This window comes from Zobellia russellii, from assembly GCF_044597075.1.
GTDB lineage: Bacteria > Bacteroidota > Bacteroidia > Flavobacteriales > Flavobacteriaceae > Zobellia > Zobellia russellii.
In genome coordinates, this window is record NZ_CP139000.1 from 3,159,731 (window position 1) to 3,217,401 (window position 57,671).

The following is a 57,671-nucleotide window of genomic DNA, read 5'->3' on the forward strand; positions in this document are numbered from 1 at the left end:
CATTTGAGTTAAGAACCAAATACCGTCAGAGTAAAAAGGATATGTTGCATTATACTTGTAGAAAACATTAAAATCAGGCATCTCACGCTTATCTCCTTTTTCAAATTCAAACGTACCGGTCATGGAGTTTGCCAAAACCTCTTCAGGTGCACCAACATACTGAGACATTGAAAGTATTTTTACGGCTTCGGCCCTGTTAGATGGCTCATCTAACCATTTTCCTGCTCTGATTAATGCTTTAGTAACGGCTATGGCAGTATTTGGATTTTCGTTTACAAATTTCTCCGTCATAACAAACACTTTCTCCGGGTTGTTCTTCCAGATATCGTAATTAGTAGTCACCGGCACGCCGATACCTTTAAATACCGCTTGTTGGTTCCAAGGCTCTCCTACACAGTAACCATAGATAGTTCCTGACTCCAATGTAGCCGGCATCTGTGGCGGTGGTGTTACGGACAACAACACTTCCGCATCAATCTGGCCTTGCACGTTATCCGCAGTATACATACCTGGGTGAATACCCGCTGCTGCCAACCAATAGCGAATTTCATAGTTATGTGTAGATACAGGGAACACCATTCCCATTTTAAATGGTTTACCGCTGTTCTTATATTCGGTAATAACTGGTTTAAGAGCGTCTGCCTTAATCGGGTGTATAGGTTTTCCCTCTGAATCTGCCGGTACATTTGGCTTCATTTTAGACCAAACGTCATTGGACACCGTGATTCCGTTACCATTTAAATCCATTGAAAAAGGAGTTACCAATTTGGCTTGTCTACCAAAACCGGCTCCTGCCGCAATTGGTTGTCCCGCCAACATATGAGAACCGTCTAATTGACCATCTATAACTCGATCTAAAACGTTTTTCCAGTTAGATTGTGCTTCTACGGAAACGAACAGTCCCTCATCTTCAAAGAAGCCCTTTTCCTTGGCAATGGCCAATGGTGCCATATCCGTTAGCTTTATAAAACCGAAAGTCAATTGCGGTTTCTCAATATCCAACATCTTTGTTTTTGATGCTACCGCTTCTTCCGTAGAAGCTTCGGTCTTTTTTGCTTCTTTTCCTCCACAAGCCATCACAACTGCAGCCAAACTCGCAAACAATGATGCTTTTGTAAAAATGGTTTTCATATTCAATTGGTTTTAATTAAACTACGTATTAATACTTATTCTTGACAAATGTATACGTAATCGTTTGATCTACATATGGTATATCATAGGTTAAACCCTCTTTTTACACCATCTTCAAACCTGCCAAAACACAGGTTTATGTTATTTAATACTGAATTTCAACATGTTAGAACACACCTATCTATTTGAGTATAGATACGTAGTGGTACGGATTAATAAATATTGAGTAATTGTAGGGAAAGTGTACGGTTTACTTAACTGTCCAAATAAAAGTTATGCTCGGATATTTCCCGTTTGAGAAGCGAGCTATCAATAATTTCAACACGCTTGCCTTTTGTGTCAATCAAATTATCCTTCTTTAGTGCAGAGAATACTCGTATAACTTGCTCTTCCGTAGTTCCGGCATAATTTGCATACTCCCTTCTACTTAAAGCGACATTGATAAAATTATTTTTTCTACCAAATTTGCGCTCTATATAAATTAGGGTGTCTATGACACGCTCACGAACAGTCATCTGTGAAATTGATTTTACTTTAGCCTCACTTCTATTGAGCTCATTGGCATAAAATAACATGAGGTCGTATGTAAAATTGGGAGCTGTTAATAGTACTTTTTGCAGGTTTTCTTTCGAGAAATAACAAAGGTTGGTATCCTCCAGGGCCATAGCACCAATACTATAGTATTCGTGGGTTCCAAACCCCCTATGCCCAATTATTTCACCACAGTTGGCAAAGCGAACGATTTGCTCCCTTCCGTTAATACCGGTTCTAAAAACCTTAACTTTTCCAGATTGAATAAAGAACAAGCCGTTTACGGGAGCTCCTTCCATAATAAATTGCTGGCCCTTTTTACAAGTGAACTCCCTCTTTTCCTCAACAAATTCCAATACCAATGCACTAAGTCTTAAGTTTCTTTTAATAAGACAACCACTATTTGTACAGTCCTCACAAGAAGTGTGGGCCAATTTTTTCTTGGTTCGAGCCGTATTCGTATTTGCCTGTGTAGAAATCATATTGACTTTTTACTTATCCGCTACAGCAAACTTAGGCGTATTGGCCTTGTTCATTTCTAAAGCCGTAGCCTTCTCGTCTTCTGTGGAAAATTTTATTGCTAGCGATAGACCAGCTGCAACAACAACACAAATTCCTATAATAAAGTACCCACCCGATACTGCTGTAGAAGCTGCAGCGGATTGCGCTGCCCTAACCGCCTCTTCTCCCAAGTTTGTATTTGCGGCAATTGCTTGGGTTTCGGCCAAAGCGGATTGTGATTTGAGAAACATTGCCGCTACAAAGGCCCCAACGTTTCCGCCCGCTCCTACAATTCCCGAAATAGAACCAATTGCTTTTTTATTAATGAACGGCACCACGGAAAAAGTAGCTCCTTCAGCCATTTGAACGGATAGACTAAACGCTATCAAAAATAAGATACCAAAGGCAATACTTGTAGTAGTTGAAAATATGGTAAGCATACAACCTTCTATAGCTAAAATTATCGCCAAGAACACAACTCTACCTCGCAATCCTTTCATTTTACCGAATCTATCTCCAAAGAAACCTCCCAAGGTTCTTGCAAAAATATTCATTAAGGCAAACGATAAAACCAGATTACCCGCCGTAGAGCGCATTAAGCCAAACGTATTTTGCAAGTAATCATCCATTGTTCCATATACGGTAAGCTCCATTCCAAAAGAGGCGGCATATACTACAAATAGTATCCACACCCGATAATCCTTTAAAACACTTACAAAGCTTTCTTCATCTTTCTTAAGTTTGGGCATCTTACCCTCTTTCTTAAGCTGAGCAAAATTACCTTCCGGAGTATCCTGTGTAAAAAAGTAATAAACCGCTCCCATTAGCATTGCAATTACACCGGCAATTACCATAGAATAACGCCATGCTACTTCATCCGCAACACCAAAACTCACCACGGCAGCCGCAATTAACGGCATTCCCAAACGGTTGGCGCCACCTCCTAAATTTCCCCAACCTGCAGATGTAGCATTGGCCGTACCCACAATATTAGGAGCGAACATTATAGAAGTATGAAACTGGGTAATTACAAACGATGCCCCAATAAAGCCAATGAACAAACGGCAAATTAAAAATTGAGCAGGTGTTTGAACGAATCCAAGTAATATAACAGGTATGGCTCCTATAAGAAGTAAATACGTATAACATAATCGGGGGCCATATTTATCACATAATTTTCCAATGAGAAGGCGTGCGAACACCGTTCCGGTTACCGCCAATATAATAGAGTTCCATTTCTGCTCAGGAGTAAGCCCTAAGTCCTTTACAACATCCGGCATGAACGGTACAATACCAAACCACGCGAAAAAACAGATAAAGAATGCTACCGAAGTTATCCAAAACGTACGAATGGGCATACTTTTAATATTTCCGAGTTTTAAGCTGGTCGCTTTTTTAGATTGTGTTTCCATAATACAAATGTTTTAGGTTCAACAATATTCAAAACTACGTATATTTATACGTATTACTACGTATATTTTTAAAATATGTCACATTTCTAAGTATTTTTACGAGACCAGAAAATATACTGAACCAAAAAACAGATATCCAAAAAAAAGTGCTGTATAAAATGACAATATCATATTCCCGCCAAAAAAAGAGCTCTGCCATATGCCTTACACAGACACAAGACAGAGCTTTTAGCAGAGGCTTCAGTACAAAATATACGTACGTAAACCTATTTAGATTTTAGAAACTAGAATGGAGTACACGCTGCACTTCTTCCTCAAAAAAAGCGGGATGCTCGGCCACTACATCACCTATTACTATAATACCGGGTTTAGAGCGATCAATACTAGATTTCCCTGAAGCCATACTACCCAATGTACCCACAATACAGGATTCATTTGGCATCGTGCCATTTTGAATTACAGCCATTGGAGTTAAGGACCCCCTATATTTATTGACCTCTCTAATTATTTCCGATAATTTTCTCACTCCCATTAATATAACCATAGTTGCGGAAGACTGCGAAGCGAACTTTAAATCTTCTGAGAACGAACCATCTCTTTTTGTTGCCGTCATTACCCAAAAACTACTACTAACACCTCTCTGTGTCATAGGTATTCCTTGACTAGACGGAACAGCTATAGCACTGGAAACTCCAGGCACCACGGTTACAGGAATACCAAAAGATTCCACATAGGCTATCTCTTCATGGGCTCTACCAAAAACAAATGGGTCTCCCCCTTTTAAGCGAACTACATGACCACTCTCAAATGCTTTTTCTACTATTAGGATGTTAATATCATCTTGATTGAACGAATGCATTCCACATCTTTTACCTACGTATATTTTTGGAATCCCGGCATCAATCTGTTTTAATAATTCTTCATCTATTAATGCGTCGTACAAAACCACATCGGCCGACCTTAAAGCCTTTAAACCCCTAATGGTAATAAGGTCTGCGCTTCCCGGACCCGCTCCTATCAATGTAACTTTTGGCTCTTTTACTGTTTTCATAACTAGCAGTTTTAAAGGGTTGTTTTAGTAATTCCTCAACAAAACTACGTAATTATTTCGATAAAAACAGATATTTTATACGTATTTATACGTAATATTGCTAAGTAGTTTAAAATCGAAGCCTATGAAAACCATTATTGTTGTCGGAAACGGCATGGTCGGATATAAGTTCTGTGAGAAAATCGCAGCCCGAGAAGAATCTGAAAATTTTAAGATTATCGTTTTCGGTGAGGAACCAAGAGCGGCGTACGATCGTGTACACCTAAGTGAATTCTTTGGAAATAGGGATGCCAAAGCCTTGGAACTTGCCCCTATGAGCTGGTATACAGAAAATAAGATAGAACTGATCGTTAATGAACGTGTTACGGACATTCACCGTAAAACAAAAACGATAACCACTGGAAGCGATAAAGAATATGCATACGACTACTTAGTACTGGCCACAGGCTCAAGTCCTTTTGTACCTCCTATAAACGGAGTAGAGAAAGAAGGTGTCTTCGTATACCGCACCATAGAGGACCTGGAAGCCATGCTCAACTATGCGGAAAAGATTAAAGCAAAAAAATCTAATGGTCGTGCGGCAATATTAGGCGGTGGTCTTTTGGGATTAGAAGCAGGTAAAGCCGTGATGGACATGGGTCTTGAACCCCATGTTGTAGAGTATGCCCCTAAACTTATGCCAAGACAACTGGATTCCCGAAGTAGCAATGTCCTTCAACTTACCTTAGAGAATATGGGCATTAACATACATTCCGGAAAAGCTACAAACCGTATTCTAGGAAACGGGGCCATTACAGGAATGGACTTTGGCGAAGATGATACCTTAGAAGTAGACATGCTCGTAATTTCAGCAGGTATTAGACCTCGTGATGAACTCGGAAAAACATGTAATCTAGAAATGGGTGTTCGCGGTGGCATTGTTGTAAATGACAGAATGCAGACCTCAGACCCTAATATATTCGCTATTGGCGAAGTGGCATTGTACAACCAGATGATTTACGGACTCGTAGCCCCAGGTTATGAGATGGCCGAAGTGGCCGTAAACCAAATTATAGAGAGCTCCGAAGTGGTAATGCGCTCAGAAATTGACATGTCCACAAAACTAAAACTGATCGGTGTTGACGTGGCTAGTTTTGGAATACCTTATATGCCTGCGGACAAGGGCCTTTCTATTATTTATGAGAACAAGACCAAAGGGTTGTACAAACGTATAAACGTAAGTCACGATGGCAAAACCCTATTAGGAGGAATTATGGTAGGTGATGCCGAGGATTATAGCATTCTACACCAAATGTACCTTAACAATATTCCTTTGCCCGATAATGCCGAAGAGCTCATTGTTGGTGCCCGTGGCGAAGGAGGTTCCGCATTTGGCAGCGCCATGGATTTACCGGACACCGCCGTAATCTGTTCCTGTGAAGCTGTTACCAAAGGAGCCGTTTGCTGTTCCGTAATAGACGATGGCAATGAAACCGTAAAGGACGTAGCCAAAGCAACCAAAGCCACAACGGGCTGTGGAGGATGTAAGCCCATGGTTGCCGATCTGGTAAAAGAAAGTCTAAAAAGCTTAGGAAAAACGGTTAAAGAAAGTATCTGCGAGCATTTTGACTACTCCAGACAAGAACTTTTTGATATAGTTAAGCTTAAGGATATTAAAGATTATGACCAATTGCTGGACGAAGTAGGAAAAGGACATGGCTGTGAGGTCTGCAAACCCTTGGCCGCTTCAATTTTTGCCAGTATATACAATGAAACGGCCAACCGTCAAGAAACCATACAGGATAGTAACGATCGTTATTTGGCCAATATACAGCGTAACGGAACCTACTCAGTTGTTCCTAGGGTAGCTGGGGGTGAAATTTCGCCCAAGCAGTTAATGGCCATGGGTAGGATTGCCAAGAAGTACGACTTGTACACAAAAATAACGGGAGGACAACGTATTGATATGTTCGGTGCTAAATTGCACGAGCTGCCCCTTATTTGGGAAGAACTTATTGCCGAAGGTTTTGAAACCGGTCAGGCTTATGGAAAATCGCTACGTACGGTAAAGAGTTGCGTAGGTTCTACTTGGTGCCGATACGGAATGGACGAAAGCGTAAGTTTCGCCATTGAAATTGAAAACAGGTACAAGGGTATACGCTCTCCCCATAAATTTAAAGGCGGGGTTTCTGGATGCATCCGCGAATGCGCCGAAGCCCGAGGTAAAGATTTTGGGTTCATTGCCGTTGAAGGCGGATGGAATGTTTACGTAGGCGGAAACGGTGGGGCCAATCCAAAACATGCCGAGCTACTGGCCGAAAAAGTGGACAAGGAAACTGCCATTACATATGTAGACCGTTTTATGATGTTCTATATAAAAACAGCTCCGCCACTTACAAGAACCGCGGCTTGGCTAGACAAACTGGAAGGCGGTATTACCTATCTTAAAAACGTAGTTATCAATGACTCACTAGGTATTGCGGAAGAACTGGATGCCGATATGCAAAAATTTGTTGACACCTATAAATGTGAGTGGAAAGAAGCCGTAGAAACTCCAGAAATAAGGGAACGGTATACCCACTTCATTAACTCGGACGAACCGGATGATAATATAGAATTCGTATCGCTTCGTGATCAAAAGATGCCTAAAGAATGGGCTTAATAGAACTTGAAAATCACGAAAAGAAGTGACAAACAGAGTAATCCCAAACTAAAAACAACATTATGATCGCAAATCTAAGTACATATGAAACCGTACAGCCAGATAACGTAAAAGTCTGGTTTAAAGCAGGACCCGCTAGTAAATTTCCAAAAAATGGCGGGGCATGTATAAAATACAAGGACAAACAAATTGCCATTTTCAATTTTACACGCCAAGCCACTTGGTATGCGTGCCAGAATCTTTGTCCGCATAAAATGGAAATGGTCCTTTCCCGAGGAATGATCGGCGAGGAAGATATGCAACCAAAAGTAGCATGTCCACTTCATAAGAATACGTTTTCGCTAAAAACAGGAGAAAACCTAAACGGGAGCTTGGATGCAATTGCTACCTATCCGGTTAAGGTAGAAGGGGAGTTTGTGTTCGTTGGCTTTTCGGAATAAGTGATTTTTTCGGCAAATCTTTAGAAAGACGTTATAGCCATGCAATAGATTCTCTACAGGTCTCAAGGTATTTGTATCTTAGACCAAAATTAAACTTATGGCCATTTCCGATAAATTACAGCAAGCCTTTTCTTTGTTCGATAAGGCAAACGAGCAAGATCCCCATACAGAAATAACCCCTTCAGGGAAAACATATCCCAAAGAATTGCTTTATGCACTTCGTATGACGGAAAAACTGAACGACTTTGCCCCCAAAGCATCAGAAGCCTTGCAATTAACGGCAAGATGTCAACATATATGCAGATGGGAAATTCCACGGGAATCTTATGAAATGAACCGTACGGGGTATCTTAAATGGCGCCAGGACCTAAAAAAATTCCATGCCCAAAAAGCTTCTGCTATTCTTGAAGAAGTGGGTTACGATCAAGAAACCATTGAGAAGGTCGCTTTTTTATTGGAGAAGAAACAATTAAAGAAAAATGAGGACACACAAACTTTGGAAGATGTTATTTGCTTGGTGTTCCTTGAGCATTATTTTGAGCCCTTTGCGTCTCAGCACGATGAGGCCAAGGTAATTGACATTCTTCAAAAAACATGGCGAAAAATGTCCGAAGAGGGGCATGAAGCCGCATTAAAACTGCCTCTTTCCAAGAATTCACTGGAGTTGGTTTCGAAAGCCATTGCAGGTTAATTTAAGGAATAGCAATAGTACCCATGTACCATGTCAAAAGAAAAAAGCCAATTACCGCTTGACTCTGAAACCTTTCTAAGTATAAGAAAGTGGTACCTATGGGCTTTGGCCGGTATTGCAATTACCATTATAGTCTCTCAAATTCTAATTCAGTTGCACCTTAATTCGCAGCTGAGTGATTCGCGCGTCATTAACGTGGCGGGTTTCCAACGGGCCTATAGTCAAAAATTGACCAAAGAATTATTGCTCATAAAAGATGCGTTTCCAAGTAATTCCATTACCAAAAATGTAACGGCCCTCTCTAAAACCATTTCAATTTGGAAACACTCTCATTTGGCATTACAAAACGGAGATGCGGAAATAGGGATTCCTAAAGAGACCAATATTGAAATACTAGAGTTATTCCAGAAGTTGGAACCCCATCATGCGGCCATGGTAGGGGCCGCAGAAAAGATAATCCAATCCTACCATGATAAAAGTCTAGACAAGGCCAATCTAGAAGAAAATGTTGCTGTAGTTCTCCAAAATGAGAATAGTTTTCTTCAATTGATGGACGATATCGTAAACCAATACGACCAACGGAGCAAGGAACAGTTAAAAATCCTTAAGCGAAAGGAATATGTTCTACTTGGCATTTCATTGCTCATATTATTGTTAGAAATATTGTTCATTTTTCGCCCTCTTTCTTTACAAATTAGAAAGACCATTGGCGATTTAATGCAAAACCAAGTAAACTCGGAAGCACGGGCAAAAGAGGTTCAGCAGCTTTATTCGGAAAAGGAAAAATCCCTTCAGGAACTACAGGAGCTTAACTTTGTAATAGACAATGCCGCATTGTTTGCCAGTACCAGAAAAGATGGGAGTATCGTTTTTATAAGTAAAAAATTCCTAGAGCTATTAGGGATAACCGAAAAGCAACTGAACAAGCCCCTTTCCGAAATTCTAACTGCCGATCAAGGCCAGCAAGAATACCTCAGGGAGGTTCTAAAGAACAATAGAAAAAACGTAATCCGTACAGAAGAGATAAAAATCACTACCCTAAAAGGAAAACACTTTTGGCTGGATATGTCCATAGTACCCATGCATCAATCCAGTAGACAACAGAGTATTCTAATTCTATGTTCGGATATTACGGAACGGAAAGAAAACAGCATAAAAGTAGAGCAGCTTACCCAACAGAACTTTGAAGCCCGCATGTTACAGAAAAAAGTACAGGCAAGCCAAATTGTTGAGGGCCAGGAAGAAGAGAGAAAACGGATTGCAAAGGACATTCATGATGGTATTGGCCAAATGTTGACCGCCCTAAAATTCAATATAGAATCTATTGACCCTGAAAACAAGGCTAAGACCATTGAAAAGATTGCCTATTTAAAAACTTTGACTTCAGATTTGATAAAGGGTGTGCGTACGGCAACTTTTAACCTAACACCACCGGAACTGAGCGATCACGGTATTTTTCCGGCACTTCAAAAAATGACTGCCGAGCTTTCTAAACTCACGGGCAAAACTATTCTTTTTGATAACCGTACCGATGAACACATTAGGTTTGACTCCTTGGCCGAAACCAATGTCTATAGAGTAGTACAAGAGGCGGTAAACAATGCCATAAAATATGCCGAAGCCAATTATATTTTGGTGACCATTAATTATAATGACGATATCCTAAGTGTTGTTATTGATGATGACGGCAAAGGTTTTGACGATTCCATTTTGGGTCAAGTACCTAAAAACAATAGTGAAGGCGGAATGGGACTCTTTTTTATGAAAGAGCGCATAGACTATATTAACGGTAGGCTATTTATAAATTCTATTCCCGGTGAAGGCACTCGTGTCACTATAAATTATAAAACAGAAAAAAAAGAAGAACATGGAGCGGAATGAACTGTACCCCGTATTTCTTAAAGTATCCAATCTAAATATTTTAATTGTGGGCGGCGGAAACGTAGCCCTGGAAAAATTGACTTTCCTATTAAAATCAAGTCCTAGTGCCCAAGTGGAAATGGTATCCCCTTTTTACAGGGAAGAAACTATTGCTCTCGCGACCAAATTTGGCATTGTTATGCATTTAAGCGACTATAATAAATCTTTCTTGAAAAGCAAACACATGGTCGTTGCTACTACCGATAAGGTAAAAGTAAACGAACAAGTATACCATGATTGTAGGGCGGAGAGCATCTTGGTAAACGTAGCGGACAACCCTCCTTTCTGTGATTTTTATATGGGCGGGATCGTTACCAAAGGAAACGTAAAAGTGGCTATTTCTACTAACGGAAAATCGCCTACCACAGCTAAACGTTTGCGTCAGTTTTTTGAGGATGTCATTCCTGAAAATATAGACGACCTGGTGAAGAACCTCAACGAATTCAGAAAAACAATTAAAGGCGACTTTGAAGAAAAAGTAGAAACCTTAAACGAGTTTACCAAAGGTTTGGTCAGCAAAAAAGACAAGGACCCTAACTAAGCCTATACGCGATTACAAAGTGTACCACGTTGCCCAAAGCCTAAAAACAAAGGTTGCCCCAAGGCCAAAAATGATATGGGCACCCACAAGCTGAATTAGAAACAATTGCAATTCTATTTTGGGCGGAGCGCTATGAAACCGTATCATGGTCAACCAACCCAACACACCAAATAGCCCCAATATACATCCAAGAACAATGGCCAACCACCATGTAGGGTGGTTTTCCGTTGAACAGAAATAGGCCGCCATGGCCCCTGCAAAAAGAAAGCCCGTTAAATAGTGGAATATCCAGCCCCAAATACTATCCTCTGCAACTTCAATGTCTAAGCGTTTGGAACGGTCCAAGAATTTATTAAGAAGTTTGGGCTCGCCAAGTTCAGCATCGCACAATTGCCCCACCAAATAACTGAAAGCAGTCATCAAAGTAGTACCAACAAGCCCTGCTAAAAGAATTTTTGATAACTCCATTTGGGTAGGTTTAAAGTATCCAAAGAAAGGTAATCAATTCAAAATTAGTTAATTCAAATAAACAAAAATCTTTCGCAATCGAATATTCGGGCAGGTCTCTATCTTTTTAACACCTCGGTTTCCCTATAATTCCTGCATAACTTCGGAAAAAAGTCGGAATGAATTTATTCTATCTTGCTGATTATAGATATGTGAGACCGCAATAATCTCGTTTACGCCCGTCTGTTTTATAAATTCCTCTGTTTTCTCCTTTACCGTAGCTTTACTTCCCACAAAAGCATACTTCAACATTCGCTGAAAAGCAGGGTCTACGGAAATCTGTTTAAGCTCTGCCGTCATTTTCACCGGCGGTTGCATATAATCTATCTTTCCTGTCATCACGCCCAACATTAAACGCAACATAGAAGTAGAAATGGTACCTGCCTCCTGATCGGTTTCTGCTGCTACAACATTTACACCCGCCATGGTATACGGCTCGTTCAGGTATTTTGAAGGCTGAAAATTATTATAATAAATGTGCAGGGCCTCTTGGAGCTGACTAGGAGCAAAGTGACTTGCGAACACATACGGAAGCCCTTCTTTTGCCGCTAAATGGGCACTATCCGTACTGGAACCTAAAATATAGATGGGCACCTCTACGCCTTCGGCAATGGGAACCCTAACTTTGGCATTTTGGTTCTCTTTTGAAAAATACTGCTGAATGTTATGCATTTCTTCAGGAAAACGATACACGGCCTGCATTCTATCCGGACGAATGGCATTTGCCGTTACCTGATCCGTGCCAGGAGCTCTACCCAACCCTAAATCTATCCGATCAGGATATAATGACGCCAAGGTACCAAACTGCTCAGCTATGAGCAGAGATGAATGGTTGGGCAACATAATACCCCCGGACCCAACACGTATTTTTTTGGTTCCTCCGGCAATATGCCCCATAAGTACTGTAGTTGCAGAACTGGCAATGCTTAACATGTTATGGTGTTCGGCCAACCAAAAACGGTTGTATCCAAACTCCTCGGCCTTTTGTGCCAATTCAAGACTATTATCAAAAACTTCCTTAGGCTTAAAACCGGCTCCAACGGTTGCCAATTCTAATATGGAATATGGTATCTTCTTATCTATCATCTTCATTACGATATACGTTCAAAATTGTGGAATAAACCCCTCTTAAAACCTACAAACGCCAGACTATAAAACTTCAAACCAATGTAGTCTAGCGGTTTGCAAAAAGTTAGTTATAAGAGGAACATATAAGTCGATACAAAGGTGGTAAACTTACAGCGTAAATAACAGTATGCCCGTTGTAAATCCCAACCAAAAATTAACCCAAAAAAATAAATTTAAACCTGAAGCGGAAGACCCTTTCGGCTGGATTCGTAGATTTTCTCCAAAACCGAAATATTAGGAATATAATTAGAAACATCCGTTTCAAAAGGCGCTCCAGATTGGAGGTTTGCAATAAAATGTTGTTGGGTAGCAAAGACACAATCGCCTGCAAAGTTCTGTTTCTTCAAGGTATACTGGTGTGGCCGTTCTTTCTCGCCTAAAAGTTGAACCGTAATCTTACCGTCATCATAAAGTCGTAAACTACCTTTGTCCCCTTCAATAAGTACGGCACCAAAAGTTAACCTTGGATCTTCGGAAGTGTTTTCATTGTACCTATTGGCATCCAAAAAACCCAAGCCTCCTTTCGCAAAATCAAAATTTACCCAAGCAAAATCTTCGCCTTTAATATTGTTGTTAAGCGTTCTGAGTTTAGCGTATACCTGTGTGATTTCTCCTGCCAAGTATCTGAACACGTCTATAAAGTGAATTCCTGTTTCATAGATAAGCAAACGCTCCATTTCCCTAAAATAGGGCTGTCTATTCATATAGGCATCGGTCTGCCAACCGTCTCCCATTCTCATTCGCAAATTTATGGTGTGTAATTTGGAACCAATTGTTCCTGCGTCCAAAAGCTTTTTGAGTTCCCGGTGCCAAGGTTGAAACCTGAAATTTTCGTGTACCATCATCCTAACCTCCGAACCTGCAATAAGCGCTTCAATCTCTTGGGCTTCTTCTAAAGTAGGTGCCAAAGGTTTTTGACAAATGATATGAATGTTACGTGCTGCGGCTAACTTACAAAGCTCTAAATGACTTTCGGGAGGTGTAATAATATCTACAAAGTCCGGCTTTTCATTCCGGAACATTTCCTCAACGCTAGAATAGGCCTGCTTAAAACCATAGGTGTCAGCTATATCCTCCGCTCGTTCTTTCACCGAATCGCAAATACCAACAATATCAACCGCATCAATTCTTTTCCAAGCTTCAAAATGAAACTGGCTAAAATAGCCAGCACCTATACAAACTCCCTTTAATTTTGCCATGCTCCCTATTTAATATGTACTAAAATGCCTTTGAGGTTTCATATTGAACCACATTACAATTGCAATAGTATTCAATACTGCGCCCACTACAAAGAACGGCGTGGTAGATTCCGTCCAGGACTGCAGGTATGGAAACGCCAATGCAGTCAAAAACGCTCCAATATTTCCGGCCATGTTCATTGTACCGGATACGGCTCCGGAATGTTCTTTTCCAATATCTACACAAAAGGCCCAAGAAGATGGCAATGTCATATCGGCACCAAAAATAGCCAGACTTAAAAATAGGATTGCGCCTTCAACAGTATCCATATAAATACTTCCAATAAGTCCTACAGCGGCTAGAAAGAACCCAATTGATGCCGGAACAATACGGGACATGTCCCAGTTCCCCTTTTTATAAATACGATCACTAAGGGCCCCGGAAGTCCAATTTCCAAAAGCACCAAAGACCAAAGGTATTGCTGTATATATGCCAGCTTCCATAGTATTTAGGCCGTACTCACTCTTAACATGAGGAAACAGCCATGTAAGGGCAAAGAAAAAGGTAAAATTGCTGCAAAAGTATTGCCCCATGGCCAACCATATATTTTTGGATTTTAACAGGTCTCCCATGTTAATTTTTTCGGCCTTTACTTTAGTATTTTGTTGTTGTCTTGTTGATAGGATAAATTCCTTTTCTTTATCCGAAACATGGGGATGTTCTTCCGGCATATCCCTAAAAAACACATACCAAGCAACGGCCCAAAGTACCCCTATAACACCTAAAATAACAAAGGAAACCCTCCATCCAAAATCATCTATCATCCAAGCTACTACGGGAAGTGCAAATGCCGCACCCAACCTAGAACCCGAAAAGTTAATACCGGTTACAAGACCTCTTTCCTGCAGGGGAATCCACGTATAAATAGCTCGGGACATACCTGGAAAGGCACCGGCCTCTCCCGCCCCAAAAAGAAAGCGGACAATCAGAAGTGATATCAAGTTAAACGCTGCTCCCGTTAAAGCCGTAAAAACGGACCATATAGCTACAATTGCGGAAAGTACTTTACGCGGTCCCAAAGAATCTGACAGCATACCGGCCGGAGTTTGAAAAAGGGCATACCCTAGAGAAAAAGCCGCCAGGACCCAACCCATTTGTTTATCACTCAAGTCCAACATTGCAGAAATGGGCTCCTTGGCCACAGAAATACAGACACGATCCACATAAAGAAGCAAGGCCAGCAGAAATGTACCTGCCACCATAAAATACCTTTTAGGAAAATAGCCTTGTGTCTTCATATTTTTTATTTCAATAAGGAAATCAGTTCGTGTAAAGCTGTCTCGTCACCAACATTACCAGGAAATACGATGTAAGGCATATCGGGAAATTTTGCCTCGTTACCCAGTTGCCAAACAGGCACCCCTTTTAGCACTTGCCCCATGACATTCGCACGGCGTACATTAAGCCCCTTTGTAGCTACATCACTAGAGGTAATTCCGCCCTTGGCAAGAATATATTTTGGGCGTACCATTACCTTTTTTACAATGGAAATAAGTGCATTGGAAACCCGATTTACAATTTCAAGGCTTTCCTTTTTTGTAGCTCCTTTTATCACTTTTCTACTTGTAAATACCACCACATCCTCTCCGGTCTTGAGGTAATCGTTTGCTTTTTGGACCAGTTGAACCAGCTCGTTGCAAAAAACTTCAATATTGGAAATATGGGAAACATCCAATTCTAGAAAAAAAGCATTACTTCTCTCCTTTAAATACGCCAACTGTGCAGTGGTTTTTGGCACATAGGAACCAATTACGACCAGTGCCCCATTGGAGGACGTATCCTTTAAGATTTCATTTTTTGTCAGACATGGCTTTAGGGCAATACCCGAAATGGCGTTAACAAAAGAAGCCGCCGTCCTGAAAACCAATGCGTCCTTACTTTTTAAAATGGCCAGCGCCAAGGCCTGCAAATCGGCATAACACGTTGCGTTCGCTATGATATGGGTCGTTTTTGGTTGTTCTATTATCGATTTTATTTCTTCGGAAGTGGCATTTCTAAGCGTTTGAACAGACACACTTGCAATCTGTGATTTGTTGACCCTCCTTTCAGATTTTTCTACAATCCAATCTTTTAAATTGGATGCTGAATAACCAAAAGTATTGTCTGCTGCAAAAGGGGTTTTTGCGGCAGGTACAAACTCATTTCTTTCCTTTACATAATGAACATCGTCATACGTATAGCGTCCGCCTTCAAAAAAAGCAGGGGCCAAAATATGTTTTATTTTGCTTAGGCCCATTCCTTTTACCAAGGCATCAACTTCATTGGGGTAATGCCCCCTTAATGTAGAATCGCTTCGGCTAATGACAAGGAGTTCCTTTTGATGTTTATTGGCTAATTTTTGTAGTCGCAAACCTATCAGTTCCCCCAATGCGTCGGCTTCACCTACCTGAAGACTTCGTGAGTTGGTGAGTATAAAAAAAATAGGACTCGCCAAAAATTCGTTTTCCAAAATCTCTTCGGTCCATTCAGTAATAACTGGAACATCGTGCACGGTTTGGGTGCCCGTTGGATCATCATCTAAAACCACAATGGATTTAGGGTTTTGAGCAAGCTCTGACCGTATATCCTTCTCATAGCCCAAAAGCGTAACCCCTTCTTCAATAGATTTTAAAAGTGCTGGATGCGACATGAAGTTCAATTTTCTATTGCAACGATACGCGCGGGTGCACCATCGCCATTTTCAACCTTTAAAGGTAGTGCCACAAGGGTCACTTTTGGTTGAGAAAGTGCTTCTAAATTAGTAAGTCCTTCAACTATAACAATATCGTTTTTCATTAAGATGGTATGCACCTCCGTAACCTCCTTGATATTGTTGACATCTGCTACGGAAGGAGGTTCCACTCCAAGTATATTTACCTTTTTTTCACCCAACCAATGGGCAAGCTCGGTGCTGATTCTAGGTAAGGCATCACGGTACTCTTCCGTGCCCAACTTTTTGCTCCAACCCGTATGTAAGAGCAAACTTTGTCCTTCCTCTACTTTTTCCGCAATAGTGCCCAAATGTGCTACGGTAATAGATTCTTTAGGTTTGATATGCGTAAGGTTAATCACCCAAGCTTCAGAAATAAAACGAGCGACCGGTAATTGATCTATAGTCTGATCATTGACCTCAAAATGTACCGGAGCATCCATATGGGTGCCGCTATGCGAATACAAATGTAAAGTTGTTGCGTTCCAACCATCTTTGTCCAATGTTTTGGCCTGGTCTATAGAAACGCCCTTTACACCGGATACAATGGGTAAAGTGAGGTCAATGATTTTCCTACCTATCATTCTAATTTATATAGTTGATAATTTTGTTGCGTTTATAAACTGAACTACGCTTTCTGCAACTTCTGACGTAGTAGCCGTTCCACGAAGATCTTTGGTTAAATTACCTTTCGCGGTCGTAGCCTCTATACCGGCCATAATTTCCTTTGCCGCCTCGGTCTCTCCTAAATGATCCAACATAATAGCGGCGGACCATATTTGACCAATTGGATTAGCAATATTCTGCCCTGCAATATCCGGTGCTGAACCGTGAATAGGCTCGAACATAGAAGGAAAATCTTTCTCTGGGTTAATATTTCCACTACCTCCAAGACCTAAACTTCCCATAACGGCACCACCAAGATCGGATAAAATATCGCCAAAGAGGTTTGTAGTCAAAATAACGTCAAAAATCTCTGGGCGCAATACAAAACTTGCCGAAGCATTGTCTATGTACATTTTGTTATATTCCACATCCGGATACTCCTCTGCAACCTCTGCAATTACCCTATCCCAATAGGCCAAGCTATTGATCAATGTATTTGATTTGGTAACATTAGTAACCTTGCTTCTTCTCTTACGCGCCAATTTAAATGAATAATGTGCGATACGCTCAATACCGAATCTAGTAAAAATACTGGTATCCATAGCCATACCACCGGGCTTATCCCCATGCATTATTTTTCCACTCTGCACGAACTCGCCTTCATTATTTTCGCGAACGACTACAAAGTCTATATCTTTTTCGGTTTTATAGCGAAGCGGACTTTCTACACCTGGAAACAATTTTACAGGTCTGTAGTTTACGTATTGTTCAAAAGAAGTTCTTACGCGAAAGGTGTAATCTCTAGCTGGCAACGTATCGTCTACCTCTGGCAGACCTACTGCTCCAAAAAATATAGCATCGAATTTTTTTAAGGTTTCAAGAGCGTCATCTGACATGAACTTGCCATGCTCCTTAAAATATCCTGCTCCAAAAGGAAATTCCTCTTTATCTAGTTCAAAGCCATATTTAGTGGCTACCGCATCCAGCACGGAAACACCGGCAGGAACGATTTCGGCCCCTATTCCGTCGCCATTAACTACGGCGATTTTGTACGTTTTTCCCATTTCTAATCTTTTTCTAATTGTAGTTCAAATGCTTTTGCGCAAATATTGCGCAAAATGGCATTTACATTGATAATTGTGTTGAATTTTGAGCAAATATATATAAATCAATCGAAAATTAACCAGTATTGTGTGTTTTTAATCATAATTGATTGTGCAAATTTTTGTATTTTGTTACAAAATATTCACAAGGCTATATAAGACCAATTTTACATTAGCACCTTAATTCTAGCTTTAAAAATAGTTTTCAGCTAAAAAAATCGCTTGACTTAAGAAGAGAAAAAACGAAAAACAATCCTTTTCACTTAAAGAAAGCACCTATCTAATCATCTCAACCAAACTTCTTCTATTCTCAAAGCATTACAAACATTGTAAATTCAATCATCAAATTTATGCGCAATAAATTGCACATAAATTATTAGTATTTTTTTGTTATATAACTAAATATTTTATAGTATTGTTACAATTATTGCAATAATAATCCTATCATATAACAATAACTCAATTAACGCGCAACGTTTGCGCAAATTGTAAAATTATGAATTTGTTGATGCTTTCAAATTCTAATACAACCTGAAAAATCAACATCAAACAATGAAATATTAATTAAGATTACCACACTACACCAATTAACACCTCAAGACTATGATAACCATCTCGTTTACGATTTACATTTCACGGGCACTATGCATACTGTCGCTTCTATTCGGCATTTGCACATTTGCCCAAGACGACCAAATTTCCGGTACCGTATTCTCATCCGATGGCTTTCCACTACCCGGAGCCAACGTAATACAAAAAGGAACCACTAATGGGGTAGTAACCGATTTTGATGGAAAATTCTCCCTCACCCTCCAACCAGACTCGGATATTCTTGAAATATCCTATATAGGCTTTGAACCACAAGAAGTAGAGATTGGAACACAGCGCTCCATAAGCATAACACTTATAGAAAATCTTGAAAATCTTGATGAAGTAATTGTTACTGGCTACGGCTCGCAGAAAAAAGTAGATGTAACGGGCTCCATTTCTACCATCAAATCAAAAGAACTAACCACAGTGCCCACTCCTACCATAGCACAGTCCGTAGCAGGAAGGGCCACCGGCGTGTTTGTACAAACTAAAAACGCACAACCGGGTGACTATGATGGTGTTTCATACAATATAAGAGGTTTTGGTGAGGCCCTGCTTATAATTGACGGGATGCCAGCCTCCAATGAGGAGTTTCTTTTGTTGGACCCAAATGATATAGAAGAGTTTAATGTACTTAAAGATGCCGCAACCGCTGCCGTATATGGTGCAAGAGCAGGTAACGGTGTTATTCTTGTAACAACTAAGCGAGGTAAAATACAAGATGCCAAATTTAGCTATACGGCCAATTTTGGCTGGCAACAATTAACTATGTTACCACACGCCGTATCTTCTTGGGAAAATGCACAATTTGAAAATGTAGCGCGTCAAAACGCAGGTTTAGATCCTTTATGGAGTAATGAAGATATTAACAAATTTATAGCAGGCAATGATCCTGAGTACCCAAATACAGATTGGTGGGATTTAACCTTAAGGGATTATGCACCGCAATCTCAACACAACATTAATGTTAGGGGAGGAACTGAGAAAATCAAATATTTCGTTTCTGGCGGGTACTATTCTCAGAAAGGTATTTATCGTTCTGATGATTTAGAGAACAAAAAGTATAACTTAAGGTCCAACCTAGATATAAAACTTACCGATAATCTGGATTTAGGTGTTGGTATTTCTCTTTTAGAAAACGACTATGTAGGTCCTAGTTGGGATATGGCAAATAGAAATGGCCACCTTGGGGTAATGATGTTACTCTATCGTTCTAGACCACAATTTCCAGGAGAATATCCCGACCCTACCAAATTTCCCGCTATGGGAAATGATGACCTGAACCCCGTATCTGCAACGAAAATAAGCGATGTAGGATATCTAAAGTGGAATCAGTTGACCGCAGACACCAAATTAAATCTAACATATAAATTACCTCTTGGTTTTACCGCCAAGGCCAATTTCAATTACAATAGAGTTTCAAGACGAGACAAAAGAAAAGAGAATATAGCCCCTGCATACTGGTTCGATTATGATGCAGAGGGAAATATTGTATATCACAATCATAGAAACTTTAATAACTACAATTGGCTCTACGAGAAAAGTCAAGTTTCAAAAAACATCAACCAGCAATATATGCTCAGTTGGAACAAGGAGTTTGGAAATCACAGAATTAATGCCCTTGGCGTATATGAGCATTTGTCCAGCGAAGGAGATTTTATAGACGCTCAACGAATCCGTTATGAGTTTGACCTAGACTATCTCTTTGCCGGACCAGATTTAGACAAATCAAACAATGGTCGCGGCTGGCAAGACGGTCGTATTGGACAGATATTTAGTATGGATTATAGTTATAAAGAAAAATATCTATTAGGGTTTAACATACGTAGAGATGGTTCCCCTAAATTTCCTGCAGACACAAGATGGGGAACTTTCCCCTCCATATCCGGAGGTTGGCGAATTTCACAAGAAAATTTTATTAAAGAAAAGCTCCCCTTCATAAATAGCTTAAAATTGCGTGCTTCATGGGGTAAGCTAGGTTATGACAATACTGGGGATTACCAATACCTATCCACATATTCCATACAACCCGCACAGGTAATGGTAGATGGTGTTGTACGCTCAGGTATCAATGCCGACAATGTACCCAATTATAATATTACATGGGAAAAAATGACCACTACCAATATAGGTTTGGACTACGGCCTGTTTAATAATAAAATTTCAGGTGCAATAGATGCCTTTTATCGTAAAAGAAGTGACGTATTAGGAGACAGACAGGTTTCATTGCCAGATATAGTTGGCGCTACCCTTCCAAAGGAAAATATTGAAGAATATAGCAATAGGGGTATAGAAATGTCTTTACAATATGCCACAACGTTTGGAGAAATACGGTTTAGTCTGGGTGGTAATGTTTCTTACTCACGAGAGAAAATTGAATATATAGACCAACCCGAATATGCTTCACAGGAAGATTTTAGAAGAAACAACAAAATAGGTCAATGGTCAGATACCAGTTGGGGCTATAAAGCAGATGGCGTTTTTACCTCTCAGGAAGAGATAGACAATTGGGCCATAATTGATGGTAGAAATAATGCTACCGTTAATGTAGGCGATATTAAATTAATAGATTACAACGGAGATGGTGTGATAAATTCACAAGACAATGTTATTATTGGCAGGGGCACTTCTCCGGATATTATATTCGGTATCAATAATTCTATATCATGGAAGGGCTTAGATTTTAACATGTTATGGCAAGGAGCTGGTTTGTACGATATTCACTATGGTGCGAGTGCTGATCTAAGTGAACCATTTAGAGGAGGGAATGCCCCATTTGCCGAAATGTACAATGAATCTTATATTCCACAGAATGAATGGGGAATGCCAGCAAATACCGATTCTCACCCGACCTTTCCAAGGTTCTATTGGCCAGGATACCAAACCCATAACACGAATGCTAATTCTAGTTTTTGGTACAAAAAAGGAAATTATATTCGGTTAAAATCTATTGAGTTAGGGTATAACTTACCTAAAAAATTCATAAATAAGTTTGGAGTAGACAATCTCAAAATCTTTTATTCAGGATATAATGTACTCACTTTCTCTGCCCTAGATTTTTATGATCCAGAGCTTCAAAATACTAACGGAGGAAACAACGCCGCCCTAAACTATCCTTCTACATCTACATATAGTCTTGGATTGATTCTAGATTTCTAATTCTAAAAAACATACAATGAAAAATAACATATTTATAATAGGAATTATTACCCTCATAACAGGAATCTATAGTTGTGACAATGATGTTCTTGACCGTAAGCCCCTCGATAAAATTTCAGACGAAGAGGTATGGCAAAGCGAATCTTTAATGCAAGGTTATGTTATTGACCTTTATAGTAGGTTTCCTTCTTTTGCCTATGAAGACTATTTTGAGTATTCTGACGAAGGCACTGGCAGTAGTGGAAATAGTAACGCTATTACTCAAGGTAACATGTCCAAAGGCAATGTACCCGATGATCTTGAATATTGGGATTATGAGTATATCAGAGATTGCAATATTTTTCTTGCAAATGTGTCGGAAGCTCCAATTACAGATGAGGTAAAGGCCCAATTAGAAGGTGAGGTAACTACAATGCGGGCAGTAGCCTATTTTGAAATGGCCAAACGCTATGGAGGAGTTCCCATTGTTTCAGATGTAATAGACCCCTTTGGGGAAATTGCCGAAGAGCTTAAGAGACGAAATACCGAAGTTGAGGTATATGATTTTGTAGATGCTGAGCTTACTCGCGCAGTTGGACTACTTGAAACTAGTGAAAGCCAAAACCCCACTGCTCGCATAAACAAATGGGCCGCCCTTGCCTTTCAAGCTAGAGCCAACTTATGGGCCGCTTCCATAGCAAAATATGGACAAGTACAACTTAACGGTATTGTTGGTGTGCCCGAAACCAGAGCCAATGAATTTTTTCAAAAAGCAGCTACAGCGGCAAATACCGTTTTAACTTCAGGTCCATATGAACTTTACAATGGCAAAGAAGACAAAGCGCAAAATTATCAATACATATTCTTAGAAGAAGGCAATAGTGAAATAATGTTCGCCAAAGAGTATAACGGCGTTGAGGTAAGGCATGACTGGGACCACTGGAAAGCACCCGCACGCTTTGCTAGCGGACAAGGTGCTAGATGCAACCCTACACTTGACTTTATCCTTAAATATGAAAATGTGGATGGGTCAACAACGGATTATAGTCAATTTTTCAATGAAAATAATCTATATTCTGATGGATGGGACCTTTTTAAAGAAAAAGACCCACGCTTAAAAGCAACAGTTCTTTTTCAAGGATCCTTCTTTGTAGATGATGAAATTCAAACCTATGAAGGTATTGATACCGGAGCCACCCCGAACTCCTCCAATATTGTGAATAACCCTAGCCTAAGTTTTGAGGGTGTTAAGCAAGTGGGTGTCGATTCTAGGTTAGTGGTAGGAGACGACAAAACAACCAACTCAGGTTTCTTGATACGCAAATGGTGCGATGAACCCAACTTACCCGTACCTGCCAATCAAAGTCAGGTAGATTGGACAATTTTAAGATTGGCAGAGGTCTTCCTTACGAAAGCAGAAGCGGAATTCCAGCTTGGAAATACTACTGAGGCCGTTACGGCGCTCAATGCCACCAGAGAGAGAGCTGGGATAAGTTTAATAGATGAGACCACTATTTCCTTGGAAAAAATACAGACCGAGTGGATGGCAGAGTTTGCCTTCGAGAATAAGCGTTTTTGGGATTTAAGACGTTGGCGTATTGCCGATGAAGTGTTGAACAATCAATTTAATGGTTTAAGGATTATTTGGCATTACAGTTCTGATCAATATTATTTCCTACCATTATTAGCAGAAACCTTCAATCGTGTTTTTAGACAAGAACATTACTACCTACCCATAACAAATGAAATGCTAAATAACAACCCATTGCTAGAACAAAACCCATTGTATTAATCAAAAAATGGAAAAGATGAAAACGACCAATATAAAACTTATTTTATTGACATGCATGGCTACAATCATTTTTAGCTGTGAAGACGAAGTGACTGATTTTGGGTTTAATGGAGCTATTTCGGGCATGGTTAGCGATAATGACGGCACAGCATTATTCGGAGATTTAAACAGTAACAACCTTGTCGTTTACCTCCTAGGTGAAGGCGATGAGCAGCCCACACAGATACGGGTCAATGGGGAAGGATCTTATCAAAATTCAAAAATGTACCCTAAAGCCCATAAAGTTTGGCTAGAAGGTCCAATAGTGGCTTCCGATACAGTTTCCGTGGACTTTAGCTCTCAAGAAATAGTAGAAAAATCATTTATAGTTACCCCTTTGATTTCCCCTAAAATTTCATTGGCTACCGCGCAAGGACAGGCGATATCTGTAGATTATGATATTTTATCAAATCAAGGAAATACTATTACAAAAATGGAAATCTACTGCAGCACCGTAAAATACCCGACAGCAGCAACTGGGTCTAGAACAAATATATATTTTACAAAAACCGTAGAGCTTGAACAGCTGTCCGGTACTGTACTCATAGACGGACTGGAGTCAGGTGAAGAATACTATTTAAGGATTGGTGCTCAGGCCGAAACTGCTTCTGTCATGAACTACAGTAATCAAATGACTGTTACTACCAATTAGATAAAAAACAACAAGAACCACACTTATGAAAATACACATTCTTCTATCGCTACTAATTGTACTTAGCTCTTCCGTTTCTTTTGCCACCGAGCCTCTACCAAACAAAAAAACAGGAAAAACGGTTATTACCATAGAGAAAGATAAATTTTATATTAATGGAGAACCAACCTATAAGGGGCGCACATGGCAAGGCCATAGTATTGAAGGTCTTTTAATGAATTCAAGAATGGTGCAAGGTGTTTTTGACGATTTAAACCCTGAAACCGTAAATCGATGGAAATACCCTGACACCCAAAAATGGGATGCTAATCGTAATACAAATGAGTTCTTATCGGCTATGGATAGCTGGTATGCCAAAGGCCTATTGGCATTTAATATAAATTTTCAAGGCGGTAGCCCCGAGGGATACTCAAAAGTACAACCTTGGGAAAATAATGCCTTTGAAGCGGATGGTAGTTTACGCCCTGCGTTCGTTAAAAGAATGGCCCGTATTATTGAAAGAGCAGATGATTTAGGTATGGTGGTCAATCTTAGTTTATTTTATTTTGGACAAGATGAACGTTTAAAAGATGAACAAGCCGTAATTTCAGCGGTGGACAATGCCGTAGCATGGATTATGAACAAAGGCTATACCAATATTATATTGGAAGTAGCCAATGAAAGCAACAATCAATCTTATCAGCATACCATTATAGGGGAACATCGTATTCATGAACTGATTTCTAGAGTAAAAAAGAATGCCCCTTCACTATTAGTCTCCACAAGTTTTAATGGAAACACGCTACCACCGGATAAAGTTGTTGAGGTATCTGATTATGTATTGATTCACGGAAACGGAGTAAGTAACCCAGCTCGTATTACAGAAATGGTGAGCCAAGTACGTGCATTACCCTCCTATCGCCCTATGCCGATAGTCTTCAATGAAGACGACCATTTTGATTTTGATAAACCATCCAACAATTTTGTCGAAGCTGTAAAGGCATATGCGTCTTGGGGTTATTTTGATTTTAGAATGAAAGACGAAGGTTTTGATGATGGATACCAATCCGTACCCGTAAACTGGGAAATAAGCTCACCCCGCAAAAAGGCCTTCTTTGATAAACTACAAGAAATTACCGGAGGAGTGCAATAAATTCAACTTTAAAAAAATAAATCAAAGTAACTTCATCAACCTATTAACTCACACTCAAAACTGAAAACATGAACAGACTTTACATGAAAACATCATTTTTCCTGAGCGCTTTGCTCTTTATGACTTCCTTGGTTTCAGGATGCGAATCCGAACCGGAATATACCGTTCAGGGCGAGCTCAAAAAATGGCATAAGATCGAACTGGTCTTTAACGGCCCATCTACGGATGAAATGAACGAAGTAAACCCCTTTTTGGATTACCGTCTAGACGTTACGTTTACCAACAACAATCAAACCTTTGTAGTTCCCGGATTTTACGCGGCCGATGGTAATGCTGCAGAAACAGGAGCGGAAAAAGGAAACAAATGGATTGTACGTTTTGCTCCCAATACTACAGGAAATTGGAATTTTAAGGCCTCCTTTAAAAAAGGAACCAATATTGCCGTTGCAGATACCAGTAACAGCGCCACCAGTGGAGAATATATGGATGGTGTCATGGGTAGTTTTACCGTGTCCGAATCTGACAAAACAGGTATAGACAACAGGGCCAAAGGCAAGTTGGAATATGTAGGTGAGCACTATCTTAAATTTAAGGAAAGTGGCAAATATTTCATTAAAGTGGGTGTAGACGCCCCAGAGAATATTTTGGCGTACAGTGATTTTGACGCCACTACCAATGCGTTAGACTTACTAAAGACATGGGAGCCCCACAGGAAAGATTTTAACGAAGATGCCAAGGACCTATTATGGCAAGGGGAAAAAGGTAAAAACCTACTAGGCGCCATTAACTATTTGGCTTCAGAGGGTCTTAACGTATTTTCATTTTTGACTTTTAACGTTGATGGTGATGACCGCAATGTTTTTCCATATCGCTTAAAGGTATCCGAAGAAGAGTACACCAAATATGCCAGTGATAAGAAAAACAAAAAAGCATGGCAGACCATGTTCCATAAAACCCGCTTGGATATTTCAAAGTTGGAGCAATGGGAACGTATTTTTGACTATGGGGAGCGAAAAGGAATGTTCCTGCACTTCAAGACCCATGAAACCGAAACCGACCATCTAATGGATAACGGTGTCTTTGGTGTTGAGGGCAAATTGTACTATCGTGAACTCATAGCCCGTTTTGGGCATCATTTGGCCATGAACTGGAATATAGGTGAAGAAAACAACCAACCCATAGAAAATGTTAGGGAAGTAACGGATTATGTGGCAAAATTGGACCCTTACAATACACACCGGGTATTACATACGTTTCCTGACCAAGATTACCGTTATGCAGAACTGGTAGGTGACCAATCTTCGCTTACGGGAGCATCTCTTCAACTAAGTGAGGCCGATTTTAAAGATGTGCACCCACGGGTTCTTAAATGGATGAAAAACGCCGATGATGCGGGTAAAAAATGGGCCATTGCAGTTGATGAGCCCGGAAAGGCCAAAATAGCCCTTTTACCGGACGCAGAAGACATGGAACATAATGATGCACGTGGCAACGCCTTATGGGGAACTTTACTTGCAGGAGGCTACGGTGTTGAATGGTATTTTGGTTATGCCAGTCCGCATTCTGACCTTACCTGTCAGGATTATAGGAGCAGGGACCTTTTTTGGAACCAAAACCTACATGCCAAACTCTTTTTTGAAAACTACCTTCCTTTTTGGGAAATGCGGCCCTCAGATGATTTAACCACAGATCCAGATTCATTCTGCTTTTCTAAAGCCGATGAGGTTTATGTAGTTTATCTACATCCCGGAAAGGAAACGACTTCTCTTAATTTGGGAGATTCGGGTAATACGTTTTCAGTGAAGTGGTACGACCCTAGAAACGGAGGAGACCTATTGGACGGTTCCGTAACTTCGGTTGATGCAAAAGGTGTAGTGGCGCTGGGCAACCCACCCAAGGACCAGGACAAAGATTGGGTAATATTGGTTCAAAAGAAGAACTAATTATATAAGACTATCGGTTTTGGTGATTTGTTTTTCTACAACTTGTTCTTGTTGGTAGAATTACGGATCACCAATTCTGATTTTAAGACCACTCGAGACACCTCTTTATCATAATCTTCAATTCGGTCTATAATCAGTTTTGCAGATTCTACTCCCATCTGATAGCTAGGTTGGTCAATACTAGTAAGCGAAGGCTCCAAAAGTTCGTCTATAGGCTCATTATTAAAACCGATGATGGCTATATCCTCTGCCATTTTTAGACCTCGTTCTTTCGCTGCTAACATAACACCAATGGCCACCTGATCACTAAAGGCCAAAACGCCGTCCGGATGCTCCGGAGAATACAGTAATTTTCTTGCGGTACTAAGGTTCCCTTCCCTAGTGAAATCAGAATTTTCAATAAACTTTTCCTCCACCAACATATTAGCATCCAATAAAGCCTTCTTGTAGCCTAAAAGTCGGGTTGAGCTTATTTGTAAAATTCTTGGACCTCCAATATATGCAATCCGCTTACAGCCCACGGATATTAAATGCTGGGTAGCATCGTAAGCTGCCTTGAAGTTATCAATAATCACCTTATCCGATTCTACCTCATCACAAAGACGATTAAAGAACACCAACGGAACCTTTCTTTTTTTAGCTTCTAAAAAATGGTCAAAATCCTTGCTTTCACTGGCCAACGAAACTATAATTCCCGCCACGCCAATATCCATAAGTTCCTTTACCAGTATTTTTTCCCTCTCGTACGACTCATTAGATTGACAAATGATTATTTGCATCTGATGTTTCTCCAAGATTTGCTCTATGCCCGAAATGGCCATAGCGTACAAATGATATTTTATACTGGGTACAATTACGCCAACGGCCTTAATCTTCTTTTTAGCATAAGGGTTTATATGCTTTGTCTGAAAATAATTATACTCCTGCGCCAACTCCAGTACTTTTTCCCTGGTCTGCGCACTTATACGTGTATTGCCCTGTAATGCTCTTGAAACAGTAGAAATAGAAACATTAAGCTCTGCGGCAATATCCTTTAAAGTCGTTTGTTTTTTATCCAAATCACTAATAATGAGAACAACAAAGATAACTTAAATTATCTGGTCGTTACCAAACCCTAAATGAGATAGATTAAATTTCAATCTATAAAAATGTAACCGCTGCTTAATTTCTACTTTTCAAAACCCATGAAATACTATTTATTAATTGATTTTAGCCGCTCTTAACCTTAACGCGTTCGCAATTACAGATACCGAGCTAAAACTCATGGCAAGAGCAGCAATCATTGGTGATAACAAAAGCCCAAAAACAGGGTATAACACTCCCGCTGCAATAGGAATACCTATTGTATTGTAGATTAAAGCAAAGAATAGGTTCTGCTTAATGTTTCTCATTACGGAATCACTAAGGTTTCGGGCTTTTACAATACCGTGCAAATCTCCTTTTACCAAAGTTATCATAGCGCTTTCAATGGCTACGTCAGTTCCTGTTCCCATAGCAATTCCAACATCACTTTTGGCCAATGCAGGTGCATCATTGATTCCATCGCCGGCCATAGCCACCACATGTCCTTTTTCCTGTAATTTTTGTACCTCGGCCAATTTATCCTCGGGAAGCATTCCCGCTTTAAAATCAGCTAAATTTAACTCTGTGGCTACGGCTTGTGCGGTATCATGATTATCTCCCGTAAGCATAATAACGGCTATTCCCTTCTCTTGAAGTACCTTAATAGCCTTTGCGCTCGTTTCCTTTATTTTATCGCCAATTACAACATACCCTATTACTTGCTCATTAACGGACAGGTACGATACCGTTTTACCCTTTTTTTGGTGTTCATTGGCCTCATATTTTAAGTTTGAACTTAAGGCGGCATTTACATACTCCATCATCTTGAGGTTCCCTAAAGCCATTTTTTGACCATTTATTTTCCCTTCCACGCCTTTTCCGGTAATAGCCTCAAAATCCTCTGTCCTTAAAATTTCAACACCTTGCTCCTTTCCGTACTTTACCGTGGCTTCGGCAAGAGGGTGTTCACTGGAATTGTTTAAGGAAGCTATAAACTGTAACACCTCATGTTCAGAATATTCGCCCTTTAACACACCAATCGTTTCCACTGTTGGTTTTCCTTCGGTAATAGTTCCCGTTTTATCTACTATTAATGTATCTACCTTATCCATTTTTTCCAAAGCTTCGGCATTCTTGATCAACACCCCGTTCTGTGCACCTTTGCCCACACCTACCATAATGGACATTGGCGTTGCCAACCCCAAAGCACAAGGACAGGCAATAATTAGCACGGCTATAGCATTTACCAACGCAAAAACATAGGCAGGTTCAGGACCCCAAATGGCCCAAACAGCAAAAGTAATTACAGAAATTACTACCACGATAGGCACAAAATAGCTTGAGACCGTATCCGCCAACTTCTGAATAGGCGCCCGACTACGGCTAGCGTCATTCACCATTTGTATGATCTGCGACAATAAGGTTTCATTCCCTACTTTTTCCGCCTTCATTAAGAAAGACCTATTTCCGTTTATGGTTCCACTATTGACCTTGTCCTCCGTTACTTTGTTAACTGGTAACGGTTCTCCTGAAATCATGGATTCATCTACAGTGGTCTCGCCTTCAATTATGATACCGTCTACCGGAATTTTATCTCCAGGTTTTACCTTTAACGTATCCCCTTTTTGAATTTTATCTATGGCAACCTCTTCTTCCTTTCCATCTACTACTCGGATAGTTTTATTAGGTGCCAGTTTCAATAATTCCCTTACTGCTGAATTGGTTTTACTATGCGCCCGGGCCTCTAATACCTGCCCCATAAGAACCAAGGTGAGAATTACGGTAGCTGCTTCAAAATAGACATGCACCGCACCTGAATCCGTCTTGAACTGTGGTGGAAAGAAATCTGGGAACAACATTCCAAAGACACTAAAAACCCATGCCACTCCCGCACCAATACCTATTAGGGTGAACATATTTAAGTTCCATGTTTTGATACTTCGGTAAGCACGCTCAAAGAACATCCACGTGGCGTAAAAAACAACAGGCAGGGAAAGTCCAAACTGAATCCAGTTCCACCACTTTTGCCCCATTACATCGTAAAGAGGATTGTTAGGAACCATCTCGCTCATAGCAATCACAAACACAGGCAGGGTAAAGCCCAATGCGATCCAAAACTTCTTTATAAGCTTCTTGTACGTTTTCTCCTCAGCGGAGAGATCCGGTTGCATAGGCACCAAATCCATACCACAAATAGGGCAACTTCCAGGCTCATCCCGAACCACTTCCGGGTGCATAGGGCACGTCCATTGTTCGGAAGCGTTAGCACTTAGGTTTTGCTCCTCAACCAGGTCCATTCCACATACAGGACAATCACCTGCCTGATCATAGGTTTTATCACCCTCGCAGTGCATGGGGCAGTAAAAAGTACCTGTGCCCTTACCTTTAGGACTTTCTTTTTTCTTTACTTCATGCCCGTGTTCCCCTAAATTATGGATGCTGTACGAACCACCGTCATCTAACAATGCCTTTTGAAATATTTTTAAAGGAATATGGGACTCCATTTGGATTACTGCTTCCGCTTTCTCTAGATTTACCGAAGCATGGGTTACACCTGCTACTTTAGAAAGCGCCTGCTCTACATGACCGCGACACCCGTTGCAGGTCATTCCGTGTATATGATAGGTATGTGTCATTTCCTCTTAATTTTAGAATGTAAAATTACTAAGAGGCCAAGCGAATCTTTTACACAATTACGATTCTTATTTATACAATTTTGTCCAAGGTTTTTCTATCCCAATTTTTTAAACTTTTGTAGTCGGTCATAGACATTCCCGTTACGGTTTTAAACAGCCTTGCCAAATGGCTACTGGTCTTATAATTTAGGCTGTATGCTATTTCAGAAAAATTGAGCTGGCCCAGCTGAATGTATTCCTTTACTTTTTCAATTTTTAGGTTGATGGTGTATTTTTCCAAGGTCATACCTTCGGACTTGCTGAATAGCTTGCTAAGTGCCGTTTCCGTCTTACCGAATTCCTCGGCCAGGGATTGAAAGAGATTTTCGGTTTCTCCGATTTCAATTTTATGAATCAGCTTCACTTTTATCTGTTCTAGAAGGGTATCGGTTTCGTTTATGATGAGTTCAAACCCGGTCTGGACAAGAGTATGGGATAGTTTTTTCTTATCACTTTCGGGGCCTTCGGTAGCAACTACTTTTCCCAATTCAACGGATTCTACGGTATAGCCCTCCGAAGTGAAAATTTCCAAAACCGAAGCTATACAGCGGTTACAGACCATATTTTTAATGTAGAATGTCTCGTTCATCTATATTCTTTTTGTTGCCGTGCCAGCTATTTGCCAAACCTAGTAAAAGGTATGAAATGTTAACTGGTTTGTCGAGCCTATGCAAGTAAACTTTACACAGTGATTACCTCTAAAATTTAAAACCTTGCTGCTTTTCTTATAATTTTTGCGAATGACTATGGGTTACAAAAAAGTAGAGTGATAAATTAAAGATTTTCCCTTGGCGATTTTATCGTCATATTATTGATTAGTTTTCTAGAACACTATAAATTATACTTTATCCATTCTATTGCTTTTGACAAACTCTCTGTGCTGTCACATTGCACATCAGGGAGAATTCCTGATGTGACTTTAATGCTATCTTCATCACAATAATACTCTTGGGCCAATAGCAACTTTGCATTACTTCTAAATTCAATAAAATTAAGGATTGAAGTTTTACCCATTGTTTTTGAGCCAAAAGTTTTGGTTCCATCTTGAAATTTAAACGCAAGAGCAAGAAATTCACTTGCACTTGCCGTACGGTTACTTATTAATACCGCAATTCTTTTATTCTTATTTCTTAAAGTTGATTCATACCTTAAACTATCCATTTTAAAATCGCCAAAATAAAAATTACCATTACTACAACACACTTTTGTCAACCTTTCTTGATTGTCGCAAGAAATTCCAACTAATGGTTGATTAAACAAGGGCGATAACCCTAAGGATTCACTTGGCATTTTGCCTCCTGAATTTTTTCTCAAATCAATTACCCAACCTTTTAATTTTTCTGAAGTATCCAACTTTAATAAGGCTTTTCTAACCTTTAAGGCATATACATTTGATAGACTATCATTTCCAAAAAATCCTGGCAATTTCATATACGCTATATCGTCCTCTATGATTTTCGCATGAATGACCGGAACTGTCAATGTATCCATTAAAAGCCGATTTTCATATATCCTATCAGAATTTTCTGGAGCAAAAAAAACACTATGTCCATCATCTACCAGTTCTAAAGCATAATCAATAGCATTATAGACGTCTTCATTTGTGGAAAACTGTTTAATTGAATCTTTAACAGTCTGTTTTAAACTTATCCAGTCTACCTCATTACGTTTGATTGACTTTTCTTCAATTATCCTCATCACTTGATTATAGAAAGCCTCCTCATTCCATTCTTCTTTTCTTTTACAAGAGAGAGAAATCAATAGAAGAGTGATGCATAAAACTGCTATTCTCATTCGTTAATTTTAATTTGACTAAATTTTTATTGGTTTGAGATGCTTTAACCAATGTTACACTTTTGTCGCTGTAAAATAGACTAATATCTTCCCTGCGACTTTAAATATCGTTATTTGTAGTAAAATTCAACGCTATTCAGGTTGCTTTTAACATTAATAATAAGTGGAAAAAGGAAAAGTCCGAATTAATTAAATGAACAAGAATTTCTTCGCCAGCTATTAAAAATCTTTATAGATATCGAAGTTTATTCTAAAGGAGTATAGTAGTGTTCGCTTGAAGAAAAAGGGCTTAAATAAAAAAACCTCTCAAGAACGGATGTCCCGAGAGGTTTTCTGTGGTCCCACCTGGGCTCGAACCAGGGACCACCTGATTATGAGTCAGGTGCTCTAACCAACTGAGCTATAGGACCAAAAATTGGACTGCAATATTACTACTTATTTTTTGGTGGTGCAAGCTATTTTATAAGCTACTACATTATTTCTTGACATAATTCTATCAACACCCCATTACTGCTCTTGGGGTGGAGAAAAGCAACTAGCTTATTGTCAGCACCTTTTTTAGGTTTTTCATTGATCAAAGTAAAACCTTCCGCCTTTAATCTTTCCATTTCTTTTTCAATATCGTCTACGGCAAAAGCTATATGGTGCATTCCTTCTCCATTTTTACTTAAAAATTTAGCTATAGGGCCCGTGGGTTCTATGGATTCCAAAAGTTCTATCTTACTTTCCCCTGTTCTAAAAAAAGACGTACGCACACCTTCACTGGGCACTTCTTCAACTTTATAATGAGGTTGTCCTAAGAGCTTTCCAAAGCGTTCATTAGCCGCATCTAAGTCGTGTACCGCTATACCTATATGCTCTATTTTTTCCAATTGAAATGCAAATTTTGTCCGTATCGGTGTTTATCCCCCTAAATTACGCTATTTCTCCGTATTTTTGCAGTATGGAAACACAACGACAGAAAAAGATTGCGGGGGTCATACAGGAAGATATCGTAGATATTCTACAACGTGCCGCCATTGACGGAGGTTTGAAGGGTACGTTGATTTCGGTTTCGAAAGTTTCGGTAACTACGGATCTCTCTATTGCCAAAGTTTATATCAGTATTTTTCCCAACAAAGATGCCAAGGAGCTCATGGAGGGTATAAAATCCAATCAGCCATTAATTAAACATGAATTGGCACAGCGTACCAAAAATCAATTAAGACGGGTTCCCGAACTATTGTTCTTTTTGGATGATTCCCTTGATTATATTGAAAATATTGAAAAGTCATTAAAAGGCGAAGAGAACCCAATTGAGAACAGGGACCTTTTGGACAAAAGAAAAAAGATGTAAGGTTGAATTTTCCGTTCTACATCGCCAAGCGCTATGTTCGTTCCAAAAGCAGTCAAAATGCCGTAAACGTCATTAACTTTATCACTTTTTTGGTAACGGTAATAGGCTCTGCAGCCCTATTTGTAGTACTTTCCGGATTTGCCGGACTTAAAACCTTTAGTCTATCCTTTAGTAATACTTTTGACCCAGATCTAAAAGCTTTGCCCGCAACGGGCAAATTCTTTTCCATTACTCCGGAACAAGAAGAGCAGCTCTCCCAAATAGATGGCCTTGCCTTTTATTCCAAAGAACTGGAGGAAAAAGTATACCTAAAACACCGCGAGAAAGGTCATATTGCTTTTATAAAAGGTATAGATACCAATTACACTCATGTTACTGGTATAGATAGCACTTTATTGTACGGCACTTGGCGTATCAATAGCCAAGAAGCGGTAGCCGGAATTGGGGTAACCAATATTCTAGGAGTAACCATTAATCAATACCGTAACCCTCTGGTGGTGCTGGCTCTAAAACCGGGTAAGGGCTCACTCACTCAAAAATCCTTAAAAACTAAATCGCTTGTACTTAGTGGTGTCTATTCCGTAGAAGAAAATTTGGATAAAAAATACGTTTTTGCCCAACTGGCCGAGGTGCAACAGCTATTGGAAAAGAAACCCAATGAAGTTTCCGGAATAAATTTTAAGGTGAAGGATGTATCACAATTGGCCGGTATTAGGACTAAAATTGTAGGTACATTTGGCGATAAAGCAATTTTAAAAGACCGACAGGAGCTTAATAGTACCTTGCACCGAATGCTCAACACGGAAAACTTGGCAACTTACCTCATTTTCACCCTAGTTTTGGGCATTGCCCTTTTTAATGTAGTGGGTGCCATTATCATGATGATTCTGGATAAACTGCAAAACCTAAAAACGCTGTACAGTTTGGGTACCACGCTTAAAGAACTGCGCCGTATCTATTTTGTACAGGGCGTGCTGGTAACCGGCTTAGGTGGACTTATTGGTGTGGTAACGGCATCCCTGTTAATATGGTCTCAGATTGCCTTTGGATGGTTAAAAATTACGCCATCACTAGCCTACCCGGTAGAATATCAGTTTGTAAATGTTCTGATCGTTTTTGGGACTATATTTATTTTGGGGATAATTGCCTCTAAGATAGCTAGTAGCAGGATTACCAAAAAAATGATATCTATTTAATTCTTCTGTGTTTAGGAAGTAAACTGATAGTCACCAAACTTCTCTAGCACCTCGTCAAACGCTTGAAAGACATCAACGGAATCATCACTGGTTACCATTTTCATTCGGTATTCCTTAAAGTTGGGAATGCCTTTAAAGTAATTGGTATAATGCCTTCTGGTCTCAAAAACACCTAACTTTTCGCCTTTCCAATCAATGGCCATTTGCAAATGCCTTCTAGCCGCTTCTACGCGCTCGGGCATGGTAGGCGGTGCTTTGTGTGTTCCGGTTTCAAAGTAATGCTTTACTTCATTAAAAAACCATGGATAACCAATACTGGCACGTCCGATCATGGCTCCGTCCAACCCATACTCATCACGCATCTTCATTGCGGCTTCGGGAGAATCTACATCTCCGTTACCAAAAACGGGAATATGCATGCGCTGATTATTCTTTACTTGGGCAATAGGTTTCCAATCGGCCTCACCCTTATACATCTGTACCCTGGTCCTACCATGAATGGCAATGGCCTTACAACCCACATCCTGCAGACGTTCGGCCACCTCAACTATTTTAATGGAATCACTGTCCCACCCCAACCGCGTTTTTACGGTTATTGGTAGTTTGGTGTGTTCTACCATGGCTTTAGTAAGCGATACCATTAGATCTATATCCTTTAGTATACCTGCACCGGCACCTTTGCTCACCACCTTTTTTACCGGGCATCCAAAATTAATATCGATGATATCCGGATTGGACTTCTCTACAATCTCTACGGATTGTAACATAGAATCTAAATTGGCACCAAAAATCTGGATACCTACGGGTCTCTCCTTTTCATAGATATCTAACTTCATGACGCTTTTGGCCGCATCACGAATCAATCCTTCCGAAGAAATGAATTCTGTATACACAACATCGGCTCCTTGCTCTTTACAAAGGGCTCTAAATGGTGGGTCGCTTACATCTTCCATTGGCGCTAAAAGCAACGGAAAATCAGGTAGTTGTATGTCTCCTATTTTGGGCACTGCATTCTAATTTTGGGTTGCAAAGTTATATAAAAATACGGGAAGGGCATTACTTAGGCTTTTCGATAAATTCTGTGGTTTTACAAGCTATTACTACTTGTTAAAATACTTGTTTATAGAAACGATGTAAATTAGTATCAAAATGAAGTCTTCATATACGCTTCGAATTATATTTCAATCTTTAATTTTAAAATAAAGCTCTGACAATAATTTCATGACCCATACGCTACTTATTGTCTCGCTACCTTTTGAGCCTATTGTATTTGGAATAAAACTGAACATGCACCTTATTCTGGAGTACCTAGCGTTTTTCATTGCCTTTAGGTACTATGTTTTTTCTCGTAAGCATGGCGTTGATACCATTTCCTCAAGCAACCGCCTAACTATAATTATTGGCGCCATTTTTGGAGCCTTGCTACTTTCTAGAGTGATTGCTTTTTTGGAAGAACCCTTCGTACATTACGAACAGGGTTGGATGGCATTAATGAACAACAAGACCATTATGGGCGGGCTTTTTGGTGGTCTATTGGGGGTAGAGCTTGCCAAGTTAACTATTGGGGAGAAGCAATCGTCAGGAGACCTTTTTACCTTACCTATCATCTTGGGTATAATAATTGGCAGAGTGGGATGTTTTTTGGCCGGAACCAATGAATTTACCTACGGCAGACAAACTTCATTTTTTATGGGAATGGATTTGGGTGACGGGTTATCAAGACACCCTATTGCACTTTACGAGGTAGCTTTTCTACTCCTACTTTTCATAGGACTTAAAAGAATAAAAAAGAATACAAAATCCTTAGAAAGCGGCATGCTCTTTAAAATTTTTATGATTTCTTACTTCTCTTTCCGCTTCTTAATAGAGTTTTTAAAGCCAAATACGTTTTTTGTTCTAGGGCTGAGCAGCATCCAGTTATTATGCTTAATTTGTCTTATATACTACTACAAAACCATTAGCCAAACCATTACCTATGTCCTCCAAAAACTACACTTATTATGACTTTACACTTAGCCTTTGTCCACAATGTTTACGACGCGTAGATGCTAAAATCGTTTTTGAGAACGAGAAGGTATATATGCTTAAAAATTGTAGAGAGCATGGTAGGTCTAAGGTGCTTATTGCAGACGATATTGAGTACTATAAGAACATAAGAAACTATAATAAGGCTTCTGAATACCCTAAAACATTTAACACACAAACACATTACGGTTGCCCATATGATTGTGGTCTGTGCCCTGATCACGAGCAACATTCTTGTCTTACGGTTATTGAACTGACCGACCGCTGTAACCTTACCTGCCCTACCTGCTATGCTGGTTCTTCGCCTACTTATGGTAGACACCGAACATTAGAGGAAATCAAAAAAATGTTAGATGTTATCGTTAAGAACGAGGGCGAACCAGATGTAGTTCAACTTAGTGGTGGTGAGCCTACCATACATCCTAACTTTTTTGAAATTCTTGATTACGCAAAAACCCTCCCTATTCGGCATTTAATGTTGAATACCAACGGAATTAAAATTGCAAAAGATTTTGATTTTGCGAAACGATTGGCAACTTACGCACCGGATTTTGAAGTGTATTTACAGTTTGATTCGTTGGATAACCATGTTCTACAAACCTTAAGAGGGGCAGACCTGGCAGATATTCGTCTACAAGCGTTAGACTACCTAAATGAATTGAACCTTTCCACAACATTGGTAGTCACATTACAAAAGGGGCTGAACGACCATGAAATGGGAAGCACCATAGACTTTGCCCTAAAACAAAAATGTGTGCGCGGCGTAACTTTTCAGCCCACCCAAATTGCCGGTAGATTAGAAAATTTTGAAGTAGATGAAAACCGTATTACCTTAACTGAAGTACGAAGAAAAATTTTAGAGCAATCGTCCGTTTTTGAACCGGACGATTTAATACCGGTACCCTGTAACCCCGACGCCTTGGTGATGGCATATGCTCTAAAATTAGGCGATGAGGTAAACCCGCTAACTAGGTTCATTAACCCAGATGATTTATTGAACGAAGGTAAAAACACCATTATTTACGAGCAAGATGAGCAACTGCACGGCAAAATGATCGAGCTTTTTAGTACAGGCAATTCCGTTGAAAAAGCATCGGAAAACTTGAAAAGTATTATGTGTTGTTTACCTGAAATTGACGCTCCAGAACTTGGGTACGATAACCTGTTTCGTATCATTATCATGCAGTTTATAGATGCCCATAATTTTGATGTACGTGCCATTAAGAAATCTTGTGTGCACATCGTGAACAAAGACTATAAAATCATTCCTTTTGAAACTATGAACTTATTTTACAGAGATGATAGAATAGAACGATTAAAGGAATTACAAAACGAAACGGTATGATTACGCTTGTATTTCTAATGATAGGACCTCCTATAATTTTCTTGATTTTGGGCATTGTAGGTTTGGCGAGAAAGAACAAAAAAACGGCTAAGATTTTCTTTATTCTAACCGGTGTTTATCTACTTATAAGCTTTGGTACTTGCGGAATTATGCTGAGTAATTTTAGCTTGGATACGAAGTAAGCCCGCAGATTTAGATCCGGTTGCGCTCATCAACCCTTTTGGACTTCTTATTGTCTCGCATTTTAGAATTACCAAACCTATAACGTAAACCCAGAACAAACAATCTGTTCTCTCCTCTTTTAAAGGATGTTCCGTTTTGATCTTGGTAATTTCGGGTGTTTAGCTGGTTGCCTTGGTTAAATATATCCTCAAGCCCCATAGACACACTAAGGTTCTTATCGTAAAACGTTTTACGCAACATTAAATTTATTGCTCCAAAAGGGTCAAATTTAGAATTCCCCGAAAGCAGGGCAGAGGTATAGACAAAATTAAGGTCTGCAGTAAGAGATCGGTCCTTTAAAAGCAAAAAATTGTTGCTACTGCGTATAAACCAACTAAACTGATCCAAAGATACCTGCTCGCTGGTACTTAGGTTATTGAACTTAAAGGTTTCGTCATAGAAACTGATAAGAACGTAACTATTATAAAAATTGGTGAAATTCTTATTGAGCGAAAAGTCTATTCCGTACGCCGTTTCTTGGTCTAAGTTGGAAGAAATAAAGCGTAATAAGTTACTATCGTTATTCTGAAAAATTAACTCGCCTAGTCCGTTTTTTTTGTTTTTGTAGAAAACCTCAACTGTATAAGTATCATCAAAAGTATAGCCGCCTGCCAAATAGTATCTGGTTGCCGGTAAAAGTTCCGGGTTTCCCTCAATGGTAGAAAACGTACTTTGGAAGGTTTGAAAAGGGTTGATGCTACTGTATCTTGGCCTTGTGATCTTTCTAAAGTAATACAGGTTAAAATCGTGCTTATCATTTGGTGTATACTGTATTGAGCCGGAAGGGAATAGCTGAAAATTATTACGTTCACTGCTCTGCCTTTCCATATCCCATTCTCCTTCTGTCTCAGCATATTCCGCACGAAGCCCTAGCTTAAGCTTCCAATGCTCCCATTTACCCGAATACTGTGTGTAGGCCGCATAAATAGATTCGTCATAGTCAAAAATACCGGATGCCGATGGGTCTATACCGGGCTGGTCCCGATCAAAACCTTGCTGAAGAATGCTACTATTAGAGGCAATTCCTGCAAATCTAAGTCCGGTTTCAAGGGTACTTGCATCGCCTAAAGGCGTTAGGTAATCTCCTTGTAAGCTATACAGGTTCAGTTTTTGATAGGTTTCCGTTGTAAATTGGTTTTCCCCCGCTAGTTCCCTGTTCGTATCAAAAAAAGTAGTGTTCAACAATTGTGAATCCGACTCTTCATAAAACGTAAAATGCGCATTAAAGGATAGTTGTGCTCCCTCTGTATTCAAATCTTGAATGTAATCTAAGTAGTAAGAGGTATTAATCTTTTCTCTTGTTGCATTGTTAAGAGTCTCAAAACTAGACCAGCGACTATCCCCTACCAAATCAGTGTCTGTATCGTAAACTCTGGACTTATCAGGTTCCCAAAGGGTAATTGTCGTAAAACTGATTTTACTTTTATCGCTAATATCGTAGTCGAAAAATGTAGATAAGTTGTGCTGTTTATTGTTGTTCAAATACTCCTGTTCCGCAGACCAAGTTGAAATAGACCCATCATCTTGAGAAAAGTTAGTGATGTCCGTATAGTATATAACATCCCTATCATGGCGAAAGTTATAATTGAGCGAAAGTTGTGTTTTCTTCCCCTTAAAAAAGTGATCCGTTCCTACGGTGTGTTTGGGAAGTACACCTTGAACGTATTTATTATAGATAGCCCCATTATAGCCCGCAACAATATTTTTCTTCATTACAATATTAATGAGCACACTTTCCTCTGCGCTATATTTTGCAGGAGGGTTAGTTATGACCTCAATACTTTGAACATTGGATGCAGAAGTTCCCGATAACAGGTTTACAATATCATTGTAAGGAATGTTTATTTTTCGCCCATTGATCAATACGCCTACCGCATTACTGCCCTTAACGCTTATCTTATCGTTCATGATCATAATGCTGGGAGTAATCTTTAGCACATCCCAAACATCACCATCCGAGTATGGGGTGTTCTCTACATTAAAAACCAATCGGTCTACTTTTCTTTCCAACCTAGGTTTCTGGGAGATAACCACTACTTCATCAAGGTTTTGGCCATTCTCATTTATAACCAATGGCTCTAGTTCAAGGTCTCCGTTAACAGTAATGCGTCTAAGTGGACTTTCATTGCCTATGTAACTGGCCTTTATTAAATATTTCCCTTGGGAAATTTTATTCATCTGGTAAGTACCGGATTCATCAGTAGAAGTTCCCGTTATTAAGGTGGAATCTATTACGCTCATTAACTGAACATTTGCAAAGGCAACACTCGTATCTTCATTGCTTGTTACCGTACCCGTAAGAACAAAATCTTGGGAATAAAGTAGGCAATTGGAGAGCAGTAGGTAAAATAAGGGGCAAATAAATTTCTTCACTCAATATTAAATTCTGTTACCAAATCTAATATATTTTATGTAAAATCCTACACGAAACGATGTATTATTATGCAAGCATAGCAATTAAATCTCAAATTACTAATCACAGTTTTTCCTATTGTGCCTTTTGTTCATTAATACTCCTAGACCTTCGCGCGTATCGGAAGATTGTTTTCCGCCAGAGGCTACAATGACAAATTTAACCTTCAACTTATTTTCATAGTCTACCTCTATAATGGTACCCTCGTCTGTAAGGGTTACCTTGTAAACTTGAGTTTCCCCAAAAAATTCCAACCAATACAATTTCTTAGTGAAATCTAAATATTCTTGTACTACAACAAATATTGAAAAACAATAAGGACATATAAGTGCTTCTTCTTTTGTGTGATCTGTGTATAAAAGCAAACAAATATCTTGGTTGACTTCTCCCCACTTCTTTACTTTATACAAAAACCTATCTGTGCTATTGTCTGGTGTTAACATAGAAAATGCTTGTTTGCTTTTCAAAATAGCCTTAAATTTAATAGCCTAGGCTATCACAACTGTTACGATTTCCGAAATTGTAACAACCCCGACCTCTAACCAAAACTTATTCTTATGCTAATAGACATTCTTCAGTTCGTTGGAGTCCTCTTTTGTCTTTTTACAGCATTCCTTATACGATTCAGGCTAAATAAGGAGAATTCGTTTTCTGGGCATTTGTTAGCTGTGCTACTGGTTCTGATCGCACTTTGCAATAGCTTTTACCTCTTTATCGTGTATGGTGTTATTAACTATTTTCCGTACCTATATAAAATTCCCGCCCCTATTACCTACTTAATTTTTCCATTATCCTATCTCTACGTGCGAGCTGTTTTGAACGGTGAAAAGTCCTTTAAAAAGATAGATGCCCTACATTTAATACCATTTCTGTTTTTCGCGGTCAATTACTTTCCGTTTTACATCATGGACCTGGATGAAAAGTCTAAAATGGTATTTGAGATTACGCAGGACTTTTCCAAAACCTATACCGGTCAAGACGGATTGCTCCCTGAGTGGGTAAACATTGCTTGTAGGGCCTCATCATCGGTTATATATTTATTATTTCAATGGCGTTTGATCAATTCGTTTTTCAGAAAGCGGCAACAAGTATTTTCCAAGCAATTTGCTCTGGTGAAAAAATGGGTATACGATCTTACTATTATTCAGACCATACACAGCCTCTCTCTGGTAATCCTCTACATTGTTAATGCATTAATCGCCATTGGCCTTATACCCATGTTCCGATTTGTACATATTGTTCTTGGCCTTCTGGTTTGCTGCAGTTTTCTGTTGGTTTCCTGTTATCTGCTGTGGAACCCCAACCTTTTGATAGGTCTACCCAACTTATACATTAAAAATCCTGATGCGGACATACCCCCTACAGCAGAAAATGTAGAAGATGTCTTGACCGAGCTTGATAACCATCTTAAGCAAACCAGGGCCTTTCTTGACCCTAACCTAAAAATAGATACCCTATCTAGGGCCACCAACATACCTACAAGAAAATTAACGCATATTATTAGTGAGTCTAACTACGATAATTTTAATGATTACATCAACCAAATGCGCATTAGTTATGCAGCGGTTAAAATTGAGGACAATTACCTTCATACCTATTCTGTAGAAGCCCTTTCCGTTACATGTGGTTTCAACTCCAAAAATGCGTTTTACAGAGCTTTTAAAAAAGCCCATGATTGCACACCCGTACAATATTGTTCCAATCATTTTGGGTCATCCAACGACACAAATACCCTATAAAGTACTTTGCCCCTATGCTCTTTGATGAAACAGGCTTAAAATAACGTATCTTTGCCAACTTAATGTAAAACGATTTGCTTGCCGAAATAAGCTCACCATCAATGAAGAACATTAGAAACTTTTGTATTATAGCCCATATTGACCACGGTAAAAGTACCTTGGCAGACCGTTTGTTGGACTTTACTGGCTCCGTAACCGCCCGTGAGAAAAAAGAGCAGTTGCTAGACAGCATGGATTTGGAGCGAGAACGTGGGATTACCATTAAAAGCCACGCCATACAAATGGATTACACCTATAAGGGTGAACAATATATTCTTAATCTCATAGATACCCCGGGCCACGTAGATTTTTCATACGAGGTATCCCGTTCCATTGCTGCCTGTGAAGGTGCCCTATTAGTGGTAGATGCCGCGCAGAGCATTCAGGCACAAACCATATCCAATCTATATCTGGCTCTAGAGAACGATTTAGAGATTATTCCGGTTCTGAACAAAGTAGATTTACCAAGTGCCAATCCGGAAGAAGTAACGGACGATATTGTGGATTTATTAGGTTGTGACGCAGAAGATGTAATCCCGGCCAGTGCCAAGACCGGTATTGGTATTGAGGAAATTCTTGCTGCCATCATAGAACGTGTGCCAGCACCAAAAGGAAACCCCGATGAAGCCCTTCAGGCATTGGTTTTTGATTCGGTTTATAATCCTTTTAGAGGTGTAGAGACCTATTTTAGGGTCATTAATGGAGAAATTAAAAAAGGACAAAAAATAAAATTCGTAGCTACGGATAAAAGCTACTTTGCAGATGAGGTGGGTACCTTAAAATTAACTCAACACCCCAAGCAAACTATAAAGGCAGGAGATGTAGGCTATTTGATTACAGGTATTAAGGATGCCCGTGAGGTAAAAGTTGGTGATACCATTACGGATTCCGCCAATCCTACCATAAACGCCATTGCCGGTTTTGAGGATGTAAAACCAATGGTTTTTGCCGGAATCTATCCTGTGGATACCGAAGACTTTGAAGAACTCCGTTCTTCTATGGAAAAACTTCAGCTAAACGATGCCTCGCTGGTTTTTGCACCGGAAAGTAGTGCTGCCTTAGGTTTTGGTTTTCGTTGCGGGTTCTTGGGCATGCTTCATATGGAGATTATTCAAGAACGATTGGAACGCGAGTTTGATATGACCGTAATTACTACCGTTCCTAACGTTAGTTATCATGCATTTACCAGAAAAGATCCGGATAAACCGTTAATCGTAAATAACCCTACGGACCTACCTGACCCTTCTACGGTAGATCGCGTAGAGGAACCGTATATTAAGGCCACTATTATTACTAAAGCCGATTTTGTGGGTAACGTAATGTCTCTCTGTATTGAAAAAAGAGGGATTATTACCAATCAGACATATTTAACCACAGAGCGTGTTGAGCTTACTTTTGATATGCCTTTGGCCGAAATTGTTTTTGATTTTTATGATCGATTGAAAACCGTTTCTAAAGGGTATGCTTCATTTGATTATGCTCCAATAGGTATGCGTACCTCTAAATTGGTACGTGTAGACATTCTATTGAACGCACAACCTGTTGATGCCCTATCGGCCCTTATACATGCTGATAATGCCCAGAGCATTGGTAAAAAGATGTGTGAAAAATTAAAGGAGCTTATTCCAAGACAACAGTTTGATATTCCTATACAAGCTGCAATTGGGGCCAAAATCATATCTAGGGAAACCATAAAAGCGTTGCGTAAAGATGTAACTGCTAAATGTTATGGTGGTGATATATCCCGTAAGAGAAAATTATTGGAAAAACAGAAGAAAGGTAAAAAACGTATGCGCCAAGTTGGTAACGTAGAGATACCGCAACAAGCCTTTATGGCCGTTCTTAAATTAAACGATTAAAAAAAACCTTGCTCTTAAGAGCAAGGTTTTTTTTCTGAGATAATTTTAATTATTCTTTTACGGCTATCATATAACCGTCTTCTTCAAGAGTTTTTTCTCCTAGAAGGTCGCCTATCGTGAAAGTTTCATCGGACATATCCTCTAGGGCGTAGTTTACTAAATATCCTTCCTCTGTCTTGGACCAACTAAATGCACTTTCTTCAAGAACGTCACCATTTGTAGCATCTTTATAATTACCGGTTGCATCATTTCTAAATACCCATTCTTCACGGTAATTAGTGGTAGATTCATTAACGGTAATACTAGATTCTGAGACCCAAGTACCTACAATGGCATCGGTATCATCCTCATCTTTTGAACAACTTGTAAAGGCAACTGTACTCGCTAAAGCGAAAAATAAAAATAGTTTTTTCATAATAGATTTGGGTTGAATAAATTAAACTTTAAGTAGGGATAAAACGACCCGAATCTTATTATATTGCCACAATATATTAACGCAAAACCAGTTTTACTTTCCCCTTGCAGCATAATATCAAGATTAAAAACTTCATTTATTAATTCTTACAGCTATACTATTTTTTTCTTACAAAAATTTTATTGTTTGAACAATTTTTAACTTTACTTGCTGTTTAAAAGATGTAAAACTATTTCGCCCAAAGATGACCACGTATATAGCCCATTTTATCGCAAAGCATGAACAGATTCCAACAGAACAGAACTCTATATTCACATGGCAGCAAGAGAGTGGTGAAGTAGATATTAAACTTCTAGAAGATAAGATAAAAAGAGAGTCTGCGCTGCACTTCTACGCTCTGGTGGCAGATTCGAACACAGAAGTAAAACAGGACAATATTACTATTAAGGTTGTAAAAACAATGCCTTTTTCGGGCTAAACGAAATTGGTTCAATCCTCATCTTCCTGTTCAACTTCAACTTCGTCCTCGGTTTCATCAACATCAAATATTTTACCAAGATAAACAAGTCGGTATTTATTTGTAATGTCTTCAAAATCCGTACTAAAACTAGAAATAATCTGTAAGTCGCCTTGTGGTGTTTTCAAGAAGATGGGTACTATATTCTCATCTGCCTTGGTAATCTCTATTAGCGCCTCATAGTGCTCCTTATCCTTTAGCTCTATTTCATGCACAGCAGGATACTTACGTGCTGTTTCCGTTAGCTTAATAAAGTCGTCCGTATGTGAGAACAGTCCTTCTTTCGGGTTGTTTTCAGGGTTGCTCATTTCATCGGCATTTACCAGTCTGTATGAACCGTTAGCTCCAAATTGCTTCCCAAAGTTACTCACCGCATATTTGTTAATATCAGAGTTACCGGTCAACGCCATAAGATATCCTACATCGTTAAGCTCTATATTATCCGTTAACGAGTCCGAATAAATATTAGCGGTAAATGCTTCAAGCCCCAAAGCCTTGGCTTTACTAATATTAGTCTGGTTATTATCTATTAAAACCACATGGCGATCGTTCTTGTTCAAATAATCTGCAATAAGACGAGACGCCTTTGACGCACCTATAATAAGTATTCCCTCAGATTTGGTTAAAAAGACCCCTACCGCTTTAGCGAACATACGTGCCGTAGTAGCATTTAAGAGTACCGTTCCTAGTACGATCATAAACACCAATGGGGTTATGAATTCCGCACCAGGTTCTCCTTTGGCCAAGAGTTTGGAGCCGAAAAGAGAAGCAATACCCGCTGCAACAATACCTCTAGGTCCTACCCAACCAATAAACAGCTTCTCATTAAATTTTAGATTAGACCCCATAGAACTTAGAAAAACACCAAGCGGTCTAATAACAAAAACTATAATAGCAAATAGAGCTACGGTATTCCAGTTATAAATCAATTGGAGGTCTGCTATATTTATGTTTGCCGATAAAAGAATGAACAGAATCGAAATCAATAGAACGCTCAAGGATTCCTTAAAATAGAGCAGCTCCTTTATGTTGGGCAAATCTGTATTACCCATGACCATACCCATGACTACAACGGCCAATAGACCGGATTCGTGAGCAAACACATCGGACATTACAAACACCAACAACACCGCTGAAAGCGATACTACGTTCAACAAATAATGCGGAATAAAGTTCTTTTTAATAACGAAGGTCAAAGCATGTGCAAAGGTGAAACCAAACGTAAAACCGAACAATAAAATTTTTCCGAACTCAATAAGGGCCGTAAGAGTATAGGCCTGTCCCTCTCCTACACTAATAAACTCAAATACCAATACCGCTGCCAAAGCACCAATTGGATCAATTAGAATCCCTTCCCATTTTAATACTGCGGAGATATCGTTCTTTAAAGGAATGTTCCTAAGAATAGGTGTTATTACGGTGGGTCCGGTAACAATAATCAAGGCAGAGAACAAAAAAGAAACTTGCCAACTTAAATCAAAAATAAAGTGGGCCGCCATAGCAGCGGCAAAGAAGGTAACAAGGCTTCCAACGGTAATCAGTTTTGTGATAACCGGCCCCACATTCCTAATTTCGGAACGTTTAAGGGTAAGCCCTCCTTCAAAAAGAATTATACTTATGGCCAATGAAACAAAATAGTACAGGCTTTCCCCTGGAAAAAGACCTTTGGTACTGTTCCAAATAGGCTCAATCAATTTCTGACCATCCTCTGTATAAAGACTAGCAACAGGGCCTACCAAAAGACCTATTAAAATTAACGGAAGTATAGCGGGTAGCTTAAAGCGCCATGCCACCCACTGCGCAATAATTCCCAATATAACGATACCGGCAAGTTCTACCATATGATTTAGGTTTGAACCAAAAATAGTGATTTTAATATCAGTATTTCGTCTAGAAAAACCGTTTTCCACAGTTATTTGCCCAACCAATAAACAGAAAGATACCCAGAACTCTTAAAAAATCTCTTTAATAGTTGGTTTATAGTAGTTTGCAAAAAATTGGAGCTTCTGTTAAAAAATACCAAAGGCCAATCTATTGCCTGTTCAATTTACTAATTTGCGCGTACTCTAAAAACACCAATATGAAACTATACCCCGTAGAAACCGGAAATTTTAAGTTAGATGGTGGTGCTATGTTCGGTGTGGTGCCAAAGGCTATATGGCAACGCACCAATCCCGCGGATAACAATAATCAAATTGATATTGCGGCGAGAAGTCTTCTTATTGAAGAAAAAAACCGATTGGTATTAATTGATACAGGAATGGGCAACAAGCAGTCCGATAAGTTCTTTGGATATTACAATCGTTGGGGAAATTATTCAATAGATAGTTCACTTAAGAAGCTAGGTTTTCATCCTGATGATATTACGGATGTATTCTTAACTCATTTACATTTTGACCATTGTGGCGGATGCATTCAGTGGAACGAAGAGCGTACCGGTTATGAGCCAGCATTCAAAAACGCTACTTTCTGGACCAATGAAGACCATTGGAAGTGGGCTACAAAACCCAATGCTCGCGAAAAAGCCTCTTTTCTGAAGGAAAACCTTTTGCCCATGCAAGAAAGCGGGCAACTCAAATTTATTGAAAGAACATCGGACAAGTTTCAAAGCGAATCGGAATTAGGTTTCGGAATTCATTTTGTAGACGGTCATACGGATAAACAAATGCTGCCACATATTTCATACAAAGAAAAACAGTTGGTATTTATGGCAGATTTGCTTCCTACTGTAGGGCATATTCCATTGCCGTATGTAATGGGGTATGATACTAGACCTTTGCTCACTCTTAAAGAAAAAGATTTGTTTTTGAACGAGGCTACCTCAAAAGGATACCATCTGTTTTTTGAACATGATGCGCATAACCAGATCTGTACGCTTAAAGAAACGGAAAAAGGAGTACGGTTAAACGAACTCTTTACTTTTGATGAACTTTTTAATTAAGACCAATTGGTTCAAACCCCTGAAACCCATCTAAATAATCGTATACGAAACATAAATTTTATTAACTATTTATAGTGTTGAACATTTTTTTATCTCTCTATCATAAATGGTTTTACTAAAATGATTAACCGTCATATCCAGAGCATTATTCATCTATAAATAGTTGGGCATCTTACTTAAACCTTAGATACCAGCGATTCTTTTTTCAATAAAAAAATCATAAAAGCATTATGATTTGGTTAAAAAATTGTGCCAAATCTTACCTTTGCAGCCAATTACGTTAAATTTCCGAGTCGGTTCAACGGTTAATTTAACCTTAAACGAACCTTTTATTCTTCTAAATTAAACCCCTAAAAAGAAACACTAAACTCAATTCAACTATATGACATCATTTTTTTCAAGACCTTTAATAGGCTTATCTGCAGGACTTGTACTTATGGGCTGCGGCTCTACGGCTTTAGTATCTACTCCAATAGAGAACATTGATACTACCCCATTAAAAATATCCGACCTTTCTGACACCGAGAAAAAGAACTGGGGTCATTTAGACCTTGTAGCGGACACCATTCCAGGAATGAGTGTAGATAAGGCGTACGCCGAAATTATAAAAAACAAAAAAGGAGAAACCGTTATTGTTACCGTCCTGGATTCCGGTATGGATCTAGACCATGAGGATCTTAAAAATGTGCTTTGGACCAATAAGGGTGAAAAACCAGGTGATGGTATTGACAATGACAAGAACGGTTATGTAGATGATATCCACGGATATAACTTTTTAGGCAAATCCTATAACGAACAACTGGAAGCAACCCGTATCGTTAGATTAAAATTGGGCGATGCAGCGCTTCAGGCCAAGGCAAAAACCAAGGTAGAAACAGAATACGCTAAAGCATCACAACAAAAACAGCAATACGAGCAAATCTTTCAGACCGTAAAGAATGCAGATGAGGCCGTTAAAAAAGAACTAGGAAAAGATACCTACACAAAAAAAGACCTTGCTGGCATAGAGCCAAAGGATGAGGCCATGCAACAGAATGTGGGCATCTTAACGCAAATGCTATCCTACGAAGATTCCATAGACAAGGTTTTGGAGCAAGTTGAAGAAGGTCTAAAGTATTTTAGCGATCAACTTAACTACAACTACAACGTAGATTTTAACGGTAGAAAAGATGTTGGGGACAATCCTTATGATATTACCGACTTAGGTTACGGTAATGGAAATCCTCAAAATCTTGAAGAAGACGAAAGCCACGGTACGCATGTTGCCGGTATCATTGGTGCAGAACGCAATAACGGAAAAGGGGTTAACGGAATTGCCAACAACGTAAAAATCATGAGTGTGCGTGCCGTACCTAACGGAGATGAGTATGATAAGGATATTGCCTTGGGTATTCGTTATGCGGTAGATAATGGTGCCAAGGTCATTAACGGTAGTTTTGGAAAAGCTTTCTCCCCAAATGCTCAATGGGTGTACGATGCCATAAAATATGCAGCGGACAACGATGTACTTTTTGTGCATGCAGCAGGTAACGATGGCGCTGATTTAGACAGCCCGGCAAACCCTAATTTTCCAAATGACCAAGTAAACAACGGACCTGAAATTTCCGATAATGTCCTTACCGTAGGTGCGCTAGCTTCTAAGTACGGTTCGGAAATGGTTGCTGTGTTCTCTAACTACGGTAATGTAAATGTTGATGTTTTTGCCCCAGGTGACGAAATCTATTCTACCATGCCAGGCAACGAATATGAATTTCAAGGAGGAACATCAATGGCGGCTCCTGCCGTGGCAGGTGTTGCTGCTTTGATTCGTTCTTACTATCCTAAATTGACCGCTTCCCAAGTAAAACATATCATTATGGAATCTGGCCTTGCTCCAAGGGCGAAGGTTATTTTGGGTGGAGATACCTCCAAAACTGCTACGTTGGACGAGATTTCTACTTCCGGAAAAATAGTAAATGCTTACAACGCCTTGATTATGGCGGATAACGTATCCACAGGAAAGATAAAATTATAATATACCATGAAGTATTTTTTTAAAGGGATTGCTGCCGTAATGCTCGTAATGGGCCAGATGGCAGTTGCACAAAACGGATCGTACTGGCAACAGCATGTAGATTACAACATGCAGGTTGATATGAACGTTGAAAATTTTCAGTATACCGGTACTCAAAAATTGGTCTATACCAACAATTCTCCGGATGAGCTTACCCGTGTATATTATCATCTGTTTTTCAATGCTTTTCAACCCGGGAGTGAAATGGACATGCGCCTACAAAGCATTCCTGACCCGGATGGAAGAATGACCGATGAACAGAAAAATAGCCGAATTGCTGTCTTGAAGGACAATGAAATAGGTTATTTACATGCTACATCGCTTACGCAGGATGGTGTTAAGGTCAATTTTGTTGAAGAAGAAACCATATTGGTCGTTGAACTGGCAAAACCAATTCCACCTGGTGGCAAAACTACTTTTGACATGGAATTTAAAGGTCAAGTTCCCGTCCAAATACGCCGTTCAGGAAGAAACAGTGCAGAAGGTGTTGCGCTTTCTATGAGCCAGTGGTACCCAAAATTAGCCGAGTATGATTTTGAAGGCTGGCATGCCGATCCGTATATTGCCCGTGAGTTTCAAGGTGTTTGGGGCGATTTTGATGTAAAGCTAACCATAGACAAGGACTATGTTGTGGGGGGAACAGGTTATCTACAAAACCCACAAGAAATTGGTCACGGATACGAAGCTCCAGGCACAAAGGTGAAAAAACAGAAAGGAAAGACCCTTACCTGGCACTTTAAGGCGCCTATGGTACATGACTTTATGTGGGCCGCAGATCCTGAGTACATTCATGATACATTACCCATGGAAAACGGGCCAACCCTTCATTTTTTGTACAAGGACGATAAGGAAATTATTGAAAATTGGAAGAAGCTTCAGCCAAAAACTGCGGAGTTCATGGAGTTCTTCAGCAAGAATATTGGAAAATACCCGTACGAGCAATACTCTGTAATTCAAGGGGGAGATGGTGGTATGGAATATGCCATGTCTACTTTGATCACAGGTAAACGAAAATTTGGAAGTCTGGCCGGTGTCACGGCACATGAATTGGCACATTCTTGGTTTCAGCATATATTGGCCACCAACGAATCCAAACATGAATGGATGGACGAAGGCTTTACCACCTTTATCTCTACATTGGCCATGAACGAAGTCATGCAAGAGAACAAGGAGAACCCTTTTGAAGGCACCTACAAAGGCTATTACAATTTGGTGAATTCCGGAAAGGAACAGCCGCAAACCACGCATGCAGACCGTTACGATCTTAATTTTGCCTATGGTATTGCCGCTTATAGCAAAGGTTCTATATTCTTGTCTCAGCTGGGTTATATCATAGGTCAGGACAAACTAATGGAAACCATTCGCAAATACTATGAAGATTTCAAATTCAAACATCCTGTACCCAATGATATTAAGCGTACGGCCGAAAAGGTTTCGGGTATGGAGCTAGATTGGTACCTAACGGATTGGACACAGACCACCAACACTATAGACTACGGCATAAAAGAGGTAAAAGAGAATGATGGTAAGACCAAAGTTTCCATGGTACGTACAGGTGCAATGCCAATGCCTTTGGATATTTTAGTGATTTATGAAGATGATACCAAAGAGACTTTTTACGCTCCATTACGTATGATGCGCGGCGAAAAAGAAAACCCTTACCCACAAATAAACCGAACGGTATTAGAAGATTGGCCTTGGGCACAATCCAGCTACAATTTTACCATAGATAAACCTTTGGCAAGCATTAAGGCTGTGGTCATAGACCCGTCTCAATTAATGGCCGATGTAAACCAAGAGGATAATGTTTGGCAGAATATGAAGTAATTGCTAACGAAAAAACCGTTATCTTTTATTCAATGATTAAATTTGCAATTGCCCCCGTTTAGCGGGGGCAATTTTATAAAATACCTTTATGCCAGAATTCACTTTCCCAAAAAAAGAAAAGCTGAAAAGTAAAAAGCTTATAGAGCAGCTATTTGCCCAAGGGAAGTCCGTTTCTGCATTTCCTATAAAACTAATTTATCTTCCCACAGAATTTACCGAAGATACCCGGGTAAAAGCTGGTGTTGCCGTGCCAAAAAAGAATTTTAAGAGTGCCGTAAAACGTAATCGTGTAAAGCGTCTTATGCGAGAAAGTTACAGACTTAACAAACAATACGTTTTTAACAATAGTGAGGGTTCTTTTGCGTTTCTATTTTTATACCTTGGTAGAGAGATGCCTTCTCAAAGCAATGTAACCAAAACCATGAAAGAGGTCATGAAGCGTTTTTTGAGCAAGCATACACCGGAAAACAGACAACCAGAATAGAAATTTAGGGAAGGTTTAAGACCAAATACCCATCAAATTATAGAAAGCGATGAAAAAAATGCTAGGCAAAAAAATCCTTATTCCAGCCTTTGCAATAGTCATTTTGGTAGCAGGGAGTAGTTTCGTAAAAAGTGATTTCTTTGAAATTGCCAAGCAGATCGAAATCTTCACCACCCTGTTCAAGGAATTGAACATGAACTATGTAGATGAAACCAATCCGGCAGAACTTATGGATACCGCCATCAAGAACATGCTAGATGACCTTGATCCCTACACCAAATTTCTAAATGAACAAGATGTAGAAACGTATCGCATTAACAATGCTGGAGAATACTCGGGAATTGGTGCTTTAGTCCGTTCCTTTAAAGACCGCTTATTAATTGTAGAACCGTACAAAGGTTACCCTGCGGACAAGGCCGGACTTAAAGCAGGTGATGAAATTATTAAGATCGGTGCCATTAACGTTTCAGATTTTGACGATAATGCCAGTGAACTTCTAAAAGGCGCCAATAATACGGCTGTTGAAGTCACCTATAAAAGGCAAGTGGAAACTAAAACTGCTACCATAACGCGGGCTGCCGTAGAAGTAGATGCCGTACCCTTTTACAAAATGGCAGATGATAAAACAGGCTACATTGTACTATCTAGGTTTAACGCAAAAGCATCGGCACAGACCAAAGAGGCCCTTTTGGACCTTAAAGGAAAAGGCGCAGAAAAAATTATACTGGATCTAAGGGATAACCCAGGCGGACTTTTATCCGAAGCTATAAACGTTACCAACTTGTTTGTTGACAAAGGCGAGCTGATCGTAACAACAAAATCAAAAGTTAAAAAATTCAATACCGAATACAAGACCCGTAACAAGCCTGTGGATATGGATATTCCGTTGGTGGTCTTGGTTAATGGTAGTAGTGCTTCCGCTAGTGAAATTGTATCGGGCGGACTTCAAGATTTGGACCGTGCGGTAATCATGGGGGCACGCAGCTTTGGAAAAGGCCTTGTACAGCGCCCGTTAAAGCTAACTTACGGCACACAGCTAAAAGTTACCATAAGTCGTTATTATACGCCCTCTGGGCGCTGTATACAGTCATTGGACTATTGGAACCGGGATGAAGACGGTAATGCCGTGCAAAAGACCGCTTTTAAAGATTTTACTACGCGCAATGGTCGCAAGGTACAAGATGGCGGCGGCGTGTTGCCGGATATTGAGGTGGCTTCTACCAAAGCCAACGAGCTTACTACGGCACTTATGAACAATAATGTAATTTTTGATTACGCTACTAACTATTTCTACAAGCATAAATTAAAAGATGTATCCAGCTTTAAATTCTCCGAAAGCGATTATAAGGATTTTAAGACGTTTGTATCCAAAAGCGACTTCTCCTATGAAACCAAAACCGAGAAAACCTTAAAAGCCGCAATGACGGACCGCGAAGAGGTAATTTTTAATGATGCCATAGAAAACGATTTTAGAACGTTATTGCTGGACATCGAAAAAAGTAAAATTGTTGCTTTGGACGATTATCAGCGTGAGATTGAAAGCAAGCTTCAAGACGAAATAGTTAAACGCTACGCATACCGTGAAGGGTTATATGATTACTATTTAAAAAATGATGACGCCATTTTAGCGGCTACCGAGCTTTTAGGTAACGAAAACAAATACTGGAGCATTCTTAAATAAGCGCTTTTTACCATAACTATGGCTTTCAATAAAGTACACCACATTGCCATTATTTGTTCCGACTACCAAAAGTCCAAACATTTTTATGTTGAAGTGCTAGGTCTGGAAATTCTAAACGAAGTGTATAGGGAAGAACGGCAATCCTACAAACTGGACCTTGCCCTTAACGGAGATTATATAATTGAACTATTCTCATTTCCCAACCCACCCAAACGTCCTTCAAGACCGGAAGCATTAGGTTTACGTCATTTGGCTTTTGAAGTAGAAGATGTGAGCATAGAGCGGCAAAAACTCATGGAAAAAGGTGTAAACGTAGAACCCATAAGAACGGATGAATTTACGGGCCGCAAATTTACCTTCTTTGCAGACCCGGATAATCTTCCTCTAGAACTCTACGAGAAATAACTTTTAAATCAAGGCTTTAAATTCTTGATTTTTATGTTTCTAAAATCTATGGGCTGTCCTTCGCTCTGCAAGGCAATCATACCTTCTTTTAATAGTTTCCCGTCCTGTTTCATCTTTGGGTCATAACCTACAACCGTACCACCGCCAACCTGGGGCTTGGTGTATTCTAGAACAACTTTTCCGTTTATGATTTGTGTAACCAAGGAATCGCCTCTCACTATCAATTCCGCTTTTACCCATTGGTCTCCATAATAGGTGTCCGAAGACGACCTTAAACAATGGCTAGGATATATTTTACCCTCATACTCAATCTCCGTTCCCGGAGAACACATATTTCCAGTTGGCCTAGCTTCGCCCTCTTTTATACCTCCTAAAAATTGCATTTCTACGGAAATTGGCCAATTCTGTTCTTTCAACATGGTCCTCGGATCTTGGGAGTGGTACATAACCCCACTGTTCATTTCGGTAAAAACGGGTGCTCCAGGGTGTAAATCCCCCACAAATCTATATTCCATGCTCAGGTGAAAACTAGAGTAGGGCTTATCAAAATATAAATGACCGAACCTGTCGTTAAAATCGCCCTCATATTGGTCATAACGAACTTTGATCATACCGTCTTCGGCACGAAAGGTATCGCCAAAATTATCTCCAGTTTCATAATGATGGATTTTTGTGGTCCATCCGTCCAAATTCTTACCATTGAACATATCTTCCCAACCCGCATCTGCAACCGTTATTTTAGTTGCGTTACACGCCATTAGGGCTATTGAGGAAACAAAAAGGGCAATTTTAGTGCAGTTCATAGTATGCGTATTGAGTAAATTTATATTTGAGATAAGAGTTTATACTTTAAAGTAAATCTTATGCTTGTCCAAAAAGTAGGTAATGTACCAAAAAATATACAGTACAAACAGCGCATTAATAACCATTATGACATTTTCCGAAATGCCAATAGGAGCTAGCAAACCTTCCGTCCATATTTGACCAAATCCCCTAAACCACTGTACACCCACGGTTTCAGCAAAGAGATAGATAAAAATAGAGTTCGTACCTACCACCGAGAAAATTTTCAACCAATTTTTTTGATATCCCTTTATATCAATAAGCCAGTAAAAAAGGGTTAGCGTTAAAATAGCGATACCTCCAGATGCCAAGGTAAAGGAACTCGTAGCAATACGCTTAACTATTGGCGTAATACCGGCAAAATCCATCGCAAATCCTACAATGACCAAAACGGTTCCCCAAATTAAAAAGGGTTTTATTTTTTCTGCTGAAGGTATATGTGACAACAGCATTTTTCCGCAAACAACACCCCAAATGGTATGTGCAGCAGTAGGTATAAAATTTACGAACACCCAATACCCATCATTTACTTGCCCCATAACCAACATGTCTATATACGAACCAAAACTTTCGTGTCCCTGTGCATATGGTGCGGCCGGGTTATATGCACGATACAAAATCTCGGTCAACACCAACGACCCTAATGATATACCAATCTGTATTTTATTTGGAAGCTGCATTATCGCGTATGCAATTAAAATAGTAAAGGCCAATTGTACCAGTACATTCCATAGTTCCCAGACTAGAGCGTGACTGTAAACACAATGCAGTAAAACGCCAAAAGTGAACAACAAAAAACATCTGCGTACGATGTGTTTGATAACCCCTTTTTTATCTCTTGAGGCTAGTCGTTTTCTTAAAGAAAAAGGCATGGCCACCCCAACAATAAACATGAAAAAAGGTTGAATTAGATCCCAAAACCAGAGTCCGTTCCATGGGTGATGATGCAATTGGTGCGCCAATCCTGAAAAAGCTGTACCCTCGGCCAGTTCAGAAAAATTATGGTGAAAACCTGCTGCTTCGGCAATCAATAAAAACATGGTAAGACCTCTAAAAACGTCTAAGGAAAAAAGACGTTTTGATACATTTTCGGCTAGTTGAGACATACGTTGGTTGGATAGGGTTAGAATTTCAGCCGCTGGGGATTTTTTTGATTAATGCAAAAAATAGGGCCGTTTGGGTTGAAATTTGCCCTAATTTAGAAAAAATAATACCATTGTGGTTTATGAATTGCAGCTATCTTGCTACCGTTTAATTCTACATACCTTCATTTTCATGTTAACACCGTTCATTAGTTGGCTAAAAACGGCCACCGTACTATCTATATTATTTTCGCTGGTTACAGTAAACTTTGTTTCGTCACAATCTGCAAATACACTTTG

The 57,671-nt window shown here is 39.6% G+C and carries 48 protein-coding genes and 1 tRNA gene (2 of these 49 running past the window's edge); 25 read left to right on the forward strand and 24 right to left on the reverse strand.

Annotated elements, in window-relative coordinates; genetic code table 11:
• The 4 genes from SJY45_RS12850 to cobA all read right to left on the reverse strand — a co-directional run.
• Positions 1-1,131: the 5' portion of a CmpA/NrtA family ABC transporter substrate-binding protein gene (locus SJY45_RS12850; protein ID WP_400071180.1), read on the reverse strand. The gene continues 252 nt to the left of window position 1, outside the view; 1,131 of the gene's 1,383 nt are visible here — the first part of the coding sequence; the start codon lies at positions 1,129-1,131; its stop codon lies off the left edge, out of view.
• Positions 1,132-1,385: 254 nt separating this feature from the next.
• Entirely contained in the window at positions 1,386-2,144 is a 759-nt protein-coding gene (locus tag SJY45_RS12855) for a Crp/Fnr family transcriptional regulator (RefSeq protein WP_400071182.1), read from the reverse strand.
• Between the two features lie 9 nt (positions 2,145-2,153).
• Positions 2,154-3,575, reverse strand: a complete 1,422-nt coding sequence (locus SJY45_RS12860) for an MFS transporter (RefSeq protein WP_400071184.1) — start codon at positions 3,573-3,575, stop codon at positions 2,154-2,156.
• A 277-nt stretch (positions 3,576-3,852) separates the two neighbouring features.
• Positions 3,853-4,626 (reverse strand): uroporphyrinogen-III C-methyltransferase, encoded by a 774-nt coding sequence (gene cobA, locus SJY45_RS12865; protein ID WP_400071186.1) that lies wholly within the window; start codon positions 4,624-4,626, stop codon positions 3,853-3,855.
• Positions 4,627-4,750: 124 nt separating this feature from the next.
• Here cobA and nirB point away from each other — a divergent pair, with 124 nt between their 5' ends.
• From nirB to SJY45_RS12890, 5 genes are all read left to right on the forward strand, one after another.
• On the forward strand, positions 4,751-7,267 hold the full coding sequence (gene nirB, locus SJY45_RS12870) for a nitrite reductase large subunit NirB (protein WP_215436917.1): 2,517 nt from the start codon (positions 4,751-4,753) through the stop codon (positions 7,265-7,267).
• A gap of 62 nt (positions 7,268-7,329) precedes the next feature.
• A complete protein-coding gene (gene nirD, locus SJY45_RS12875; protein WP_215913502.1) occupies positions 7,330-7,707 on the forward strand; it encodes a nitrite reductase small subunit NirD in 378 nt (125 codons plus the stop codon).
• 97 nt (positions 7,708-7,804) lie between these two features.
• Positions 7,805-8,398 carry a DUF4202 domain-containing protein gene (locus SJY45_RS12880; protein WP_215436911.1) on the forward strand — a complete coding sequence of 198 codons (594 nt, stop codon included), beginning with the start codon at positions 7,805-7,807 and terminating at the stop codon, positions 8,396-8,398.
• A gap of 30 nt (positions 8,399-8,428) precedes the next feature.
• The gene (locus SJY45_RS12885) at positions 8,429-10,279 is read left to right on the forward strand and encodes an ATP-binding protein (protein ID WP_400071188.1); all 1,851 of its coding nucleotides are present in this window, start codon (positions 8,429-8,431) and stop codon (positions 10,277-10,279) included.
• Complete coding sequence (locus tag SJY45_RS12890) at positions 10,266-10,859, forward strand: bifunctional precorrin-2 dehydrogenase/sirohydrochlorin ferrochelatase (RefSeq protein WP_215436905.1); 594 nt, start codon at positions 10,266-10,268, stop codon at positions 10,857-10,859. Before SJY45_RS12885 ends, SJY45_RS12890 begins: the two co-directional genes overlap by 14 nt.
• Before the next feature lie 12 nt (positions 10,860-10,871).
• Here the strand turns inward: SJY45_RS12890 and SJY45_RS12895 are convergent, their stop codons facing one another.
• The 7 genes from SJY45_RS12895 to SJY45_RS12925 all read right to left on the reverse strand — a co-directional run bounded on the left by SJY45_RS12895 (position 10,872) and on the right by SJY45_RS12925 (position 18,092).
• On the reverse strand, positions 10,872-11,327 hold the full coding sequence (locus tag SJY45_RS12895; protein WP_289037663.1) for a hypothetical protein: 456 nt from the start codon (positions 11,325-11,327) through the stop codon (positions 10,872-10,874).
• A 123-nt stretch (positions 11,328-11,450) separates the two neighbouring features.
• Positions 11,451-12,452, reverse strand: a complete 1,002-nt coding sequence (locus SJY45_RS12900) for an LLM class flavin-dependent oxidoreductase (RefSeq protein ID WP_400074352.1) — start codon at positions 12,450-12,452, stop codon at positions 11,451-11,453.
• Positions 12,453-12,667: 215 nt separating this feature from the next.
• On the reverse strand, positions 12,668-13,693 hold the full coding sequence (locus tag SJY45_RS12905; RefSeq protein ID WP_400071191.1) for a Gfo/Idh/MocA family protein: 1,026 nt from the start codon (positions 13,691-13,693) through the stop codon (positions 12,668-12,670).
• A gap of 9 nt (positions 13,694-13,702) precedes the next feature.
• On the reverse strand, positions 13,703-14,971 hold the full coding sequence (locus SJY45_RS12910) for an MFS transporter (RefSeq protein WP_400071193.1): 1,269 nt from the start codon (positions 14,969-14,971) through the stop codon (positions 13,703-13,705).
• A gap of 5 nt (positions 14,972-14,976) precedes the next feature.
• Positions 14,977-16,362, reverse strand: a complete 1,386-nt coding sequence (locus SJY45_RS12915; RefSeq protein ID WP_400071195.1) for a four-carbon acid sugar kinase family protein — start codon at positions 16,360-16,362, stop codon at positions 14,977-14,979.
• A 5-nt stretch (positions 16,363-16,367) separates the two neighbouring features.
• Positions 16,368-17,006, reverse strand: a complete 639-nt coding sequence (locus tag SJY45_RS12920) for a cyclase family protein (protein ID WP_400071197.1) — start codon at positions 17,004-17,006, stop codon at positions 16,368-16,370.
• A gap of 6 nt (positions 17,007-17,012) precedes the next feature.
• On the reverse strand, positions 17,013-18,092 hold the full coding sequence (locus tag SJY45_RS12925; RefSeq protein WP_215913494.1) for a tartrate dehydrogenase: 1,080 nt from the start codon (positions 18,090-18,092) through the stop codon (positions 17,013-17,015).
• A 642-nt stretch (positions 18,093-18,734) separates the two neighbouring features.
• Here SJY45_RS12925 and SJY45_RS12930 point away from each other — a divergent pair.
• The 5 genes from SJY45_RS12930 (at position 18,735) to SJY45_RS12950 (ending at position 27,418) form a co-directional block, all read left to right on the forward strand.
• The gene (locus tag SJY45_RS12930) at positions 18,735-21,881 is read left to right on the forward strand and encodes a SusC/RagA family TonB-linked outer membrane protein (protein WP_400071199.1); all 3,147 of its coding nucleotides are present in this window, start codon (positions 18,735-18,737) and stop codon (positions 21,879-21,881) included.
• 16 nt (positions 21,882-21,897) lie between these two features.
• Positions 21,898-23,652 (forward strand): RagB/SusD family nutrient uptake outer membrane protein, encoded by a 1,755-nt coding sequence (locus SJY45_RS12935; protein WP_400071201.1) that lies wholly within the window; start codon positions 21,898-21,900, stop codon positions 23,650-23,652.
• Between the two features lie 16 nt (positions 23,653-23,668).
• Positions 23,669-24,343: a hypothetical protein gene (locus tag SJY45_RS12940; RefSeq protein ID WP_400071203.1), complete on the forward strand. Its 675-nt coding sequence runs from the start codon at positions 23,669-23,671 to the stop codon at positions 24,341-24,343.
• Between the two features lie 25 nt (positions 24,344-24,368).
• Positions 24,369-25,475, forward strand: coding sequence for a hypothetical protein (locus SJY45_RS12945; protein WP_400071205.1), 1,107 nt, complete (start codon positions 24,369-24,371; stop codon positions 25,473-25,475).
• A gap of 68 nt (positions 25,476-25,543) precedes the next feature.
• The gene (locus SJY45_RS12950; RefSeq protein ID WP_400071207.1) at positions 25,544-27,418 is read left to right on the forward strand and encodes a DUF5060 domain-containing protein; all 1,875 of its coding nucleotides are present in this window, start codon (positions 25,544-25,546) and stop codon (positions 27,416-27,418) included.
• Between the two features lie 35 nt (positions 27,419-27,453).
• Here the strand turns inward: SJY45_RS12950 and SJY45_RS12955 are convergent, their stop codons facing one another.
• The 6 genes from SJY45_RS12955 to mce form a co-directional block, all read right to left on the reverse strand.
• On the reverse strand, positions 27,454-28,476 hold the full coding sequence (locus SJY45_RS12955) for a LacI family DNA-binding transcriptional regulator (RefSeq protein ID WP_215436882.1): 1,023 nt from the start codon (positions 28,474-28,476) through the stop codon (positions 27,454-27,456).
• A 141-nt stretch (positions 28,477-28,617) separates the two neighbouring features.
• Complete coding sequence (locus tag SJY45_RS12960; RefSeq protein WP_400071209.1) at positions 28,618-31,116, reverse strand: heavy metal translocating P-type ATPase; 2,499 nt, start codon at positions 31,114-31,116, stop codon at positions 28,618-28,620.
• Between the two features lie 70 nt (positions 31,117-31,186).
• Positions 31,187-31,744 (reverse strand): helix-turn-helix domain-containing protein, encoded by a 558-nt coding sequence (locus SJY45_RS12965; protein ID WP_400071211.1) that lies wholly within the window; start codon positions 31,742-31,744, stop codon positions 31,187-31,189.
• 242 nt (positions 31,745-31,986) lie between these two features.
• Entirely contained in the window at positions 31,987-32,949 is a 963-nt protein-coding gene (locus SJY45_RS12970) for a S41 family peptidase (protein WP_400071213.1), read from the reverse strand.
• Between the two features lie 336 nt (positions 32,950-33,285).
• A tRNA-Ile gene (locus SJY45_RS12975) sits at positions 33,286-33,359 on the reverse strand.
• Positions 33,360-33,419: 60 nt separating this feature from the next.
• On the reverse strand, positions 33,420-33,821 hold the full coding sequence (mce, locus tag SJY45_RS12980) for a methylmalonyl-CoA epimerase (protein ID WP_400071215.1): 402 nt from the start codon (positions 33,819-33,821) through the stop codon (positions 33,420-33,422).
• 71 nt (positions 33,822-33,892) lie between these two features.
• Between mce and rbfA the strand changes: the two genes are divergently transcribed.
• The gene (rbfA, locus tag SJY45_RS12985) at positions 33,893-34,285 is read left to right on the forward strand and encodes a 30S ribosome-binding factor RbfA (protein WP_215436869.1); all 393 of its coding nucleotides are present in this window, start codon (positions 33,893-33,895) and stop codon (positions 34,283-34,285) included.
• A 2-nt stretch (positions 34,286-34,287) separates the two neighbouring features.
• The gene (locus SJY45_RS12990; RefSeq protein ID WP_400071217.1) at positions 34,288-35,481 is read left to right on the forward strand and encodes an ABC transporter permease; all 1,194 of its coding nucleotides are present in this window, start codon (positions 34,288-34,290) and stop codon (positions 35,479-35,481) included.
• Positions 35,482-35,492: 11 nt separating this feature from the next.
• Here SJY45_RS12990 and dusB read toward each other — a convergent pair whose 3' ends face one another.
• Positions 35,493-36,488, reverse strand: coding sequence for a tRNA dihydrouridine synthase DusB (dusB, locus tag SJY45_RS12995; RefSeq protein WP_215913459.1), 996 nt, complete (start codon positions 36,486-36,488; stop codon positions 35,493-35,495).
• 214 nt (positions 36,489-36,702) lie between these two features.
• On the opposite strand from dusB, the gene SJY45_RS13000 reads away from it, so the two are divergent.
• Genes SJY45_RS13000 through SJY45_RS13010 form a run of 3 tightly spaced genes read left to right on the forward strand, consistent with a single transcriptional unit; the run spans position 36,703 to position 39,033 of the window.
• The gene (locus tag SJY45_RS13000; RefSeq protein ID WP_400071220.1) at positions 36,703-37,485 is read left to right on the forward strand and encodes a prolipoprotein diacylglyceryl transferase family protein; all 783 of its coding nucleotides are present in this window, start codon (positions 36,703-36,705) and stop codon (positions 37,483-37,485) included.
• On the forward strand, positions 37,457-38,851 hold the full coding sequence (locus SJY45_RS13005; protein ID WP_400071222.1) for a radical SAM protein: 1,395 nt from the start codon (positions 37,457-37,459) through the stop codon (positions 38,849-38,851). The genes SJY45_RS13000 and SJY45_RS13005 overlap by 29 nt, the downstream gene beginning before the upstream one ends.
• Positions 38,848-39,033 (forward strand): hypothetical protein, encoded by a 186-nt coding sequence (locus SJY45_RS13010; protein WP_215436858.1) that lies wholly within the window; start codon positions 38,848-38,850, stop codon positions 39,031-39,033. The genes SJY45_RS13005 and SJY45_RS13010 overlap by 4 nt, the downstream gene beginning before the upstream one ends.
• Before the next feature lie 10 nt (positions 39,034-39,043).
• Here the strand turns inward: SJY45_RS13010 and SJY45_RS13015 are convergent, their stop codons facing one another.
• Positions 39,044-41,446 carry an outer membrane beta-barrel protein gene (locus SJY45_RS13015; protein ID WP_400071224.1) on the reverse strand — a complete coding sequence of 801 codons (2,403 nt, stop codon included), beginning with the start codon at positions 41,444-41,446 and terminating at the stop codon, positions 39,044-39,046.
• Positions 41,447-41,545: 99 nt separating this feature from the next.
• Positions 41,546-41,929, reverse strand: a complete 384-nt coding sequence (locus tag SJY45_RS13020; protein WP_400071226.1) for a hypothetical protein — start codon at positions 41,927-41,929, stop codon at positions 41,546-41,548.
• A gap of 114 nt (positions 41,930-42,043) precedes the next feature.
• On the opposite strand from SJY45_RS13020, the gene SJY45_RS13025 reads away from it, so the two are divergent.
• Together SJY45_RS13025 and lepA are read left to right on the forward strand one after the other, a co-directional pair.
• Positions 42,044-43,225 (forward strand): helix-turn-helix domain-containing protein, encoded by a 1,182-nt coding sequence (locus SJY45_RS13025; RefSeq protein WP_400071228.1) that lies wholly within the window; start codon positions 42,044-42,046, stop codon positions 43,223-43,225.
• Positions 43,226-43,326: 101 nt separating this feature from the next.
• On the forward strand, positions 43,327-45,123 hold the full coding sequence (lepA, locus tag SJY45_RS13030; protein ID WP_215436848.1) for a translation elongation factor 4: 1,797 nt from the start codon (positions 43,327-43,329) through the stop codon (positions 45,121-45,123).
• Between the two features lie 49 nt (positions 45,124-45,172).
• Here the strand turns inward: lepA and SJY45_RS13035 are convergent, their stop codons facing one another.
• Positions 45,173-45,538, reverse strand: coding sequence for a hypothetical protein (locus SJY45_RS13035; RefSeq protein ID WP_215436847.1), 366 nt, complete (start codon positions 45,536-45,538; stop codon positions 45,173-45,175).
• A gap of 244 nt (positions 45,539-45,782) precedes the next feature.
• Here SJY45_RS13035 and SJY45_RS13040 point away from each other — a divergent pair, with 244 nt between their 5' ends.
• Positions 45,783-46,016, forward strand: a complete 234-nt coding sequence (locus SJY45_RS13040) for a GTP-binding protein LepA (RefSeq protein ID WP_215436846.1) — start codon at positions 45,783-45,785, stop codon at positions 46,014-46,016.
• A gap of 11 nt (positions 46,017-46,027) precedes the next feature.
• On the opposite strand, the gene SJY45_RS13045 is transcribed toward SJY45_RS13040, so the two are convergent.
• On the reverse strand, positions 46,028-47,896 hold the full coding sequence (locus tag SJY45_RS13045) for a sodium:proton antiporter (protein ID WP_215913451.1): 1,869 nt from the start codon (positions 47,894-47,896) through the stop codon (positions 46,028-46,030).
• Positions 47,897-48,135: 239 nt separating this feature from the next.
• On the opposite strand from SJY45_RS13045, the gene SJY45_RS13050 reads away from it, so the two are divergent.
• From SJY45_RS13050 to SJY45_RS13075, 6 genes are all read left to right on the forward strand, one after another.
• Positions 48,136-48,996 carry an MBL fold metallo-hydrolase gene (locus SJY45_RS13050; protein ID WP_400071231.1) on the forward strand — a complete coding sequence of 287 codons (861 nt, stop codon included), beginning with the start codon at positions 48,136-48,138 and terminating at the stop codon, positions 48,994-48,996.
• 382 nt (positions 48,997-49,378) lie between these two features.
• Positions 49,379-51,010 carry a S8 family peptidase gene (locus SJY45_RS13055; RefSeq protein ID WP_400071233.1) on the forward strand — a complete coding sequence of 544 codons (1,632 nt, stop codon included), beginning with the start codon at positions 49,379-49,381 and terminating at the stop codon, positions 51,008-51,010.
• A gap of 6 nt (positions 51,011-51,016) precedes the next feature.
• Complete coding sequence (locus SJY45_RS13060; protein ID WP_400071235.1) at positions 51,017-52,876, forward strand: M1 family metallopeptidase; 1,860 nt, start codon at positions 51,017-51,019, stop codon at positions 52,874-52,876.
• A gap of 88 nt (positions 52,877-52,964) precedes the next feature.
• Entirely contained in the window at positions 52,965-53,360 is a 396-nt protein-coding gene (rnpA, locus tag SJY45_RS13065) for a ribonuclease P protein component (RefSeq protein WP_215436830.1), read from the forward strand.
• Between the two features lie 49 nt (positions 53,361-53,409).
• Entirely contained in the window at positions 53,410-55,041 is a 1,632-nt protein-coding gene (locus tag SJY45_RS13070) for a S41 family peptidase (protein ID WP_400071237.1), read from the forward strand.
• Between the two features lie 18 nt (positions 55,042-55,059).
• Complete coding sequence (locus SJY45_RS13075; protein ID WP_215913447.1) at positions 55,060-55,446, forward strand: VOC family protein; 387 nt, start codon at positions 55,060-55,062, stop codon at positions 55,444-55,446.
• Between the two features lie 8 nt (positions 55,447-55,454).
• On the opposite strand, the gene SJY45_RS13080 is transcribed toward SJY45_RS13075, so the two are convergent.
• Together SJY45_RS13080 and SJY45_RS13085 are read right to left on the reverse strand one after the other, a co-directional pair.
• A complete protein-coding gene (locus tag SJY45_RS13080) occupies positions 55,455-56,249 on the reverse strand; it encodes a DUF1080 domain-containing protein (RefSeq protein WP_215436823.1) in 795 nt (264 codons plus the stop codon).
• Between the two features lie 39 nt (positions 56,250-56,288).
• Positions 56,289-57,395 (reverse strand): acyltransferase family protein, encoded by a 1,107-nt coding sequence (locus SJY45_RS13085; protein ID WP_400071240.1) that lies wholly within the window; start codon positions 57,393-57,395, stop codon positions 56,289-56,291.
• A 169-nt stretch (positions 57,396-57,564) separates the two neighbouring features.
• Between SJY45_RS13085 and SJY45_RS13090 the strand changes: the two genes are divergently transcribed.
• On the forward strand, positions 57,565-57,671 hold the 5' portion of the coding sequence (locus SJY45_RS13090) for a glycosyl hydrolase family 95 catalytic domain-containing protein (protein WP_400071242.1). 2,317 nt of this gene lie beyond the right edge of the window; the window shows 107 of its 2,424 coding nt (coding positions 1-107); the start codon lies at positions 57,565-57,567; its stop codon lies beyond the right edge, outside the window.

Excerpts from the sequence above, each read along its gene's own strand:
- SJY45_RS12855 (WP_400071182.1), bottom strand. The coding sequence starts at position 2,144 with ATGATTTCTACACAGGCAAATACGAATACGGCTCGAACCAAGAAAAAA.
- SJY45_RS12860 (WP_400071184.1), bottom strand. The coding sequence starts at position 3,575 with ATGGAAACACAATCTAAAAAAGCGACCAGCTTAAAACTCGGAAATATT.
- cobA (WP_400071186.1), bottom strand. The coding sequence starts at position 4,626 with ATGAAAACAGTAAAAGAGCCAAAAGTTACATTGATAGGAGCGGGTCCG.
- nirB (WP_215436917.1), top strand. The coding sequence starts at position 4,751 with ATGAAAACCATTATTGTTGTCGGAAACGGCATGGTCGGATATAAGTTC.
- nirD (WP_215913502.1), top strand. The coding sequence starts at position 7,330 with ATGATCGCAAATCTAAGTACATATGAAACCGTACAGCCAGATAACGTA.
- SJY45_RS12880 (WP_215436911.1), top strand. The coding sequence starts at position 7,805 with ATGGCCATTTCCGATAAATTACAGCAAGCCTTTTCTTTGTTCGATAAG.
- SJY45_RS12885 (WP_400071188.1), top strand. The coding sequence starts at position 8,429 with ATGTCAAAAGAAAAAAGCCAATTACCGCTTGACTCTGAAACCTTTCTA.
- SJY45_RS12890 (WP_215436905.1), top strand. The coding sequence starts at position 10,266 with ATGGAGCGGAATGAACTGTACCCCGTATTTCTTAAAGTATCCAATCTA.
- SJY45_RS12895 (WP_289037663.1), bottom strand. The coding sequence starts at position 11,327 with ATGGAGTTATCAAAAATTCTTTTAGCAGGGCTTGTTGGTACTACTTTG.
- SJY45_RS12900 (WP_400074352.1), bottom strand. The coding sequence starts at position 12,452 with ATGATAGATAAGAAGATACCATATTCCATATTAGAATTGGCAACCGTT.
- SJY45_RS12905 (WP_400071191.1), bottom strand. The coding sequence starts at position 13,693 with ATGGCAAAATTAAAGGGAGTTTGTATAGGTGCTGGCTATTTTAGCCAG.
- SJY45_RS12910 (WP_400071193.1), bottom strand. The coding sequence starts at position 14,971 with ATGAAGACACAAGGCTATTTTCCTAAAAGGTATTTTATGGTGGCAGGT.
- SJY45_RS12915 (WP_400071195.1), bottom strand. The coding sequence starts at position 16,362 with ATGTCGCATCCAGCACTTTTAAAATCTATTGAAGAAGGGGTTACGCTT.
- SJY45_RS12920 (WP_400071197.1), bottom strand. The coding sequence starts at position 17,006 with ATGATAGGTAGGAAAATCATTGACCTCACTTTACCCATTGTATCCGGT.
- SJY45_RS12925 (WP_215913494.1), bottom strand. The coding sequence starts at position 18,092 with ATGGGAAAAACGTACAAAATCGCCGTAGTTAATGGCGACGGAATAGGG.
- SJY45_RS12930 (WP_400071199.1), top strand. The coding sequence starts at position 18,735 with ATGATAACCATCTCGTTTACGATTTACATTTCACGGGCACTATGCATA.
- SJY45_RS12935 (WP_400071201.1), top strand. The coding sequence starts at position 21,898 with ATGAAAAATAACATATTTATAATAGGAATTATTACCCTCATAACAGGA.
- SJY45_RS12940 (WP_400071203.1), top strand. The coding sequence starts at position 23,669 with ATGAAAACGACCAATATAAAACTTATTTTATTGACATGCATGGCTACA.
- SJY45_RS12945 (WP_400071205.1), top strand. The coding sequence starts at position 24,369 with ATGAAAATACACATTCTTCTATCGCTACTAATTGTACTTAGCTCTTCC.
- SJY45_RS12950 (WP_400071207.1), top strand. The coding sequence starts at position 25,544 with ATGAACAGACTTTACATGAAAACATCATTTTTCCTGAGCGCTTTGCTC.
- SJY45_RS12960 (WP_400071209.1), bottom strand. The coding sequence starts at position 31,116 with ATGACACATACCTATCATATACACGGAATGACCTGCAACGGGTGTCGC.
- SJY45_RS12965 (WP_400071211.1), bottom strand. The coding sequence starts at position 31,744 with ATGAACGAGACATTCTACATTAAAAATATGGTCTGTAACCGCTGTATA.
- SJY45_RS12970 (WP_400071213.1), bottom strand. The coding sequence starts at position 32,949 with ATGAGAATAGCAGTTTTATGCATCACTCTTCTATTGATTTCTCTCTCT.
- rbfA (WP_215436869.1), top strand. The coding sequence starts at position 33,893 with ATGGAAACACAACGACAGAAAAAGATTGCGGGGGTCATACAGGAAGAT.
- SJY45_RS13000 (WP_400071220.1), top strand. The coding sequence starts at position 36,703 with ATGACCCATACGCTACTTATTGTCTCGCTACCTTTTGAGCCTATTGTA.
- SJY45_RS13005 (WP_400071222.1), top strand. The coding sequence starts at position 37,457 with ATGTCCTCCAAAAACTACACTTATTATGACTTTACACTTAGCCTTTGT.
- SJY45_RS13010 (WP_215436858.1), top strand. The coding sequence starts at position 38,848 with ATGATTACGCTTGTATTTCTAATGATAGGACCTCCTATAATTTTCTTG.
- SJY45_RS13020 (WP_400071226.1), bottom strand. The coding sequence starts at position 41,929 with ATGTTAACACCAGACAATAGCACAGATAGGTTTTTGTATAAAGTAAAG.
- SJY45_RS13025 (WP_400071228.1), top strand. The coding sequence starts at position 42,044 with ATGCTAATAGACATTCTTCAGTTCGTTGGAGTCCTCTTTTGTCTTTTT.
- lepA (WP_215436848.1), top strand. The coding sequence starts at position 43,327 with ATGAAGAACATTAGAAACTTTTGTATTATAGCCCATATTGACCACGGT.
- SJY45_RS13035 (WP_215436847.1), bottom strand. The coding sequence starts at position 45,538 with ATGAAAAAACTATTTTTATTTTTCGCTTTAGCGAGTACAGTTGCCTTT.
- SJY45_RS13040 (WP_215436846.1), top strand. The coding sequence starts at position 45,783 with ATGACCACGTATATAGCCCATTTTATCGCAAAGCATGAACAGATTCCA.
- SJY45_RS13045 (WP_215913451.1), bottom strand. The coding sequence starts at position 47,896 with ATGGTAGAACTTGCCGGTATCGTTATATTGGGAATTATTGCGCAGTGG.
- SJY45_RS13050 (WP_400071231.1), top strand. The coding sequence starts at position 48,136 with ATGAAACTATACCCCGTAGAAACCGGAAATTTTAAGTTAGATGGTGGT.
- SJY45_RS13055 (WP_400071233.1), top strand. The coding sequence starts at position 49,379 with ATGACATCATTTTTTTCAAGACCTTTAATAGGCTTATCTGCAGGACTT.
- SJY45_RS13060 (WP_400071235.1), top strand. The coding sequence starts at position 51,017 with ATGAAGTATTTTTTTAAAGGGATTGCTGCCGTAATGCTCGTAATGGGC.
- rnpA (WP_215436830.1), top strand. The coding sequence starts at position 52,965 with ATGCCAGAATTCACTTTCCCAAAAAAAGAAAAGCTGAAAAGTAAAAAG.
- SJY45_RS13070 (WP_400071237.1), top strand. The coding sequence starts at position 53,410 with ATGAAAAAAATGCTAGGCAAAAAAATCCTTATTCCAGCCTTTGCAATA.
- SJY45_RS13075 (WP_215913447.1), top strand. The coding sequence starts at position 55,060 with ATGGCTTTCAATAAAGTACACCACATTGCCATTATTTGTTCCGACTAC.
- SJY45_RS13080 (WP_215436823.1), bottom strand. The coding sequence starts at position 56,249 with ATGAACTGCACTAAAATTGCCCTTTTTGTTTCCTCAATAGCCCTAATG.
- SJY45_RS13085 (WP_400071240.1), bottom strand. The coding sequence starts at position 57,395 with ATGTCTCAACTAGCCGAAAATGTATCAAAACGTCTTTTTTCCTTAGAC.